This is a genomic window from Streptomyces sp. OR43 (assembly GCF_008042275.1).
Taxonomy (GTDB): Bacteria; Actinomycetota; Actinomycetes; order Streptomycetales; family Streptomycetaceae; genus Streptomyces.
Genome location: NZ_RDBK01000043.1, coordinates 1,925,719 through 1,973,225 on the forward strand (window position 1 = coordinate 1,925,719; position 47,507 = coordinate 1,973,225).

General features: G+C 68.9%; 41 protein-coding genes, 1 tRNA gene and 4 pseudogenes. 25 read left to right on the top strand and 21 right to left on the bottom strand.

What is annotated here, in order from left to right:
* Positions 1 to 1,074: sensor histidine kinase (locus tag EAO72_RS27455; RefSeq protein WP_148022067.1), on the top strand; the 1,074-nt coding region annotated here is incomplete at its 5' end.
* A 4-nt stretch (positions 1,075 to 1,078) separates the two neighbouring features.
* Entirely contained in the window at positions 1,079 to 1,723 is a 645-nt protein-coding gene (locus EAO72_RS27460; protein ID WP_148019865.1) for a response regulator, read from the top strand.
* A 197-nt stretch (positions 1,724 to 1,920) separates the two neighbouring features.
* Here EAO72_RS27460 and EAO72_RS27465 read toward each other — a convergent pair whose 3' ends face one another.
* Positions 1,921 to 2,265: a hypothetical protein gene (locus EAO72_RS27465; protein ID WP_187285235.1), complete on the bottom strand. Its 345-nt coding sequence runs from the start codon at positions 2,263 to 2,265 to the stop codon at positions 1,921 to 1,923.
* Positions 2,266 to 2,536: 271 nt separating this feature from the next.
* On the opposite strand from EAO72_RS27465, the gene EAO72_RS27470 reads away from it, so the two are divergent.
* A complete protein-coding gene (locus EAO72_RS27470; RefSeq protein WP_315986315.1) occupies positions 2,537 to 4,342 on the top strand; it encodes an acyl-CoA dehydrogenase family protein in 1,806 nt (601 codons plus the stop codon).
* Positions 4,343 to 4,521: 179 nt separating this feature from the next.
* Here EAO72_RS27470 and EAO72_RS27475 read toward each other — a convergent pair whose 3' ends face one another.
* Together EAO72_RS27475 and EAO72_RS27480 are read right to left on the bottom strand one after the other, a co-directional pair.
* Positions 4,522 to 4,737, bottom strand: a complete 216-nt coding sequence (locus tag EAO72_RS27475; RefSeq protein ID WP_187285236.1) for a DUF6243 family protein — start codon at positions 4,735 to 4,737, stop codon at positions 4,522 to 4,524.
* 276 nt (positions 4,738 to 5,013) lie between these two features.
* Entirely contained in the window at positions 5,014 to 5,409 is a 396-nt protein-coding gene (locus tag EAO72_RS27480; RefSeq protein WP_148019866.1) for a winged helix-turn-helix transcriptional regulator, read from the bottom strand.
* Between the two features lie 160 nt (positions 5,410 to 5,569).
* Here EAO72_RS27480 and EAO72_RS27485 point away from each other — a divergent pair, with 160 nt between their 5' ends.
* The 4 genes and pseudogenes from EAO72_RS27485 to EAO72_RS27500 form a co-directional block, all read left to right on the top strand.
* Entirely contained in the window at positions 5,570 to 6,301 is a 732-nt protein-coding gene (locus EAO72_RS27485) for an alpha/beta fold hydrolase (protein WP_148019867.1), read from the top strand.
* A 581-nt stretch (positions 6,302 to 6,882) separates the two neighbouring features.
* Positions 6,883 to 8,028, top strand: coding sequence for an FG-GAP-like repeat-containing protein (locus EAO72_RS27490; RefSeq protein ID WP_187285237.1), 1,146 nt, complete (start codon positions 6,883 to 6,885; stop codon positions 8,026 to 8,028).
* 736 nt (positions 8,029 to 8,764) lie between these two features.
* Entirely contained in the window at positions 8,765 to 11,992 is a 3,228-nt protein-coding gene (locus EAO72_RS27495) for an FG-GAP-like repeat-containing protein (RefSeq protein ID WP_148019869.1), read from the top strand.
* A gap of 408 nt (positions 11,993 to 12,400) precedes the next feature.
* Positions 12,401 to 12,632: pseudogene (locus tag EAO72_RS27500) on the top strand (tyrosine-type recombinase/integrase); the annotation flags it as partial.
* A gap of 119 nt (positions 12,633 to 12,751) precedes the next feature.
* On the opposite strand, the gene EAO72_RS27505 reads toward EAO72_RS27500, so the two are convergent.
* On the bottom strand, positions 12,752 to 13,891 hold the full coding sequence (locus EAO72_RS27505) for a PucR family transcriptional regulator (RefSeq protein WP_148019871.1): 1,140 nt from the start codon (positions 13,889 to 13,891) through the stop codon (positions 12,752 to 12,754).
* A gap of 85 nt (positions 13,892 to 13,976) precedes the next feature.
* Between EAO72_RS27505 and EAO72_RS27510 the strand changes: the two genes are divergently transcribed.
* Both EAO72_RS27510 and EAO72_RS27515 read left to right on the top strand, forming a co-directional pair.
* The gene (locus EAO72_RS27510; protein ID WP_148019872.1) at positions 13,977 to 15,032 is read left to right on the top strand and encodes a ferredoxin reductase; all 1,056 of its coding nucleotides are present in this window, start codon (positions 13,977 to 13,979) and stop codon (positions 15,030 to 15,032) included.
* A 7-nt stretch (positions 15,033 to 15,039) separates the two neighbouring features.
* On the top strand, positions 15,040 to 16,158 hold the full coding sequence (locus EAO72_RS27515; protein WP_148019873.1) for a fatty acid desaturase family protein: 1,119 nt from the start codon (positions 15,040 to 15,042) through the stop codon (positions 16,156 to 16,158).
* A 400-nt stretch (positions 16,159 to 16,558) separates the two neighbouring features.
* Here the strand turns inward: EAO72_RS27515 and EAO72_RS27520 are convergent, their stop codons facing one another.
* From EAO72_RS27520 to EAO72_RS42230, 3 genes are all read right to left on the bottom strand, one after another.
* Positions 16,559 to 16,960, bottom strand: a complete 402-nt coding sequence (locus tag EAO72_RS27520) for a DNA-binding protein (RefSeq protein ID WP_148019874.1) — start codon at positions 16,958 to 16,960, stop codon at positions 16,559 to 16,561.
* Positions 16,957 to 17,205, bottom strand: a complete 249-nt coding sequence (locus EAO72_RS27525; protein ID WP_073787485.1) for a type II toxin-antitoxin system CcdA family antitoxin — start codon at positions 17,203 to 17,205, stop codon at positions 16,957 to 16,959. Before EAO72_RS27525 ends, EAO72_RS27520 begins: the two co-directional genes overlap by 4 nt.
* 127 nt (positions 17,206 to 17,332) lie before the next feature.
* Complete coding sequence (locus EAO72_RS42230) at positions 17,333 to 17,536, bottom strand: hypothetical protein (protein ID WP_187285440.1); 204 nt, start codon at positions 17,534 to 17,536, stop codon at positions 17,333 to 17,335.
* Here EAO72_RS42230 and EAO72_RS27530 point away from each other — a divergent pair.
* A pseudogene (locus EAO72_RS27530) lies at positions 17,519 to 17,779 on the top strand (DUF4240 domain-containing protein); the annotation flags it as partial. The gene EAO72_RS42230 and the pseudogene EAO72_RS27530 overlap by 18 nt on opposite strands.
* A 56-nt stretch (positions 17,780 to 17,835) precedes the next feature.
* On the opposite strand, the gene EAO72_RS27535 reads toward EAO72_RS27530, so the two are convergent.
* The 3 genes from EAO72_RS27535 to EAO72_RS27545 all read right to left on the bottom strand — a co-directional run bounded on the left by EAO72_RS27535 (position 17,836) and on the right by EAO72_RS27545 (position 20,143).
* Entirely contained in the window at positions 17,836 to 18,585 is a 750-nt protein-coding gene (locus EAO72_RS27535; RefSeq protein WP_148019875.1) for an SDR family NAD(P)-dependent oxidoreductase, read from the bottom strand.
* Between the two features lie 850 nt (positions 18,586 to 19,435).
* On the bottom strand, positions 19,436 to 19,777 hold the full coding sequence (locus EAO72_RS27540) for an XRE family transcriptional regulator (protein ID WP_148019876.1): 342 nt from the start codon (positions 19,775 to 19,777) through the stop codon (positions 19,436 to 19,438).
* 6 nt (positions 19,778 to 19,783) lie between these two features.
* A complete protein-coding gene (locus EAO72_RS27545) occupies positions 19,784 to 20,143 on the bottom strand; it encodes a type II toxin-antitoxin system RelE/ParE family toxin (RefSeq protein ID WP_148019877.1) in 360 nt (119 codons plus the stop codon).
* Positions 20,144 to 20,233: 90 nt separating this feature from the next.
* Here EAO72_RS27545 and EAO72_RS27550 point away from each other — a divergent pair.
* From EAO72_RS27550 to EAO72_RS44155, 4 genes and pseudogenes are all read left to right on the top strand, one after another.
* Positions 20,234 to 20,887: pseudogene (locus tag EAO72_RS27550) on the top strand (tyrosine-type recombinase/integrase); the annotation flags it as partial.
* 166 nt (positions 20,888 to 21,053) lie between these two features.
* The gene (locus tag EAO72_RS27555; protein ID WP_148019878.1) at positions 21,054 to 21,857 is read left to right on the top strand and encodes a hypothetical protein; all 804 of its coding nucleotides are present in this window, start codon (positions 21,054 to 21,056) and stop codon (positions 21,855 to 21,857) included.
* Complete coding sequence (locus EAO72_RS27560; protein ID WP_148019879.1) at positions 21,847 to 23,013, top strand: helix-turn-helix domain-containing protein; 1,167 nt, start codon at positions 21,847 to 21,849, stop codon at positions 23,011 to 23,013. Before EAO72_RS27555 ends, EAO72_RS27560 begins: the two co-directional genes overlap by 11 nt.
* Before the next feature lie 1,736 nt (positions 23,014 to 24,749).
* Positions 24,750 to 25,004, top strand: a complete 255-nt coding sequence (locus tag EAO72_RS44155) for an HNH endonuclease (protein ID WP_410090544.1) — start codon at positions 24,750 to 24,752, stop codon at positions 25,002 to 25,004.
* Positions 25,005 to 25,188: 184 nt separating this feature from the next.
* Here EAO72_RS44155 and EAO72_RS27570 read toward each other — a convergent pair.
* Positions 25,189 to 25,259: transfer RNA gene (locus EAO72_RS27570), tRNA-Gly, on the bottom strand.
* 513 nt (positions 25,260 to 25,772) lie between these two features.
* Between EAO72_RS27570 and dcd the strand changes: the two genes are divergently transcribed.
* Both dcd and EAO72_RS27580 read left to right on the top strand, forming a co-directional pair.
* The gene (gene dcd / locus EAO72_RS27575) at positions 25,773 to 26,348 is read left to right on the top strand and encodes a dCTP deaminase (RefSeq protein ID WP_136326616.1); all 576 of its coding nucleotides are present in this window, start codon (positions 25,773 to 25,775) and stop codon (positions 26,346 to 26,348) included.
* A 6-nt stretch (positions 26,349 to 26,354) separates the two neighbouring features.
* A complete protein-coding gene (locus tag EAO72_RS27580; protein WP_148019881.1) occupies positions 26,355 to 26,855 on the top strand; it encodes a phosphoribosyltransferase in 501 nt (166 codons plus the stop codon).
* A gap of 91 nt (positions 26,856 to 26,946) precedes the next feature.
* Here EAO72_RS27580 and EAO72_RS27585 read toward each other — a convergent pair.
* The 4 genes and pseudogenes from EAO72_RS27585 to EAO72_RS27600 form a co-directional block, all read right to left on the bottom strand.
* Positions 26,947 to 27,609: pseudogene (locus tag EAO72_RS27585) on the bottom strand (Yip1 family protein); the annotation flags it as partial.
* A gap of 69 nt (positions 27,610 to 27,678) precedes the next feature.
* Positions 27,679 to 28,779 (bottom strand): FG-GAP repeat domain-containing protein, encoded by a 1,101-nt coding sequence (locus tag EAO72_RS27590; RefSeq protein WP_410090545.1) that lies wholly within the window; start codon positions 28,777 to 28,779, stop codon positions 27,679 to 27,681.
* Between the two features lie 324 nt (positions 28,780 to 29,103).
* On the bottom strand, positions 29,104 to 31,371 hold the full coding sequence (locus EAO72_RS27595) for a (Fe-S)-binding protein (RefSeq protein WP_148019882.1): 2,268 nt from the start codon (positions 31,369 to 31,371) through the stop codon (positions 29,104 to 29,106).
* 160 nt (positions 31,372 to 31,531) lie between these two features.
* The gene (locus EAO72_RS27600; protein WP_148019883.1) at positions 31,532 to 32,242 is read right to left on the bottom strand and encodes a sugar transferase; all 711 of its coding nucleotides are present in this window, start codon (positions 32,240 to 32,242) and stop codon (positions 31,532 to 31,534) included.
* A gap of 339 nt (positions 32,243 to 32,581) precedes the next feature.
* Between EAO72_RS27600 and dnaK the strand changes: the two genes are divergently transcribed.
* From dnaK to EAO72_RS27620, 4 genes are all read left to right on the top strand, one after another.
* Entirely contained in the window at positions 32,582 to 34,435 is a 1,854-nt protein-coding gene (gene dnaK, locus EAO72_RS27605; protein WP_148019884.1) for a molecular chaperone DnaK, read from the top strand.
* Positions 34,432 to 35,109: a nucleotide exchange factor GrpE gene (gene grpE / locus EAO72_RS27610; protein WP_148019885.1), complete on the top strand. Its 678-nt coding sequence runs from the start codon at positions 34,432 to 34,434 to the stop codon at positions 35,107 to 35,109. Before dnaK ends, grpE begins: the two co-directional genes overlap by 4 nt.
* Before the next feature lie 69 nt (positions 35,110 to 35,178).
* Entirely contained in the window at positions 35,179 to 36,366 is a 1,188-nt protein-coding gene (gene dnaJ, locus EAO72_RS27615) for a molecular chaperone DnaJ (RefSeq protein ID WP_148019886.1), read from the top strand.
* Between the two features lies 1 nt (position 36,367).
* Positions 36,368 to 36,814, top strand: a complete 447-nt coding sequence (locus EAO72_RS27620) for a heat shock protein transcriptional repressor HspR (protein ID WP_093899393.1) — start codon at positions 36,368 to 36,370, stop codon at positions 36,812 to 36,814.
* Between the two features lie 123 nt (positions 36,815 to 36,937).
* Here the strand turns inward: EAO72_RS27620 and EAO72_RS27625 are convergent, their stop codons facing one another.
* The 3 genes from EAO72_RS27625 to EAO72_RS27635 all read right to left on the bottom strand — a co-directional run bounded on the left by EAO72_RS27625 (position 36,938) and on the right by EAO72_RS27635 (position 40,098).
* Entirely contained in the window at positions 36,938 to 37,921 is a 984-nt protein-coding gene (locus EAO72_RS27625; protein ID WP_148019887.1) for a helix-turn-helix transcriptional regulator, read from the bottom strand.
* On the bottom strand, positions 37,918 to 38,898 hold the full coding sequence (locus EAO72_RS27630; protein WP_148019888.1) for a helix-turn-helix transcriptional regulator: 981 nt from the start codon (positions 38,896 to 38,898) through the stop codon (positions 37,918 to 37,920). Before EAO72_RS27630 ends, EAO72_RS27625 begins: the two co-directional genes overlap by 4 nt.
* A 189-nt stretch (positions 38,899 to 39,087) precedes the next feature.
* A complete protein-coding gene (locus tag EAO72_RS27635; RefSeq protein WP_187285239.1) occupies positions 39,088 to 40,098 on the bottom strand; it encodes a helix-turn-helix domain-containing protein in 1,011 nt (336 codons plus the stop codon).
* A gap of 113 nt (positions 40,099 to 40,211) precedes the next feature.
* On the opposite strand from EAO72_RS27635, the gene EAO72_RS27640 reads away from it, so the two are divergent.
* The 3 genes from EAO72_RS27640 to EAO72_RS27650 all read left to right on the top strand — a co-directional run bounded on the left by EAO72_RS27640 (position 40,212) and on the right by EAO72_RS27650 (position 41,828).
* A complete protein-coding gene (locus EAO72_RS27640) occupies positions 40,212 to 40,439 on the top strand; it encodes a hypothetical protein (RefSeq protein WP_222724126.1) in 228 nt (75 codons plus the stop codon).
* Position 40,440: 1 nt separating this feature from the next.
* A complete protein-coding gene (locus EAO72_RS27645) occupies positions 40,441 to 40,761 on the top strand; it encodes a Rieske (2Fe-2S) protein (RefSeq protein WP_136326604.1) in 321 nt (106 codons plus the stop codon).
* 194 nt (positions 40,762 to 40,955) lie between these two features.
* Positions 40,956 to 41,828, top strand: coding sequence for a hypothetical protein (locus tag EAO72_RS27650; protein WP_148019889.1), 873 nt, complete (start codon positions 40,956 to 40,958; stop codon positions 41,826 to 41,828).
* Between the two features lie 94 nt (positions 41,829 to 41,922).
* Here the strand turns inward: EAO72_RS27650 and EAO72_RS27655 are convergent, their stop codons facing one another.
* A complete protein-coding gene (locus EAO72_RS27655; protein WP_148019890.1) occupies positions 41,923 to 42,327 on the bottom strand; it encodes a pyridoxamine 5'-phosphate oxidase family protein in 405 nt (134 codons plus the stop codon).
* Positions 42,328 to 42,556: 229 nt separating this feature from the next.
* Between EAO72_RS27655 and clpB the strand changes: the two genes are divergently transcribed.
* Together clpB and EAO72_RS27665 are read left to right on the top strand one after the other, a co-directional pair.
* A complete protein-coding gene (gene clpB / locus EAO72_RS27660; protein WP_148019891.1) occupies positions 42,557 to 45,151 on the top strand; it encodes an ATP-dependent chaperone ClpB in 2,595 nt (864 codons plus the stop codon).
* Positions 45,152 to 45,291: 140 nt separating this feature from the next.
* Complete coding sequence (locus EAO72_RS27665; protein WP_148019892.1) at positions 45,292 to 45,855, top strand: type III secretion system chaperone family protein; 564 nt, start codon at positions 45,292 to 45,294, stop codon at positions 45,853 to 45,855.
* Between the two features lie 67 nt (positions 45,856 to 45,922).
* On the opposite strand, the gene EAO72_RS27670 is transcribed toward EAO72_RS27665, so the two are convergent.
* Both EAO72_RS27670 and EAO72_RS43375 read right to left on the bottom strand, forming a co-directional pair.
* On the bottom strand, positions 45,923 to 47,101 hold the full coding sequence (locus EAO72_RS27670) for a pyridoxal phosphate-dependent aminotransferase (RefSeq protein ID WP_148019893.1): 1,179 nt from the start codon (positions 47,099 to 47,101) through the stop codon (positions 45,923 to 45,925).
* Positions 47,102 to 47,134: 33 nt separating this feature from the next.
* On the bottom strand, positions 47,135 to 47,507 hold a 373-nt coding region (locus EAO72_RS43375), incomplete at its 5' end, for a hypothetical protein (RefSeq protein WP_261991652.1).

Sequence of the window (47,507 nt, forward strand, 5' to 3'; positions counted from 1 at the left end):
TCCGCCGCGCGTCGCATCGCTCCCGTTCAGCACGCATGGCGGGTGGTCGGGCTGAGCGTGGCGGGTTCGGTGCTCGCTTCGGCCGTCGTCCTGTCCCTGGACGGGATCCCGGACATGGCGTACCTGTTCGCCGCCGCCGGTGGAAGCGCGCTGTTCATCCTGATGCCCGCGCTGTCCGGCCTGATGCTGGGGCGCCGCCGTCGGCTGACCGGGCTGCTGCGGGAGCGCAACGCCTACCTCGAACACGCCCGGTCGCTCGCCGACGAGGCGGCCCGCATGGAGGAACGGGCGCGCATCGCGGGCGAGATGCACGACCTGCTCGGCCACCGCATCGGCCTCATCTCGGTGCACGCCGGAGCGCTCCAGCTCGCCGCCGAACGTCAGGCGCCTCCGCTGGCCGCCCACGCCGAACTCCTCCACACCACCGCGGGAACGGCGATGGAGGAGCTGCGCGGCATCCTCGGCGTCCTCCGCCACCACACGGACGAGGAGAGCGGGGAGCGAGGGACCCGTGAGGATCTCTCGGCCCTCGTCGCGGATTCCCGGAGCGCGGGCGCCGACGCCGCACTGCACTGGAACGCGACCGGCGCCGCGGAAGCGGATCCCCGGACCCGCCAGGCCGTCCACCGTGTCGCCCGCGAAGGTCTCGCCAACGCCCTGAAGCACGCGTCCGGAGCGCCGGTCCGCGTGACGGTCCACGACGAGGGGGACCGGGTGGTGGTCTCCGTCGTCAACGACGCCCCGCCCGTGCCGCGTTCGCCCGGGGGCGGGAACCGCAGCGGACTCGTCGGTCTCCGGGAGAGGATCGGCCTGCTCGGCGGCACCCTCGACTGCGGGCCGCGTCCGGAGGGCGGCTTCGTCCTCGCGGCCCGGATACCCGCCCGGCCCGACGCGCCGCCCGCTTACGCCGCCTCGATGGAGCCGGTGCCCGGCGGGGCGGGATCGAGGCCTCCGCTCTCGACGGAGGTCCTCACATGGCCGCGCCTGCTGGGCGGGGGCTGCGCGGCGATGCTGGTGCTGCTGCCGACGATCGGCGGCAGCCTCATGCTGCTGATCATGGCGGTCCTAGACTGATCCGATGATCCGCGTGCTGATCGCCGACGACGAGGCGCTGATGCGCGCCGGAATCCGCCTGATCCTGGAGAACGACGACGGGATCCGGGTCGTGGCCGAGGCGCAGGACGCCCGTGAGGCCGTCGAGGCCTGCCGCGCCCACGTCGTGGATGTGGCCCTCCTCGACCTGCGTATGCCGGGTGACGGGATCGCCGCCGCCGCCGAGATCATCCGCCACTCCCCCCGTACCCGGGTGGTGATGCTGACGGCGTTCGGCGAGGAACCGAGCGTCACCCGCGCGCTGCGCGCCGGAGCCCACGGCTATCTCCTCAAGGACACCGGCCCCCGCGAGCTCATCGAGGCCGTACGCCGCGCGGCCGCCGGGGACCCGGTCTTCGCTCCGCAGGTCACCCGCCAACTGGTCGACTTCCGGACCAGGTCGGGCCGCGGCAGCGAGGCCGCGGCACGGCGGATCGCCGGCCTGACGCCCGCCGAACGGGACGTCCTGCGGCTGCTGGGCACCGGCCTGTCCAACGCGGGGATCGCCGCACAGCTCCATCTGAGCTCGGGCACGGTCAAGGCCCACATCAGCAGCATCCTCACCCGCACCGACTGCACCAACCGGGTCCAGGCGGCGGTGCTGGCGCACGAGGCGGGGCTGACCGGCTGAGACCGGGGAGGCTCGTCGGGCCGGTGTCAGTGGTTTTCGGCGGTGGGGCCGACGGCCCCACCGCCGAGGGCGGTCATCGCGAAAAGCGGTGCCCCACCGGGTTCAGGAGAACGGGAAGGGGTACGCGGTCGGTCTCAGGGGAACGGGAAGGGGTATCCGCCGGGTTCAGGAGAACCGGAAGCGGTACCCGGTCGGTCTCAGGAGAAGACGACCGACCGCACCAGCAGCCGGTCCGAGGCGCCGCCGCCCGGCCGCAGCGTGTAGTAGGCGTCGCCCGTGCAGTCCGCTTCGAGGAACACGGTCGCCACCGCGTCGGTGCGGTTCTTGGGCGCGTACGCGGCGGAGCCCGGCTCGGATCCCGGGCCCTGGATGTTGATGCACGTGGCGCTGTCGGGGTCGTTCATGAAGCCGACGGCCTCGTAGCCGTCGGACGTCAGGTACGTGTAGCGGAACTGGCCGTTGGCGGCCGAGGCCGAGCCGGCGGTGGCGAGGAGCAGAACGACGGCGCCGGCCGACGCGGCCAGGGAGGAGCGGAGACGCATGGGGGTGTTCACCTTTTCTCGGGCGTACGGAGATCAGGGCAAGCGCTGCCCGGACCGCCCGCGAGGCAATCGCCGCGTCGCCCGAACGAGGTGCGCGGAATCGTTCCTCCCGGGCATTCGGCCCTGCCGGACTCCGGGTCGGCCCCGGTCGGGCCCGGACGGTCTCGGTCGGCCCCGGACATCCCCGGTCGTCCACGGACATCCCCGGACGGGAGACGATGGTGACGCGTAAAGATCGTTTCTGCGAACCGGCCCGCTCGTTGGGTCGGACGTGAAGATCAACACGGACGCGCACGCGCAGTCCGAACAGCAACTCCTTCCTCGACTGCCTGAGTTGACCGGCCTCCTCTTCCGGGACGGAGACGAGGGCGCGGACGCGCACGGTCTCTGGCGCAAGGTGATCTCGACCGACCGGTTCCGCCATCGCGTCGACCTGCGTGCCGAGGAACGGTGGCAGCTGTCGTACGACCGGCTGCGGGCGCTGAACGAAGAGGTGCTGTGCCCGGAATCCCTGGCCCGGGATGCCCGTGGGCTGGCCGCCCTGCACGAGTGGACCTCGGTGGTGGACGGGGCCACGGCCACGGTGGCCGGCATTCACTACAACCTCTTCCTCGGCAGCCTGCTCGACGACGGCACCTCACCGGCGCGTGACCTCTCCGCATTCGCCGCGCTGAACCGCACAGGAACCTTTCTGTGCACCGAGCGCGCGCACGGCAACGACGCGGCCGCGCTGGAGACCGTTGCCCGCTACGACCGCGAACGTGACGAGTTTGTGCTGCACACCCCGCACGAGGGTGCCCAGAAGTACATGCCCAACACCGGTCCCGCCGGCGGGCCGAAGACCGCGGTGGTCGCGGCCCGGCTCCTGGTCGATGACCGGGACCACGGAGTCTTCCTGTTCCTCACCCCGCTGAGCGACCGCCACGGCACGCTGCCGGGTATCACCGTGACGCTGCTGCCCGACCGCGTCGGCAGTCCCGTGGACCACTGCGTCACCGCCTTCGACCAGGTGCGACTGCCCCGCACCGCCCTGATCCAGGGGGAGCACGGCGAGCTGCTGCCGGACGGCACGTTCAGCAGCGCCGTGGGCAGCCCGCGCAAGCGGTTCCTGCACGCGATCCGCCGGGTGACGGCCGGAAAGCTGTGCATGAGCGCGAGCACTCTCGGAGGCAGCCGCGCGGCCCTGGCGATCGCGGTCCGCTACGCGGGCATCCGGCACGTCTCCGGCCCCGCGGCCGGACAGCGCGTCCCGCTGGCCGCGCACCGCAGCCATCACGCCCGGCTGCTCACCTGCACGGCCACCGCCTACGCGATGACCTTCCTGCACCGGGCCGTCACCGACCGCTGGATCGCCCACGCCCCCGAAGACCGGGCCGAGACCGAACGACTGGTCGCGGTGGCCAAGGGCTGGATCACCTGGCAGGCCCGGGAGATCACGATCGAGAGCCGGGAGCGCTGTGGCGCCCGCGCCCTGTTCCCGGTGAACGGGCTGGCCGAGTTCGCCGCGAACGCGGACGGAGCCATCACCGCCGAAGGCGACAACCTGGCGATCTGGTGCAAGGCCGGGGCCGAGATGATCTTCGGCCATCCGCTGCTCCCGGCACCGCCGCCGGCGACCGGCCGGGAATCGCTGACCGACCCCGCCTTCCTGCGCCGGGCCCTCTCCGCCGCGGAGCGCCACTGGCACCTGGCCGCGCGGCGCGACCTGCGCGCCGGTGCCGGGGGCGACGCCCTCGGCCGCTGGAACCACGCGTCCGCCGCCGCCCTCGCCCTCGTCGGGACGTACGCGCTGGGCCGGGCCGCCGACGCCTTCGCCACGGCCTGCGCCGACGTCACCGACCCGGGCACCCGCGCCACCCTGGACGACCTGCGCGCGCTGTTCCTGCTCGACCGGCTGCCCGCCCTGTCCGGACTCCTCCTGATCGAGAACGCCCTCACCCCTGACCAGGTCCGCTCCCTCCCCGACGCGGTGCGCGCGCTGACCTCCGGACTCGCGCCGCATCTGCCGACGCTGACGGAAGCCTTCGACATCCCGGAGGAGTACCTGACGTCGCTGCCGATGCTGACATCCGTGTGAACGGCACACCGGCGGCGATATCCGGTAACGGCAGCAGGAGGCGATACCCGGTAACGGCAGCAGGACCCGCACCGCGCGTGGCGGTGCGGGTCCTGCTCAGCGCGGTGTGCGCCGCCTTGCCTCGTCGCGGTGCGCCGCCCTGCTTCGCGCGGTGTGCGCCGCCCTGCGGCGGCGGACCGTCAGCTCTCGGCGGAGTCGTCGCCCGTCTGCCCGGCACCCTCTCCCGAGCCGGCCTTCTCGCGCATCTTGCGTACGAGCTCGGCCTTCCGGTCGGCTGCGCCCTGGCGGTCGAGGTTGCGGTGCGGGCCGTTGTTCTGCCGCTCGGTGCGGGACAGTCGCTTGCGCTTGCCGCCGCCCATGCCCACGGGGTTGTTGATGTTCTTGCTCACGGTCACGGGGTTCTCCAGGTCATGATGCGAAGTGATCTACGGATGCGTCGGTGGGGGACGGGCGGCGACGTCGAAGGACATCAGCAGGCGCCCGTCACGCTCTCACTCGTACATCGGCGTCTGGAAGAACATGACAACGACGTTACCCGGTTCCGCCGACTCCGCACACCAGCCATAACGAAAAGGCCCTGGCGCCTCCGGCTCACGGCAGGCGGAGTGCGCCACGCCACCGCCGCACACCGGCCCCCTCCCGCAGGTCGCGAGAGCGACTGGGGCGAGGGGTCAGGCGGACCGGGTGTCGGGGCGGGCGTCGTACTCGGCGCGAGCGGCGTCGATGTGCGTCAGGTGATTGATGCTCCACTCCAGCAGGGGAGCGGTGGCTCCGCGGAGGGCCCTGCCCATCGGGGTGAGTTCGTAACTGACGTGCGGTGGCATGACATTGCGCACCGTCCGGGTGAGGATCCCGTCGCGTTCCAGGCCGCGCAGGGTGACGGTGAGCATGCGCTGGCTGATCCCGTCGACGGCCCGCTTGAGCTCGGTGAAGCGGCGTGGCCCCTCGCTGAGATGCCGCACGATCAACAGCGACCACTTGTCGCCGACGATGCCGAGCACCTCCCGGACCTGGCACGGGTCCTCCGGCGGTGTCGCCCGTGACGCCCCGCCCTCGGTGCCGTTCATGGTTACCTCCAGAGAACCGGGGCACCTCAATGTGCCGTATTGATCGGGGTGCGACAGGTGCCGCACGATGATTTCGGTTCCTGAAGAGTACCGAGGCACGAACGGGAACCGTCTGGTTTCTCGTGCCTCCATGCTCCGAAGAGGAAGAAGTCACCCCCTCATGTCAACTTTTCTGCTGGTACACGGTGCCTGGCACAGCGGCCGGTGCTGGGAGCGAGTGGTCCCGCTGCTGGAGTCGGCCGGACACCGCGTGTTCGCGCCCTCGCTGACCGGCTACGGCGACACGTCGCACCTGCTCGGCCCCGACGTGGGGCTCGACACGCACGTCGAGGACGTCGTGAAGCTGATCCACGAGGAGGACCTGACCGACGTGGTGCTCGTGGGCCACAGCTACGCGGGGCTCGTCGTCTCGTCCGTGGCCAACGAGGTACCGGAACGGATCGCGCATCTGGTGTACCTGGACGCGATGGTCCCGGAGCACGGCGAGAGCGCCGTCGACGTGCAGCCCATGTCCCAGCACCTGATCGACCTGGCCGCCGGGTCCGGCAGCGGCTGGCGCATCCCGCCACTGCCCGAGATGCCCGCGCCCCTCGGCCTGTTCGGGGTCACGGACCCGGCGGACGTCGCATGGCTGCGTACGACGCTCTCCGACCAGCCGGTGCGCTGCCTGCAGCAACCGGCCCGGCTGGACAACCCCGCCCTGGCCTCGGTCCCGCGTACCCACATCCACTGTGTCGGCGCCGAACCGGAAGGCATCGTGCGGCGGCCCGTCCCCGCGACACAGCCCAACGGCTCGCCGGCACGCATACGGGAACTGCCGACCGGACACGACTGCATGATCACCATGCCGTCGGAGCTGAGCGAACTGCTGCTGGAGGCCACGCTTCGGTAGCGCCGGCCGGTGACCGGGACCGCGGACGTGGGCCGAGGCTACGACGGCGCCGCGACCCGTACGTACCCCATGACGTGATCCGCGAACTCCGGGCCGGATGTGCAACCCTGAACGACCACGGGATCACGCCCGGCGCGAACGGCGGTCCGCCGACCGTTTCCGTCCTGGCGACCGCCGGAGTCCTCACCGTCCTCACCGCCCTGTCCGAGCCGCAGCTTCCTTCAGGCGTGCTCGACCTCGACCGGGCGGGCGGGAAGCTACCGGTCGGCTGGACACTCAGCCGCTCCACCGCGCACGTCACCTTCGACCTGGTCCACACCGCGACAGGCGCGGCCCGCCCCGTGGTGGGACTTCGCAGGCGTCCAGTTTGTGTGGTGCCACTGCGCCGACGACTCCGGTCACGACCCCGAACCGTGTCCCGGGACGGCAGTACACCCGCGCCGGAAGGCCCCCTGAACGGGACGAGGGCCAAGGCGCGCACCGCTATGGTGTCCTCCTCTGATCTTGGGGGGTCAACTATGCGTATATCGCTTCGCTCTGGTGTCGTCAGTGCGGCCGCGGCGATTGGCCTACTCGCTGGGGTGACAGCGCCGGCCGCGGCCGCGCCTACGGGCTACGACCGCTGTCCTAAGGGGAAGATCTGCCTGTTCGACGGAGCGTATGGCGCGGGAACCATGGCAACGTACTCCGGCAGCAAGCCGACCCTGGGTTCCTTCGAGAACAAGGCTTCGTCCCTCATCAACCGCACGGCGTCCGACTACATCTGCGTCTACACCAGATCGTCTTACCAGTACATCGACGGCGTACACGACGTTGTGATGTGGACCGGGAGCCATGAGGGTCTGGACCTGGCCGGCTTCCACGACGCCAACAGCCACCTGTCCAACAACGTCAGCTCGTTCCGTCTCGGCGGCACCTTGCACAGCTGCCTGACCGGACTGGACTACATGGAGTGGTACAACAGCAGCAATTACGACGCCCGGTCCGCCCGGACCTTCGGCGACCTCAACGCCGACGGCAGAAGCGACCTGCTGTTCCGCTCCCGCAACGGCCGACTGTGGTTCCTCCGCGGTGACGGTACCGGCACCCTCATCGGAGCCGGGTGGAACTCCATGACCGCGCTCACCAGGCACGGTGACCTCAACGGTGACGGCAAGGAGGATCTCCTCGCCCGTGATGCCTCTGGCGTGTTGTGGATATACCCGGGCAACGGCAAGGGGTGGTTCGGTACCCGCGCCAAGATCGGCGGAGGCTGGAACAGCATGCGCCGCATCACTGCGGCCGGTGACCTCAACGGCGACGGCAAGGGCGACCTGCTGGCAGCCGACACCTCTGGTGTGCTGTGGATATACCCGGGCAACGGCAAGGGGTGGTTCGGTACCCGCGCCAAGATCGGCGGAGGCTGGAACGGTATCAATGCCCTTGTCGGCATCGGTTCCTTCAACAAGGACACCACTAACGACCTCATTGCCCGTGACACCGCCGGCAAGCTCTGGCTCTACCCCGGCAATGGCAAGGGATGGTTCGGCACGCGCACCTTGATCGGTACAGGCGGTTGGCAGCGGTTCCGGTCGCTCTTCTCCGTCGGAGACGCAACCGGTGACGGCGACAACGATCTCTTCGGCGGCGGCCGTAGCACCCTCGACCTCTATGAAGGCACGGGTCAGGGCACCCTGAACTACCGCGAAAGCGACTTCCAGTGGGACGAACGCGAAACCGTCTTGTAAGAAACCACTGATATCGCAGCCACACGAGCATCAGGCACTGCCGTATCCGGGGCGCCGGCCGAGACGTCCAAGTCCCCACGGCTCGAACCGGCTTGGGGGCGCAGGGGGCGAGCACGGCGCAGACCCCGTGGGGTAGGAGCCGCCTACGGTGAGCACGTCTGCAAAGCAGGCGACGGTGCAGGCCGGCGAGATCCACGCAGCGGTCCGGGCACTGTGGGCGAATTCGCCGAAGAGGCCACCGAAGCCGACCGGGCGGCGACAAGGTGCCGCATACGAAGAAGCCCCGGGCCGCTGGTCCGGGGCTTTCTCATGGAGCGCGTGACGAGGCGCGAACTCGTGCTCTGCGCCTGGGAATCAACAGTGCTGGGACTCTGGTGCAGTCGCCTTGACCCGCATGGTGGACCGGTCCGGGTGAGGTCGGCAAGGTCTCCGGGAACCGTACTCGGCCGCTGCTGTCCGCTCCCAAGGGCACGGATGGGGCACGAGTGCCGACGATCACCTTCTCTCCTGCTGCCCACGGGTCGCCGCGATCGCGCCCAGGAGAAGCGGGCCCGGGCCCACGTTCGCGCCCGCGCGCCCTGCGAATATCCTCCGGGCGCTGCTCGGTTCTGCTGTTAGCATCGCGGCGTTTGCATGAGGCGGTACGGCTGGGGGGCCTTTTCGCCGGTACTCGCGCGACTGGTTGAGCCGACGCTGTGCGCCTCCTGTTTCCTTGGCCCTGGGGAGGGACCTCACTTTGACTCCTACGAGCAACGTCCGGCTGCGCGGAAACGGCCGAACCCGTGCCGCTCTCGCGCTGGCGCTGGCGGCGCTGACCGCGTCGACACCGGGCATCATGGCGCCGCCGGCGTTCGCCGACTCGGCCCCGAACGTCACCGTCCTGCCTGCGGCCCCGCGGTTCTCACCGCGTGCCACCTCGATCCTCAACGCCGGTGAGACCGGCTACCTGCTGGCTCAGGAGGGCGACGACCGGCTCCTGTGGATCGACTATGCGACCGGCTCGGCGTCACCTCTCGCCGTCACGCTGCCCGAGATACCGCGCTATGACTTCGACAGCGGCTACTGGGACGGCTTCCAGGGGCTGAACATCGGGGGTGGCGGCTACTACGGCGACGGCTCCGACACCGTCGCCCTCTACTCCGCCACCCCCGCACCCCACGTGACGCTTCAGAAGGGCGCGGGCGCCGTGTTCGCCGACGTACGACTGCCCGAGGGACAGTCGTACGTCGGGACGTTCGGCGACACCGTCCTGACCCGGACAGGTGAGGCGGACACGCCGACCGGCTATCACCTGCTGCGGTACGAGGCCGGTCAGGTGACGGACACACCGGTCACCGGCTTCCCCGAGGGGGCCGAGCTCGGGGGGCTGGAGGACGCCGACGCGACGTCGCTCATCCTCCGGTACAAGGACTCCACCGGCGGGTGGGGGCGCTGGGTCCTCGTGAACCTCTCGGACGGGGTGGCAAAGCCTCTCCCCGACCGTCCGGTTCCCGAGGATCCGTGGAGCGTACGTAGCTTCCGGCTCGGCGCAGGGACGATTCTGCGGAACGGGAGCGATCTCCTGGACCGTGCCGCTCCGCACGCCGTGCTTCGTACCGTCGAAACCGGCTCCGTCTCCTACGACGCGACCATGGTCCCCGTCGGCACGGCCATCTTGGCGGTCCAGCGCCAGAACCCCGGCAACAACGAGTACCGGGGTTCAGAGCTGTGGAGCCTTCCGGAGGAGGACGAGGGCCAGGCCCCACCCGTACTGCAGCAGGCGAACGCGCAGGTCGTCCTCGCGCCCGACGGCACCGCGCTCGTCGCCGGCGCGAAGACCGCGGAGGCCCAGGGCGACATCGACTGGGCCGTGCACCGGCTCGTACCGACCGCCGGCGGCGGGGTGGAGGCGCGTCGCCTCCGGACCGTCGCTCCCATGCCCGCCCGCGTCTTCGGCCTCTCCCTGGGCTCCGGCATCCTCACCACGGCGGAGAACAGCACCTACTACCAGCCGGGCGACTACTACGGGGTGTACCGGAGCACCTGGCTGAGTTCTGCCGGGCAGCCGCAGCCGGTGCGTACGACCGTGGACGGGTTGCTGAGGACCCAGAACTGCGTCACGTTCATCCCGGACCGCTGTGTCTCGCTACGGGCGAGCGGCGACGGCTTCCACGGACAGCGGACCGCCGCCGATCACGGGGGAGCCACGCTGCTCTACAAGAACGGCGAGAGCGATTGGGGACCGCGCGTCGACACGGACGGGGACCAGGTGGAGGACCTCTCCGGCCGGTTCGGCGTGACCGTCAGTGGGGTCACCGGTGACTCGCCGTCCATCGTCGAGTTCAAGCCCCCTACGGGCGGAACCATCCTGCGGCGGACCGGCTCCGCTCTGGCCGCGGTATGGGGTTCCACCCTCTGGAGCGTGGCCAAGGACAGCCCGAAGATCACGTCGCAGACCCTGCCGTCCGGTGCCGCCGGAGCGTCCTTCACCACACCCAACGCGTGCGTGCCGACGGAACTCCAGGCTGCGGGACGTTGGGTGTACTGGTCCTGCGAGGACAGCGAGTGGGGTCCCGAGGCGGGGTCGGGTGTCTACGACCGCCTGACCAAGCAGACCATGCGCGTGCCGGGACGCAACATCCGCAACGTCCTGCTCGGCGACGGCTATCTCGTCCGGCAGAGCGGGGAAGGGCTGCGGCTCTTCGACCTGCACGCCGGTCTTCCCACCACTGGCACCGTGCCGCAGCGCGTGGTCGTGAGCGCGGCCGATCTGGGTCCCAACAACAAGCCCAACCTGGGCTGGACGGTGGACCGCTTCGGCGGCCAGATCGCCTACGCGGGCGACGACGAGCGTGTCCGTATCGTCGGAACCGGGGTCCCCGCCCCGGACGCAGGCGTGATCGACTCCGTCGTCGGCGGCTCCACGTTCAACCTGGCCACCGCGGCTCCGCGCTGGTCGGGCACCTGGTGGACCTCCAAGCCCACCGGTGCGTGGCGCCTGTCGCTGACCGAGGCAGCCACGAAGACCGTGGTCCGTACCGTCTCCGGTGCCGAGGCGCGCGGCCGCGTCGATGCCGCCTGGGACGGCAAGAACGCCTCCGGGAAGACCGTGCGCAACGGGGCGTACGTCTGGACCCTGACCGCCGAGCCCGCCGACGGGGTCGGCGCCGATCTGAGGGTGACCGGCTCGGTGACCGTGACCGGTGGCGCTCCGGCACCGCTTCCCGCGTGGCGGGATGTCAGCGGTGACGGCAGGGGCGACCTGCTCGCCCGCACCTCGGCCGGGGCACTGACCGTGCGGACCGGCACGGGAACCGGCGGGCTCGGGACGGGGGCGTCGGCAACCGGATGGCCGTCGACATCGACGGTCGTGCCGTTCGGGGATCTGTCGGGCGATGGGTGCAACGACGTGCTCGTCCGCAGTTCCGCGGGTGTGCTGACCCGATACGACGGAGGCTGTGGGAAGGCGTTCTCGCCGAGTGGCGTCCGGCTGACGATCGGATCGGGCTGGCAGGCGTACAACATGCTGACCGCTCCCGGCGATCTGACCGGTGACGGACGGACGGACCTGGTGGCCCGGACCCCGGCCGGCGAACTGTGGATGTACGCCGCCGATGGCGCGGGTAAGTTCAAGGCCCGCGTGCGGGTAGGCGGCGGCTGGCAGATCTACAACGCGCTCGTCGGCACCGGCGATCTGAACGGTGACAAGGCCGGCGACCTGCTGGCCCGCGACACCGCCGGAGTCCTGTGGCGGTACTACGGCAACGGCAAGGGCGCACTGGGTGGCCGAGTGAAGGTCGGCGGCGGCTGGCAGATCTACAACGCCCTCGCGGGCATCGGTGACATCACCGGTGACGGCAGGGTGGACCTGGTCGCCCGCGACACCGCCGGAGTCCTGTGGCGCTACAACGGCACCGCTGCGGGCACGTTCTCGGCGCGAGCGAAGATCGGCGGCGGCTGGCAGATGTACAAGACGCTGTCCTGACCTGAGACGCGAGGGCCGCACGGATCCCGTGCGGCCCTTTGGCCGTCACGCCCCCAGGCACGCGCCGTGGAGGGCGTGACGGCATGCGTGTCTGTTGGCCGATCAGCTGGGGCCGGCTCGGATGTGTCCGTCACTCAGCGTCCCTCTCCGCCGACGAGCGAGGGCAGGGCGGCCGGCGGTGCGGCGAACGCGCCGGTGAGCCGTACGCTTGCGCGATCAGGCTGCGCCGAGAGTCGAACTCGCGCTCCGAGCTTGGGAATCAGCGGTGCTTGGGCTGCTGAAGTGGCTCTGACCTGGCCTTGCCCGCTGGGCTGACTGTATGGGCTATGGGATCTGGGGGCCGCACCTACCGTTGCTGTCCGCTCTGCCGGGCGGCACGGATGGGGCACGGGAGCTGGCAGTGCGACACGTGCTGCGGTCGGCCTGCCGGAGGGGGTTCCGGTTCTGCGATCTCCGGCACACCGGGCACACCCTGTCGACCCGCTCGGGTGCCACGCTGAAGGACACCATGGTGCGCGCCGGCCAGTCCTCCGAGAAGGCCGCGATGATCTACCAGCACTCGGACACCGAGCCGGTCGACCGACCGGCTGCCAGGAGGGAGATACGGGCCGTCGCAGGACGGCGGTGGTGGCTGGGATGAGCGGCCCGGTCCCTTGTCGCGACGACCGGAAAGCCGTTTTCCAGGGTCGTAGCGGCTTGGCACCGGGAACGAGCACGATTTCTGGACGCTCGCGGACGCGGCGGCAGACGGGTGACGCGTCAGCGGACTCGGAGACCGACCGCCAGCGTGAGTTCAAGGACCCGGTGTGGTGATGCGAGATCGGGAAACAGCTCCCGCAGTTGCGACATCCGGTATCGAACCGTCTGGGGATGGACGAACAATGCCGCCGCGGCCTCGTCCCGCCTGCCCTGGTGCAGCAGCCACGCTCGCAACGTCTCCTCCAGCCGTCGTGCGGTTGCGGCGGGCAAGGTCTGCAACGGTGCGAGGGCTCGGGCGCGCAGGTCCGCGAACGCGTCCTCGTCGGCGCTGAGCACCAGGTCGGGCAGGTGGTCCTCGGTGTCGCGAATGTCAGAGGAAAGGGAGCGTGCGCGTAGGGCTCGTGCGTACGAGGCGGACGCGTGGGTCCATGGCCGGGCCGGGCCGACCACGGCGGCGCGGTCGGTCAGCTGCCGTAGGAGACGTGGTCGGTCGGCATCGGGGACGAGGAGCACACCGGTGGCATCCGGCAAATCGTCGAGGACGAGGGTGCTCGGGTCGAGTGTCCGGTAGGCAGGCCGGGCCTGGGCGGCGGGCAGCAGGACGGCGGTCAGTGAAACCGGCGGCTGCCACCTGGCCCGTTGGCCGGAGGCCAGCAGCACGTCCGGGCTCGCGCCGGCGAGGAGGTCGCGGGCCAGGTGTTCCAGGTGGCGCTCGTGGGCTCTGCCCCGGGCGGCCAGTTCGTCGGCGTGGCCTGCGGCGCTCGCGGCGGAGAGCTCGTCGATGTAGGCGAAGGTCAGCTCGGCGAACTTTGCGACCCCGGCGGCGGGCAGACCTGCGGGTACGGCACCCGCTGCCAGACATCGCCAGGCGACCCGGGCGCCGACGCGGTAGGCGCTGAGCAGGGCGTCCATCGAACGGCCGTCGCGCACCTCGCCGCGGCCCAGCTCGTAGGCGGCGTCCCCGGCGTCGCCGCCTGTGGCGTTACCGCTCGCAAGGTCCAGGTAGTGCCCCAGGGCGGTGCGGACGGCTCTGCGGATGGTGGCGCCCATGCGGCCCGACAAGGCATGGGCGTAGGGAGGAACCTCGTCGATGATCGCCTGGACGACTTCGTCGGCGGTGGTCTTCAGTGCGGCCCGAAGGGCGGTGACCGTCGTCTCATCCAGGCTCAGTTCGCTGGCCCTCCGGATTGCATAGCTCATTTTTGTTCCCTGCGAACAATTCAGTCGACCAGTTTTACGTCCTGCGGTCAGGACTTTACGCCTAGAGGCGCAGCAAGCTGGAGTCATGACGAGTGGAGCCCTCCGCAGTAGGGCGTGGAAACTGCTGGAGATGGTCACGACGCCGCTGCTGCCGTCGGACTACCTCGACCTGGTCAGCCCGCTGCGTGCGGGCGCTGACCTGTGTGGGCGCATCGAGGCCGTGCACTCCGAGACCGATAACGCCGCGACTGTCGTGATCAGGCCGGGGCGGGGCTGGCGCGGCCACACAGCCGGCCAGTACGTGAGGATCGGAGTCGACGTCGACGGAGTGCGCCTGTGGCGTGCCTACTCCATCACCTCGCCGACCAACCGCCGGGACGGCCGTGTGACGATCACCGTGAAGGCGATCCCGGACGGAAAGGTCAGCAACCACCTGGTCCGCAGGGCGAAACCGGGCACGCTGATCCAGCTCGACCAGCCGACCGGTGACTTCGTCCTGCCGCAGGCCAAGCCCGCCAAGGTGCTCTACCTGACGGCCGGTAGCGGCATCACGCCCGTGATGGGCATGCTGCGCGACATCGAACTCGACGACGTCGTCATGGTCCACTGCGCGCCACGCCCTCAGGACGTGATCTTCCGCAAGGAACTGCACAGTCTGGTCGCGGACAAGAAGCTTCGGCTCGCCGAGGTGCACACCGACACGGACGGCAAGCTCGACATCGCCCGTCTCCAAGAACTCGTGCCCGACTGGGCCCAGCGCGAGACCTGGGCCTGCGGGCCCGCAGGTCTGCTCGACGCCGCCGAAGAGCACTGGACCGAAGAGGGCGTCCAAGAACGCCTGCACACCGAACGGTTCCGCCCCGGCATCGTCGTCGCCGGCGACGGCGGCGAGGTCACGTTCAGCGCCACCGGCAAGACCATCGACGCGGACGGCGCCACGCCGTTGCTCGACATCGGCGAGGAGGTCGGCGTGCTCATGCCCTCCGGGTGCCGTATGGGCATCTGCTTCGGCTGCGTCACGCCGCTCAAGGCCGGCGCTGTCCGCGACCTGCGCACCGGCGAGATCACCGAGGCCGAGCCGGGCGTCCTCATCCAGACCTGCGTGTCCGCCGCGGCGGGCCCCTGCGACATCGAACGGTAGGAGCACCTTGACCGCCATCGACCCCACCGCCCACCTGACCGCGGAGCAGATCGAGGAACTGGGCCGCGAGCTGGACGCCATCCGCGACGAGGTGATCGCCGACCGCGGCGAGAAGGACGCCGCCTACATCCGGCGGATCATCTCGGCGCAGCGCAAGCTGGAGCTGGTCAGCAGGGGTGTGCTGCTGTTCTCGATCTTCCCGCCCGCGTGGCTGATCGGCACCGCCGGACTGTCCGTGGCGAAGATCATGGACAACATGGAGATCGGCCACAACGTCCTGCACGGCCAGTGGGACTGGATGCGCGACCCGAAGATCCACTCCACCACCTGGGAGTGGGATCACGTCTCGCCGTCCGATCAGTGGAAGCACTCGCACAACGAGCTGCACCACACGTACACCAACGTGATCGGCAAGGACAACGACCTCGGCTACGGCATCATGCGCGTCGACGAGGACCAGAAGTGGCACCCCTTCCACCTCGGCCAGCCGCTGTGGAACTTCCTCAATGCCTGCTTCTTCGAGTACGGCATCGCCGCGTACGACCTGGAGCTCGGCAAGAACCTCCACAAGCGCCGCCGCAAGAACCCGGAGTTCCGCGCGCGGGCCAAGGCCGTGGGCCGCAAGATCCGCAAGCAGGTGCTCAAGGACTACGTGATCCACCCGCTGCTCTCGGGCCCCTCGTTCCTCACCACGCTCGCCGCCACGTTCACCGCGAACCTGGTCCGCAACATCTGGACCCACTCAGTGATCATGTGCGGGCACTTCCCCGAGGGCGTAAAGGTCTTCGAACGCCGGTCGATCACGGGCGAGACACGCGGCCAGTGGTACCTGCGCCAGATGATGGGCTCGGCGAACATCAGCGGCAGCAAGGCCATGCACTTCATGACTGGCAACCTGTCGCACCAGATCGAGCACCACCTGTTCCCGGACCTGCCGAGCAACCGGTACGCCGAGGTCGCGCCGAAGGTGCGCGCGCTGTTCGAGAAGTACGAGCTGGAGTACATCACCGGCCCGCTCCCCAAGCAGGTGTTCTCCGCGTGGCACAAGGTCTTCCGGCTCGCGCTGCCGAACAAGCAGCACAAGGCCGGAACGCCGGACCGTGAGCAGGACCTCATCGCCGCCTGACTTCCCGGCCGCACCTCAAGCCCTCGGTGACGTCACTGCTGCGACACGACGGCCTGCTCGGCCAGTGGAGTTCCCTGCTGCCGGGTCCTACAGCTTGGTGAGCGCACGCCGGACAGACGCGACAGTGTCATGACGGGGCGGCGCGGCAGGCCCTACTTGGGCTGATGTACTCGCCGGCCTGGCTGGCGACCGAAGCCGGTGGGCGACATCCGCGTTCCGCTCCGGGCCAACAAGACTCGCGCTCTGAGCTTGGGAATCAACGGTTCTTACGTTGTGGAACAGGCAGGTGGATGGCTCCCGGCCTCTGGGAGCCGTATCTGACCGCTGTTGTCCGCTCTGCTGGGCACGGATGGGGCACGAGAGCCGGCAGTGCGCCGCGTGCTCCGGGCGGGCCGACTGGTCAGAGGGAGATGATGCGGACTTGGTTGCCGCAGAGCTTGGTCATGTCATCGCTGTCGGAGGTCAGCAGGGCGACGGGTTTCGGCTGGCGGAGCGCAACCTCGGCGACCGTGGCGGCGATGGCGTACTTGTGCCCGTGCAGCCCGGCGCCTTTGAGGAGCTCGGCCGCCGCTTTCGCCGCCTGCTCGGTGACGGGCTCCACCTTGACACGGGACAGGGCCCAGTTGAGGCGAGGCATGTTGGTGCGGGAGTGGGTGACTTCCACGATGGTGTTGGCCCCGACCACGAGGTCGGCTCCCATGTCGTGGAAGACCTGAAGCATCGCGAGGAGCTTGCGGTCCTGCGCGATCCAGGCGGAGAGCCCTTCCGCGTCCAGGACGACGGTCTCGATGCGCTCGCTCACGCGGCGTCCGCGTCTTTGGAAGAGCCGGCGGAGCCGAAGATCCTCGCGCGGGCCTCGGCGAGCTCCTCGTCGCTGAAGCCCCCATGCTCTTCCTCGTGGCGGCGGAGGTCGTCACCCAGAAGCTGGTGCCGGATCTGGCGGGCTACGGCTTCTGCCACGTACCCGGAGACGTTGTCCGTGAGCTTGCGGAGCTCCGCCACCTGGTCGCTGGGGAGCGTGACGGTGATGCGAGTCGTTGAGGACATGCGGTAAGCATACTGGAGTATGCGTGCAGGCTTTTTGCGGCACCGATCCTTCTGGTCAAGGTTTCGCGACCGGAGGGTGCGGTTTCCGGCGCCGGGAGTACGAGCCCGCCGACCATGCGCGTATCGGTCAGAAGGGCGGTTCGAGATAGCTGCGGCCATCACCGTGCGGCCCCCAGTCCCAGGACTCCTCCAGGAAAGGCTCGGAGTCGGGGGCGTCGTGGCCCCACGCTTCGAGCGCCCTCCGGGCAACACGCCGGTTGGGGTCGTCGCCGCTGGTGTCCAGGATGGCGCGCGCGTGCACGGGGTCCGAGCGATGGCGTACTGCGTCCACCTCATCGAGGACTGCAGGCCCGCGGAAGCTGACCCGGACGCCGAACTCCTTGCAGCCACGTTGACCGAGTGGCTTGCGCAGTCCCCGTTGTCTCTGGTCATCGGCTTTGCCGAACAGCTGTCGTGGGCGCTCTACCGGCTGGACCGCAAGGAGTACGGACACGACCTGAGCGGAGATGCCTTCCTCTACACCCGTGCCGCGGTCGTCGCCGCGGGCCGCACCGAATTCGACAGCGTCCTCCAGGACCCTTCGGCGAGTCGGGCTGGTCGCGCGCGGGGCTACGACCCAGCAGCGGACCGTCACCGCCCCAGTGCTGCTCCCCCGTTCACATGCACGATCTGCGCCGTCATGTACGCCGCTTCAGGTGACGCCACAAAGTGCACCGCGGCGGCGATGTCCGAGGGGCGGCCCGCCTGGCCCGTCAGTGACTGCTTGCTCCGGGCGGCGACGAACTCGGGCGTGGCCCGGTCGCCGAAGAACTCGGTGTCGGCGACAAAGCCTGGAGCGACCGCGTTCACGGTGATGCCCTGCGGGCCGAGCTTCTGCGCCAGCTCGAGTGTGTAGGCGTTGACGGTGGCCTTGGAGCCGCCGTACGAACCGGGGCCGCGCAGCGCGGCGATGGACGACATCTGGATGATCCGGCCGCCGGGCCGGGTGAGGTGCGGTAGCAATCCTTCGGTGAGCAGCACGGCGGTGAGCACGTTGGCCTCGAAGTTGCGGCGGAAGCTGTCCGCGACGCCTTCGAGGGTGCCGTCGTGGGCCGGCGCGACGTTGCCGCCGGCGTTGGCGACGATCACGTCGACCTGCGCGCCGCCCGCGGTGCAGAACTCCACGGCTTTGCGGGCCTGGCCGGGATCGCTCAGATCGGCGGCGACCCAGGTGGCCGTTCCCGCACCATGCGCGGCGTCGAGCTCTCCGGCGGCCTTCTCCAGGGGCTCCTCGCGCCGCCCGATGAGGACGACGTGGTCGCCGTCCGCCGCAAAGACCTCGGCCACCGCCCGCCCGATCCCCGTACCGCCACCTGACACCACGACCTTGCGATGCCCCATGACCCCACCTCATATCCTCATGTATGAACGCTGGTCACATCTCTGACCAGTGACGGTACGACCGCCGGTCTTCGGTGTCAACGGGCAGGTGCCGCCCGTCGGCTCCTCGCCCGGATGACGGGGCCCCGATCCGCTCCGACATGCCCAACATCCGCCCCTTCGCCTCAGGTCACCGATCTGGAACGGCAGGCGCCGGCACCTGATCCGTGCCCCCTGCGGCCTGCTGCCTCGGCCCGCAGAGCCTCCACGCGCTGAGCAGGGATGCCTTCCCGTTTCTCCAACCCGTTTCTCCAGCAGCCCGATCACCGACGGCATCCCGAACCTCCGCGACCGCACCAACACGACGCGGACTGCCTGCCACGGGTACCTCGGCCCTTGCCTGACCAGTAAGAACGCAGTCATCAAGATCGGAAGGCAACGGTCCCTGAAGCGGCGGATGACCAAGAATCTGGCATGGATGGCACGAGACACCTGAACTGGTCCAGACAACAAAGAGGCCCCCGGCCGCTGGCCTGGGGCTTTTTCATGGAGCGGGTGACGAGAATCGAACTCGCGCTCTGAGCTTGGGAATCACCCAGCACTTCAGGGGTGATGCGGCCTTCGACCTGGGAAATTGTGCTGCTGCACATTACCTTTCGGCGGCCCGGGGACACCCCTGTTGACCGCTGGTTACCTCCGTGACTGGCACGTATTGGCACGGCGTTGGCCAGGCCGCGGAAGGCCAGTCCGTTATCGCGGCGGCTGATGCTTTTGGTGTGACGGGACGGCGCTACTGCGGGAGCCGCGTCCGGCGAACGCGCTGGGCGACGGCTGAGAAACTGGACCGTCGGCGCGCTGGATACCTGCCGCTTCAGCCCAGAACCAGGGATTCGTCGCCGAAGTCAGCCACCAGCTTGAGCTGCCCACCCAGGGCCGCCACGTATGCGGCGAGAGTCTCGACCTCGGACCGGCTGATGGCGCCCTTCTCTATGGCCGAGATGCGTCCCTGAGTGACGCCGAGAGTCCTGGCCACTGCCGTCTGCGTCATCTTCTGGCGCTTGCGTACCTCAGCGAGGCGATGCGCGCGTACTTCCGACAGCAACGTGGTGGTGCGCTGCTCGACTTCCTTGGCTTCCTCGGTGGAGAAGCCGAACTCGTCTTTGAGGTCATCCCAGTCGACGGAGCTGGCCGTCTTCGGCTTGGTGGCGCTCATGACTCCTCATTCCTGGTCATTCTGGTACGCCTTGCAGGCGTCTTCCGCTTCCTTGATCGCTGTTCGATACCACCCCGACCAGTTGCCCGCCTTGTCGCCGCCCACGAGGATCACGGCGTTGCGCCCGGGGTCGAACACGAACAGGACCCTCACCTCACTGGCTCCGGACGATCCCGTCCGCAGCTCCTTCAGATTCGAGATGCTCGATCCAGTGATGCGGTCGACCAAGGGGCGGCCGAGAGTCGGGCCCTCCTGTTGCAGGACGTTGATGGCGGCAGTGATCTGGAGGAGTGTGTCCCTGTCGGCGTTTCGCAAGCTGTGCAACCAACTCCTGGCCGGTTCGATAACGATGATCTTGAACGGCATTCACTCTCCCACCCACCAGAACATCACCTGTACATAATATCACGCAGGGGTAATATGGGCGAGGCATCTACGATGTGCTGGGCTTGTCCGAGCCCTTGCGGCGCCGGCAGCGAGAACGCCAAGGAACGCCCGACGGCCACTGACGAACAGGTCGACGCGCTCGCTGACGCCATGGGACCGAGGTGGCGGCTGATGGTCTACTTCGGCGCCTACGGGCCCATGCGCCCAGAAGAACAGGCCGCCCTCCGGCGCCCCGACGTCACTCTCGAACCTCTCGCGGTCAAGGTCCGTGACGCCCCGCCCGAGCTGACCAGCGGCCGTCGCGTCGAGGGCGACACCAAGTCGGCCGCCGGAAGGCGAACCGTCTTCCTCCCGGCCTTCCTGCACATCGAGGTGAAGCGACACCTCGACCGGTACGCCGAGAAGGAACCCAACGGGCTCCTGTTCATCGGGGAGAGGGGCGCCCCCTTCCGCCGGTCCACCTTCGGCCGCAAGTGGCGCAGGGCCCGCGCCAAGGTCGGCCTGCCGGAGGGTTTCCGCTTCTACGACCTCCGCCACACCGGCCACACCCTGTCCACCCAGTCCGGCGCCACGCTCAAGGACACGATGGTCCGCGCCGGCCAGTCCTCGGAGAAGGCCGCCCTGATCCATCAGCACTCCGATGGTGAGCGGCAACGGGAGGTCGCCAGGGGTATCGATGCTCGCGTCCAGGCCGCCCGCCAGTGTCCGGCGCGCGAAGCCTGAATTGGCCGCAGGGGCGTGTGGCACCACACCGCGCGCCCTTGCGGCCCGGGCGATAGATCTTGGCGGCGTGGAAGATTCGTCGAAAGTGCAAGATTCACGTGATCGACTAAAGTTCCTGCGGTAGCATCCTTGGAGTAACGCAAGCTGTCGTGGATCGGAGTGATGCGTGGACGCGAACGTCGACGGGCCTATGCCGTCTTGGGCCAGTGGTCGATTTGGGGAAGATGTCGCCGGCCTTCGACTCGCGATTCAGATGGGGCTCCTCGACACGGAGTCGGCGATGCTCGAGTCGCATTTGGCTGGTCGGTCCAAGCACAAGTTCGCTGCTGGGGCGGCGCGCATGACCAATCAGTACGACCGGATCGCTGAGCACGTGCTTGACCTTGGCATCCCCGGGACCGAACTCATCAAGCCTGGCACGTTCTACGAGCTTGTGTTGGTGCACAACACCATCCTCTGCCCCTACCGCGTGGACTCGGTCGACGGCTTTGAGCCGGGCGACAAGTGGCCGAAGAAGCTGTCTCTCGTGATGCGGGAGCTGTTCGCCCTTACCGATGCGCCAGCACCCCGGTGGATCGCGGATCCTCTGGTTGAAGTGGAAGGCCTGGAGCTGCTTCTTCGGCGCTCACTGGCTGATCTTGCGCAGAGGGACCCCCGCCCCGGCCTGGTCCTCATCCCGTACGAGATGAACATGAGTGGTCTGCAGCGCGCCTGGTGGGGCCAGGCGAATCTCTTGGACGATGCTGGGAACCTGCAGTGGGTGACCGAAAAGTCTCTGCTCACGACCGGTGCCGAGAGCCGTATCTACGCTGTACCGAACCAGCGCGCAGGGGATAACTTTGCCTCTGGTGATCTTCCTGAGGTTGCGCTTTCCACACGCAGCGAGGCGGCCCGTGCCACGGGAACTCCGCCGCAGAGTGAGACCGAGTACGAAGCGTTCGTGAACGCTGCTGAGGACAATGAACATTGAGCAACCGCTACTGCCGGGGACGAGCCTGGGCGGTACTTCGCCGAGGGCAGTCTGGGACGGTTTCCACGCACCTAGGCTGACTCAGGCACGTCGCCTTGCCGGCCTCACCAAGCGCGAGGTCGCGGACGGTATAGGTGTGTCGGCAGCTGCTGTTGGCCAGTACGAGGCGGGTACCAACCGTCCTCGCCCTGAGCTCATTCCTCGGTTGGCCGACGTGCTGGACGTGCCCATTCAGTTCTTCGTCGCAGGCCGCCCGATGGGTAAAGTCGATAGCTCCATGGCTCACTTTCGGGCCCTGCGTTCCACATCCGGGGCGCAGCGAGAGCGGGCCCTCGGCTTCGTCGAACAGGTTTGGGAACTCACTCACGCGCTGGAGAAGCGCGTGCAGCTTCCTCTCGTGAACCTTCCCGGCTTCACAGGAGGCGAGGTATGCCCCGGCGCCGAGCTACCTGACGACCCCGTGGGCGCTGCCCGAGCGCTCCGGCATCACTGGGGGCTGGGTGACGGCCCTGTGCGCCACCTAGCTCGCCGGATGGAAGCGAATGGCCTCATCGTCGTCGCGCCGGCGGAAGCCGAGGAGGCTGCGGCTAAAGTCGATGCTTTCTCCAGCTCCGGGCTGTTGAGACCCGTTGTAGTTCTCACGCCAAATCGCGCCGACGATGTCTACCGATACCGCTTCAGCGCGGCCCACGAACTCGGGCACCTGGTTCTCCACGCGGGTGCTACTGGCGACAGCCGTTTGGAGCGCGAAGCAGATGCGTTCGCTGCCGAGTTCCTCACCCCTCGGGAATCGATCCATCCGCTGCTACCGCAGAGGGTGGACCTTGCGCGGTTGGCCGGCCTGTCGCAGACCTGGGGCGTCTCGGTGAACTCGCTCGTCTACCGGTACCGCGAACTTGGGCTCGTCTCTGATGCGACGATCAGTCGTGCGTACCAGCGGTTGCGAGGGCTCAGCGCGGAGCCCGGTTTCGCCCCGCAATCGGTACGTGGGTACCCCGGCGAACAGCCGGTGATGCTCAGTAAGGCATTCGAGCTGGCAGAGCAAGACACGGGACTGACAATACGTGCGCTTGCTGCGGAACTTGCGTGGAAGCCGGCGAGGGTACGTGAGCTGCTGGGGATGCCAGATAGTCGCCCGGTGCTGAGGCTTGTGTGACGAGGCCGCAGGAAGGGGCGCCCCCTGTCTGTGGCTGCCGACTGGTCTGCAAGTTCCATTTGCCGACGGACGCGCGGCAATCAGGGGGCGGGCGCTCCGCTGCAGGATTTTCGCTTCTCCGCCCTGGCGAGTCGTAAGGGGTTGTCACCCTCAGAGCCCAGTTCCACGTCGGCCCGCTGATCCAGCGGGCCGGCGCGCGTGCCCGGTACCTCTGGGGCTGCCTCCGCCGTCCATAGCTGTGGAAAGTCTTCACCAAGCACGAAGTGCTGGTTTCCCTGGAGGCCATGGGCCTGGTCGCTCTCGAGGCGCAAGCCTGCGGCCAACTCGTCTTGTACCAGCCTGCGCCCCGCCTCAAGGAGGCCCTTGCAGCTTCCAGAGCGGTCACTGACTTCACGCGCTCCGCCGCTCGCCCGCGTCCTCGAATGCCTACAAACCGCGCCCGGCCTGCCGCCCCCGCTTTAGCAAGCAGACTACGCGAACACCACCCGCTCGCAGCGACCGTTCAGACCCTGGCCGAACTCGGCGGCCCGTTCACATGAACATCGCTCGGTCGAGCATTCCCTCGTCCAGTACCGGCTGTCAGTGCGGTGGTCTACCTTGCGGTCCAGTCAGTTTCAGGTGCCGTACGGCCATGTATGAAGAACGAGGGTGCCGCCATGAGGAGATGCGCGGTCTGTAGGGCGGATATCAGCCACCGGCACGGCCTTGCGAAGTACTGCTCTAATACCTGTGCCGTAGAGGCACGCCGTCCCACCATGCTTGTCTGCGAAGAGTGCGACACCCCGTTCGCTCGGCCAAACCGTCCGGGTGCTCCGCCCCGCTACTGCTCCGAGGAACACCGGGCTGCTGCGGCAACCCGCAAGTCGACGGGCTATCACGCAAGGCGCATGGAAGAGCTTCGCTTGCAACGGGGTGACAGAAGGTGCGAAGTCTGTGGGGCCGATATCAATCACCGCCAGGGCGGCGCAAGGTTCTGCGACCAGCAGTGCCGCTATGACGCTCAAGGTCATGTTCCACACCAGCCCACATCCCATGAGGAGCGACTGCGCAAGCGTCGAGAGAAGCGGGCCGCCTCACGACCGGTATCGGTGACTCTGCAGTGCAAGCACTGTGGGGGCCTCTTTGACGAGCCTGGAAACAAGACGGGGCGCAAGCCTCAGGGCTGTCAACCGTGCCGCGATCTCGATAAGCCTCAGGCGCGCTCGGGACCTCATGCTTGCAAGGGTTGCGGTCTGACCGTTCCGACCGAGCGAGGTGGTCTCGCCCTCTACTGTTCTATCGGCTGTCAGGTCACCACGAACAATCTCGCGCAGGCGCAACGGCGCAAGGTTGATCGGGCAGAGGCCAAGCGAGACCGGCAGTGCGAGGTCTGCGGCCAGGCGATCGAGGTACGGGAACACGGTCTCCGTAAGTACTGTGGCCATGGCTGCTGGTACCGCGCCAACTACGTCCCCAGGCCGAAGGATAACGCCTGCGCTTGGTGCGGAGATGCGCTGTTCCATCGTCGTGCCGGTGCCAAATTCTGCGGACAGTCCTGCTACTTGAAGGCCCAGTACAAGCGTAAGGTCGGTACAGCTCTTCGCTCACGCCCTTGTGGTTACTGCGGAGAGAAGATGCCGCTCAGCACCGCGCACCGTGTCTACTGTTCGGGCCGCTGCTCCCGCCGTGCCTACTTCGAGGCGAACCGGGAGAGGGTCCGGGCCGCAAAGCGCCGCGGAAACCACCAGCGCCGCGCGATGCTCGCCCAAGCCGCGCGATACAACGTGACCGATCGTGACCTCTCCAGGCTCTGGAGCCAGTATGGGAACGGTTGCGCCTACTGTGGCGAAAGATCCTCGTCTCTTCATCAGGAGCACGTCGTCCCCATCTCCAGGGGCGGAGTCGACGGCATCGGAAACCTGGTCCCTGCCTGTCCCCACTGCAACCTCGCGAAAGGCGATCGGACCGTCATGGAGTGGCGCCTCGGGAAAAAGTCCCCCCGCTACACATGAGGCGATTCTCGGGTCTGGCGGGGATCGCCTAGGCGAGGCATGACGCAAGCAGTACGAGGTGGTGCCCTGCGCGCCTTCCGAGCAGGGCATTCGTGCGAGATGGGGCACGCGGAGGGCACGACACTCGACAAGAGGTCTAGACAACAAGAAAGGCCCCGGTCATTGACCAGGGCCTTCATCGAAGAGCGGGTGACGAGAATCGAACTCGCGCTCTGAGCTTGGGAAGCTCATGTTCTACCATTAAACTACACCCGCGTAGCGCACTGGCTGACCAGCGACGCATCGTCCCACACTGTACCCCATTGCGGCCCCCCCGAGGCATGAGCCCCGGCGTGAGGCGCGCGGGGAGGCGTGGTGGGATCCGGCGGGAGTCCGGTGGGGTGGGCGGTGGTGGACGGGGGTGTGTTGTGCGGGAGTTGGGGGCGTAGCGTGGGTGGTCGGAGTGCCGCGTGCGGTGGCGTCCTGTTCATCCCCTAATGTGGCTTTCTCGTCCACGGCTTGATGGGGAAGGGACTTGATGGACTCCATGGAGCGCACCGTCGTCCGCTGTGCCGAAGGGCACGTTTTCGCTACCGCCTCGTTCCCGATGCAGCAGCTCGGGTCCGGGCGGATCGGTCCCGGGCGGCTTATCCGCTGTCCTCGTTGCGCCCGGTTGCGGCATGCCGTGCCCGTGGTGTTCGAGGAGCGGTAGGGCTTCCGGGAAGATGGCGACAGGCGCGCGGGCGGCCCGATGGGGGTGGGCCCGCGCGTTCTGCGTATCCTCGGTGGGTGCTTCTCTCAGACAAGGACATCCGGGCCGAGATCGACGCCGGACGCGTACGTATTGATCCTTTCGACGCGTCGATGGTGCAGCCGTCGAGCATCGACGTGAGGCTCGACCGCTATTTCCGGGTGTTCGAGAACCACCGCTATCCGCATATCGATCCGGCCGTCGAACAGGCCGATCTGACCCGTACCGTCGAGCCGGACGGGGACGAGGCGTTCATCCTGCACCCCGGGGAGTTCGTGCTCGCGTCCACGTACGAGGTCATCTCGCTGCCCGACGACCTGGCCTCGCGGCTGGAGGGCAAGAGTTCGCTCGGCCGGCTCGGGCTGGTGACGCATTCGACGGCCGGGTTCATCGACCCGGGGTTCTCCGGGCACGTGACCCTGGAGCTGTCGAATCTGGCGACGCTGCCGATAAAGCTCTGGCCGGGGATGAAGATCGGGCAGCTGTGCATGTTCCGGCTGAGTTCTCCGTCGGAGTTCCCGTACGGCTCCGAGCGCTACGGGTCGCGGTACCAGGGACAGCGGGGGCCGACCGCGTCGCGTTCGTTTATGAACTTCCACCGGACGCAGGTGTGATGCCCGGTGAGTGACGACGTGCGGGAGAACCTGACGTACGACGGCTTCGGGCACGCCGTGCGGGAGCTGGCGCAGGCCGTGGCCGATGACGGGTACGAGCCGGATGTGGTGCTGTCCATCGCGCGGGGCGGGGTGTTCGTCGCGGGCGGGCTGGCGTACGCGCTGGACTGCAAGAACATCCATCTGGTGAATGTGGAGTTCTACACGGGGGTGGGCACCACGCTGGACATGCCCGTCATGCTGGCGCCCGTGCCCAATGCCATTGATTTCTCGGCGAAGAAGGTCCTCATCGCCGACGATGTCGCCGATACCGGCAAGACGCTGAAGCTGGTGCGCGACTTCTGTGTCGGCCATGTCGCCGAGGTGCGCTCCGCCGTGATCTACGAGAAGTCGCATTCGCTCGTGAAGTGCGAGTACGTGTGGAAGAAGACCGATCGCTGGATCAACTTCCCCTGGAGCGTGGAGAAGCCGGTCGTGCGGCGCAGCGGGCAGGTTCTGGACGCCTGACGGACGGAAATAGGCGGACGGACGGACCGACGGACGGAAAGGGCGAGAGCCCCCGCGCCCCTGGAAGGGGGCGCGGGGGCTCTCGCCACTTCTAGATGGTGCCCAGTTTGAGGATCGAGACCAGGGCCAGCAGCTGGATTGCCGACGCGCCCAGCGCCTTCGGCCACGGCAGGTCGTGGGACTTGCTCACCATCGAGGTGAGCAGGGCCGCCGCCGCCAGCCAGGTGATCCAGCCGAGGATCTGGACCAGGGAGTTCTCGCCGCCCAGGAAGAGCGCGAAGACCAGGCGCGGAGCGTCCGTGATCGACATGATCAGCATCGAGAGGCCCACGGTCGGCTGCCACGCGCCGTCACCGCCGAGCTGGCGGGCGAGGGTGTGGGTGACCGCGCCGAGTACCAGGCCGCCGAGCACGAAGCCGACGCCCGTGATGATGACGTAGGGGATCGCGTTGCCGACCGGGGCGTTGATCGCGTCGTCGCGGGCTTCGTCGAAGCCGAACAGCGCCAGCAGGCCGTAGAGGAACGTGACGACGAGCGCCGGGCCCCAGACGGGGTAGTCGCGCATCTGCCAGAACGTCGGCCCGGGGCGCGTCACGATGCCGCTCAGCAGCTGCTTCCAGTGCAGGCGCGGGCCCGCGGGCTGGGCGGGGGCCTGGCCGGCGCGGTAGGTGTTGCCGTCGCCGTACGGGTCCTCGTTGATGCTGAAGGCCTGGGTGTGACCGGGGCTGTTCGCGTACGGGTCGCCCTGGGGGGGGGCGGGGGAACTGGGCCGCCTTTGCCGCCTAGCTGTGACATCCCCTAGGGGAACCCTGGGGGGCTGTCCTCAGCCCGCTGTGAAGAGGGCGCTGGTGAACGTGATCAGCGGGCGGTCGGGCGTCGCCGCCGGGTACAGCGCGATCAGGTCCGCTGCTTCGCCCCGGTGCGTACGGACCACCGTGTCCGGCTTCCCGTCACCGTCGAAGTCCGCGTACCGCTGGAGAAGAGTCGTTTCCGCACGGGGCGCCGCGGGGCTGCCCGCCGTCTTGCGCAGCGGTGCCGTCGGGAGGTCCGTGGCCGGGGCGCCGAAGCGGTACGGGCCGCCCGGGCGGCCCGGTCCGTCCGGGCTGCCGAGCAGCAGCGTGCCCTTGCCGGCGGTTCCGGGTGCATGGGGGAGGGCGGTGTAGACCAGGTCGTCGTACCCGTCGCCGTTCGTGTCCGTCCGGGGCTCGGGGGCCGACAGGGCGGGGCCGGCTCCCGGGATCGTGCCGCCGGCGGCGTGCGGGCGGCCGTCGCGGGTGAACGGGCCCCGCAGGAAGCTGAACCGGCCCGCGCTCGCCGTCACGGCCAGATCCGGCTTCCCGTCGCCGTCGAAGTCGCCGCAGACGGGGTGGTCGGGCCACTCGTTGCCGAAGCGGGCCCGGTCCGGGATGCGCAGCGTGACCGCCTTGCCGGTGAGGCCCGCGGGCGAGCCGAAGAGGATCTGGAGCGGGACGGGCGGGCGGCCGATGCCGTTGTACGGGGGGTCGGTGGCCACGATCAGATCGGTGAAGCCGTCCTTGTCCAGGTCGCACGACGCCTCGGCGTCGAAGGCCGCGGGGAGGGTGTCGCCGGACTTGGCGGCGTTCGTACGCGCGCTGAGCAGTTGGCGTACCGAGGGGTCGAGGCCGCGGGTGGCGGAGCCGTACACGATGCCGATCCCGGCGTCGTCGCCGTGGCGGTCGGCCGCCGGTTTCACCAGGTCGTCCAGGACGAGGTCGCGGTGGCCGTCGCCGTTGAAGTCGTCGGGGACGCGGCTGCCGGTGCCGTGCGGGACGGCGTGGCGCTGGGCGCCCGCCAGGCCGGCCAGGGCGGTGGGCGGAGCATCGCCGTTCTTGGGGGCCGAGGAGGCGGGGGAGCCCGTGCAGGCCGCCAGCAGGAGGACGCCGCAGGCGCAGAGGGCGCCGATCGCCGCTGCTGTGCCGGTGGTCCGTCCGGTTCGCGTGGGTGCTGCTGTGCCGGTTGTCGGTCCGGTTCGCGTGAGTGCTGCTGTGCCGGTTGTCGGTCCGGTTCGCGTGGTCGCTCTCGTTGTCGTCCCTGCGATGCGTATCCGCACGGGATACCTCCGAATACGTATCCCCGCAGGAATACCTCGTACGTCGTGGCCGTCCCGGCCGACACTTCCGTCCCGGCCGCCCCACATCATGCGCCACCGGAGCCGTAAAGCAGAAGCGGCCGGTCCTGCCCCCGAGGCAGGTCCGGCCGCTTGTGCAACGCGGTGGCGCGGTTCCGGTTACTTCACCGGTTCCGGCTCCGGCGCGTCAGCCGTCTCCGGCTCGCCCGCGGGGTCGGCCGGGGTCTTCACGGAGTCGAGCAGCAGCTGCGACACGTCGACCACCTGGATCGACTCCTTCGCCTTGCCGTCGTTCTTCTTGCCGTTGACCGAGTCGGTCAGCATGACGAGGCAGAACGGGCAGGCGGTGGAGACGATGTCCGGGTTGAGGGAGAGGGCTTCGTCGACGCGCTCGTTGTTGATGCGCTTGCCGATCCGCTCCTCCATCCACATCCGGGCACCACCGGCGCCGCAGCAGAAGCCGCGCTCCTTGTGGCGGTGCATCTCCTCGTTCCGCAGACCCGGGACCTTCGCGATGATCTCGCGCGGGGGCGTGTAGATCTTGTTGTGCCGGCCCAGGTAGCAGGGGTCGTGGTACGTGATCAGACCCTCGACCGGCGTCACCGGGATCAGCTTGCCCTCGTCCACCAGGTGCTGGAGCAGCTGCGTGTGGTGGATGACCTCGTACTCGCCGCCGAGCTGCGGGTACTCGTTGGCGATGGTGTTGAAGCAGTGCGGGCAGGTGGCGACGATCTTCTTCGTCGCCTTCGCCTTCTTCGTCGAGTCGTCCTCGTCGTCCTCGCCGAACGCCATGTTCAGCATCGCGACGTTCTCCTGGCCGAGCTGCTGGAACAGCGGCTCGTTGCCCAGGCGGCGGGCCGAGTCACCCGTGCACTTCTCGTCGCCGCCCATGATCGCGAACTTGACGCCCGCGATGTGGAGGAGTTCCGCGAAGGCCTTGGTGGTCTTCTTCGCGCGGTCCTCCAGGGCGCCGGCGCAGCCGACCCAGTAGAGGTAGTCGACCTCGGTGAGGTCCTCGACGTCCTTGCCGACGATCGGGACCTCGAAGTCGACCTCCTTGGTCCACTCGACGCGCTGCTTCTTGGCGAGCCCCCAGGGGTTGCCCTTCTTCTCCAGGTTCTTGAGCATCGTGCCCGCCTCGGACGGGAACGCGGACTCGATCATCACCTGGTAGCGGCGCATGTCGACGATGTGGTCGATGTGCTCGATGTCGACCGGGCACTGCTCCACGCACGCACCGCAGGTGGTGCAGGACCAGAGGACGTCCGGGTCGATGACGCCGTTCTCCTCGACCGTGCCGATCAGGGGGCGCTCGGCCTCGGCGAGAGCGGCGGCCGGAACGTCCTTGAGCTGCTCCTCGGTGGCCTTCTCGTTGCCCTCCATGTCCTTTCCGCCGCCGGCCTGCAGGTACGGGGCCTTGGCGTGCGCGTGGTCGCGCAGGGACATGATCAGGAGCTTCGGGGAGAGCGGCTTGCCGGTGTTCCAGGCGGGGCACTGCGACTGGCAGCGGCCGCACTCCGTGCAGGTGGAGAAGTCGAGGATGCCCTTCCAGGAGAACTGCTCGACCTGGGAGACACCGAAGACGGCGTCCTCGGCCGGGTCCTCCCAGTCGATCTCCTGGCCGGCCGAGGTCATCGGCTGGAGCGCGCCCAGCGCGACCTCGCCGTCGGCGTTCCGCTTGAACCAGATGTTCGGGAAGCCGAGGAAGCGGTGCCAGGCGACACCCATGTTGGTGTTGAGCGAGACCGTGATCATCCAGATCAGCGAGACGCCGATCTTGACCATCGCGGTGAAGTAGATGAGGTTCTGCAGCGTGCCGAGCGCGAGTCCCTTGAAGGCGAGGACCAGCGGGTACGAGACGAAGTACGCGGCCTCGTAGCCGTCGACGTGGTGGATCGCGCCCTCGAGGCCGCGCAGCGTCAGGATCGCCAGGCCGATGACGAGGATGACGTACTCGACGAAGTACGCCTGCCAGGCCTTGGAGCCCGCGAACCGGGACTTGCGGCCGGCCCGCGAGGGGAGGTTCAGCAGCCGGATGGCGATCAGCACGAGGATGCCGACCGTCGTCATCAGGCCGATGAACTCGATGTAGAGCTCGAACGGCAGCCATTCACCGATGACCGGCAGCACCCAGTCGGCCTTGAAGAGCTGTCCGTACGCCTGGAGCAGCGTCGGCGGCAGCGTCAGGAAGCCGATCGCGACGAACCAGTGCGCGAAGCCCACGATGCCCCACCGGTTCATCCGGGTGTGGCCGAGGAACTCCTTGACCAGGGTGATCGTGCGCTGCTTGGGGTCGTCGGTGCGGCTGCCTGCCGGGACCGGCTGTCCGAGACGGACGAACCGGTAGATCTGCGCGACCGCTCGGGCGATGAGCGCAACGCCGACGACGGTCAGCACCAGCGACACGATGATCGCGGCGAGTTGCATTTGGGGGCTCCTCGGGCCTGCGAGGGGTGGGTTCCAGCGATGTTCGCTGATTACTCGGTACTCGGTACTCAGGTGATGGCTGTGCGATGGATGGCTGTGCGAGTGATGGCTATGCGATTACTAAGCAGTAACTTAATCAGTCTGTGCTGACACTATCCACTTATTCCGCCGTCCTGTAGCCGGGCCGGCGGTGATCTGTGTCGCTCAGGTCTGCCTTGCCGTGCCCGGCGAGGCTTCGGGCCGCCCGGTACAGGGGCGCACCGAGGGCCTCCGCGAGGATCGCCAGGTCCAGGCCGGGCCGGTGGTGCTCGGCATAGTGCTGGTCGAGGAGGTCCGGCTCGTCCCACGGCAGGGCCGAGCGGTGGCGGATCTGGGCCAGGCCGGTCAGGCCGGGCTTCAGTTCCCGCCGCCAGTCTCTCGCACCGGCCGGCCGGGCACGTACGTCGCCCGGTGCGAGCGGGGCCGGGCCGACCAGCGAGAGCTCGCCCCGCACGACGTGGGGGAGCCGGGAGATCACGTGAAGCCGGAGCCGCCGGGTGCGCAGCGACCGCAGGACGAACGGTCTGCCGTCCGCCCCCAGCCGGGTCGAGCGCGTCAGTACGCCTCCGGATCCGCGCTGGGCGGCCAGGGTCAGAGCGGCTGCGGCGAGGAGGGGGGCGGCCAGGACCAGGAGGGCCGAACCGAGCGCCAGGTCCAGGGCGCGTTTCGCGGAGAGGCGGGGCAGGGGTGTCCGGGTCAGGGCCCGCAGGGATCTCCGGGGGGCCGGGAGGTGGAGCGGCCGCGTCGGCTGCCGGCGGCGGCCTGTGGGCCCCGGCCGCCGCCTGGGCCCATGGCTCCGTCCTTGCCTGTGTCCTTGCCCTTGCGTCTGCATGGTGCGCGCCTGCCTGGGTCGGCCGACCGGAGCCGGTGGATCGTGTGCCGGTTTTGCGCGGCTCACGGCATTTTGTGACAGAACGATCCCATGAGGCGATGATGGGGAGCGGCGTGTGGCCCGTGGGGCTCGGCAGGTGTCGCCCGTATGCGAGCCGATGTGCCGCTGATGGGGGCGTATGTGCAGGGTGTCCGCCGTCACTGGGTGCGGGGTTTTGCCTGGTGGTGAGGGGTGCGTGCACGATAATTGAGTCGCCTCGACTCAGGTCTGTTGACTCCGGGGCGGGTGTCATGCATCCTTGAGTCAGATCCACTCAAGTAGTCAGTTGGAGGAATTGAAATGGCACGTGCGGTCGGCATCGACCTGGGCACGACTAACTCCGTCGTCAGCGTTCTCGAAGGCGGCGAGCCCACCGTCATCACCAACGCCGAAGGCGCCAGGACCACGCCGTCCGTCGTCGCCTTCGCGAAGAACGGCGAGGTTCTGGTCGGCGAGGTCGCCAAGCGCCAGGCAGTGACGAACGTCGACAGGACGATCCGTTCGGTCAAGCGCCACATGGGCACTGACTGGAAGATCGAGATCGACGGCAAGAGCTTCAACCCGCAGCAGATGAGCGCCTTCATCCTGCAGAAGCTCAAGCGTGACGCCGAGGCGTACCTGGGCGAGAAGGTGGCCGACGCGGTCATCACCGTCCCGGCGTACTTCAACGACTCCGAGCGTCAGGCGACGAAGGAGGCCGGCGAGATCGCGGGCCTGAACGTCCTGCGTATCGTCAACGAGCCGACGGCCGCCGCCCTGGCGTACGGGCTCGACAAGGACGACCAGACGATCCTCGTCTTCGACCTCGGTGGCGGCACCTTCGACGTGTCGCTCCTGGAGATCGGCGACGGCGTCGTCGAGGTCAAGGCCACCAACGGCGACAACCACCTCGGTGGTGACGACTGGGACCAGCGTGTCGTCGACTACCTGGTGAAGCAGTTCGCCAACGGGCACGGCGTGGACCTGTCCAAGGACAAGATGGCTCTCCAGCGTCTCCGCGAAGCCGCGGAGAAGGCGAAGATCGAGCTGTCGTCCTCGACGGAGACCTCGATCAACCTGCCTTACATCACGGCGTCGGCCGAGGGCCCGCTGCACCTGGACGAGAAGCTCACGCGCTCGCAGTTCCAGCAGCTCACCGCGGACCTCCTGGACCGCTGCAAGAACCCGTTCCAGAACGTCATCAAGGACGCGGGCATCCAGCTCTCCGAGATCGACCACGTCGTTCTCGTCGGTGGCTCGACCCGTATGCCGGCCGTCGCCGAGCTCGTCAAGGAGCTCACGGGCGGCCAGGACGCCAACAAGGGTGTGAACCCGGACGAGGTCGTCGCCATCGGCGCCTCGCTCCAGGCCGGTGTCCTCAAGGGCGAGGTCAAGGACGTCCTGCTCCTCGACGTCACCCCGCTGTCCCTCGGTATCGAGACCAAGGGAGGGATCATGACCAAGCTCATCGAGCGCAACACCACGATCCCGACCAAGCGTTCCGAGATCTTCACGACGGCCGAGGACAACCAGCCGTCCGTGCAGATCCAGGTCTACCAGGGCGAGCGCGAGATCGCGGCGTACAACAAGAAGCTCGGGATGTTCGAGCTGACCGGTCTGCCGCCGGCCCCGCGCGGTGTGCCGCAGATCGAGGTCGCGTTCGACATCGACGCCAACGGCATCATGCACGTCGCCGCCAAGGACCTCGGCACCGGCAAGGAGCAGAAGATGACCGTCACCGGTGGCTCCTCGCTGCCGAAGGACGAGGTCAACCGGATGCGTGAAGAGGCCGAGCAGTACGCGGACGAGGACCACCGCCGTCGCGAGGCCGCCGAGTCCCGCAACCAGGGCGAACAGCTCGTCTACCAGACGGAGAAGTTCCTCAAGGACAACGAGGACAAGGTCCCCGGTGACGTGAAGACGGAGGTGGAGACCGCGCTCACCGAGCTGAAGGAGAAGCTCAAGGGCGAGGACACCGCCGAGATCCGTACGGCCACCGAGAAGGTCGCGGCCGTCTCCCAGAAGCTGGGCCAGGCGATGTACGCCAACGCCCAGGCCGAGGGTGGCCCGCAGGCCGACGCGCAGCCGGGTGCCGAGCAGGCCAAGGCCGATGACGATGTCGTCGACGCCGAGATCGTCGACGACGAGAAGGACTCCAAGGGCGGTGCGGCGTGACCGAGGAGACTCCGGGCTTCGAGGAGAAGCCCGACGTCCCCTCCGGCGCCACCCCTGACGACGCCGAGCCGAAGGCCGCCACCCCCTCTTCGGAGGAGGCGGCGGCCCCGGCCGGGGACGCGAACCAGACGGATGACCACCAGACGGACGCGAACCGGACGACGGCCCTGACCGCCCAGCTGGACCAGGTCCGCACCGCGCTCTCCGAGCGCACGGGCGACCTCCAGCGGCTCCAGGCCGAGTACCAGAACTACCGCCGCCGCGTGGAGCGGGACCGGGTCACGGTCAAGGAGATCGCTGTCGCGGGTCTCCTGTCCGAGCTCCTGCCCGTGCTCGACGACGTCGGCCGGGCCCGCGAGCACGGTGAGCTCGTCGGCGGGTTCAAGTCGGTGGCCGAATCGCTGGAGACGGTCGTCGCCAAGCTCGGACTGCAGCAGTTCGGCAAGGAGGGCGAGCCCTTCGACCCGACGATCCACGAGGCCCTGATGCACTCGTACGCGCCGGACGTCACGGAGACGACCTGCGTGGCGATTCTGCAGCCCGGGTACCGGATCGGCGAGCGCACCATCCGCCCCGCGCGGGTGGCGGTGGCCGAACCCCAGCCGGGGGCGACCCCCGCGGGCAAGGAAGAGAAGACCGACGACGAGGAGAGCGGTGGCGGCGAGGAGGTCTGACATTCCGTCCGACCACCTGGCAGCACACCACCCGGCCCCCCGGCCGGGCGTCCGGAAGGAGGGACGTCGATGAGTACGAAGGACTTCGTCGAGAAGGACTACTACAAGGTTCTCGGCGTCCCGAAGGACGCCACCGACGCCGAGATCAAGAAGGCGTACCGGAAGCTCGCCCGCGAGTTCCACCCGGACGCCAACAAGGGCGACGACAAGGCGGAAGGGCGCTTCAAGGAGATCTCCGAGGCGAACGACGTCCTCGGTGACGCCAAGAAGCGCAAGGAGTACGACGAGGCGCGCGCCCTGTTCGGCAACGGTGGCTTCCGCGCCGGACCCGGCGGCGCCCAGGGCAACTTCAACTTCGACCTGGGGGACCTCTTCGGAGGTGCCCCGGGCGGGGGCCAGCAGGGCGGCGCCGGCGGTTTCGGCGGCGGCGGCCTGGGAGATGTCTTCGGCGGCCTCTTCAACCGGGGCGGCACCACCGGCACCCGGGTGCAGCCCCGCCGCGGCCAGGACATCGAGTCCGAGGTGACGCTCAGCTTCACCGAGGCGGTCGACGGGGCCACGGTCCCGCTGCGGATGTCCAGCCAGGCGCCCTGCAAGGCGTGTTCCGGCACCGGCGACAAGAACGGCACCCCCAGGGTCTGCCCGACCTGCGTCGGCACCGGCCAGGTCTCGCGCGGCAGCGGCGGCGGCTTCTCGCTCACCGATCCCTGCGTGGACTGCAAGGGCCGGGGCCTCATCGCCCAGGACCCCTGCGAGGTCTGCAAGGGCAGCGGCCGGGCGAAGTCGTCCCGCACCATGCAGGTCAGGATCCCGGCGGGCGTCCTCGACGGCCAGCGGATCCGGCTGCGCGGCAAGGGCGCCCCGGGCGAGCGCGGCGGACCGGCCGGCGATCTCTACGTCGTCGTCCACGTCGACGCCCACCCGGTCTTCGGCCGCAAGGGCGACAACCTCACGGTCACCGTGCCCGTCACCTTCACGGAGGCGGCGCTCGGCGGCGAGGTGAAGGTCCCCACGCTCGGCGGACCGCCGGTCACCCTGAAGCTTCCGGCCGGCACACCCGGCGGGCGTACCATGCGGGCCCGGGGCAAGGGCGCGGTCCGCAAGGACGGCACCCGCGGCGACCTGCTGGTCACCGTCGAGGTGACGGTCCCCACGGACCTGGGCACCGAAGCCCGGGACGCGTTGGAGGCCTACCGGAAGGCGACCGCGGACCAGGACCCGCGGGCGGAGCTGTTCCAGGCAGCGAAGGGAGCTTGAGGTGGACGGCCGACGACGCAATCCGTACGAACTCACCGATGAATCCCCGGTGTACGTGATCTCGATCGCGGCCCAGCTCTCGGGCCTGCATCCGCAGACGCTGCGCCAGTACGACCGCCTCGGCCTCGTCTCGCCCGACCGTACGGCCGGGCGCGGACGGCGCTACTCGGCCCGCGACATCGAGCTGCTGCGCACCGTGCAGCAGCTGTCGCAGGACGAGGGCATCAACCTGGCCGGAATCAAGCGCATCATCGAACTGGAGAACCAGGTCGCAGCGCTCCAGCAGCGCGTCGCCGAGCTCTCGGCGGCCGTGGACGGGGCGGCGGTGGCCATGCAGCAGCGTGAGGCCCAGGTGCACGCCTCGTACCGGCGCGACCTGGTGCCGTATCAGGACGTGCAGCAGACCAGCGCTTTGGTGGTCTGGCGGCCGAAGCGGCCGAAGGACTGACCGGGGCCCCTTCCCCGAAGAGCCCGTACGAGGAGCCCGTCACCCCGGAACGCCGAGGGTGGCGGGCTTCTCCGTCGTGCGCGGCGCCGCGGGCCTCTCCGTTGTGCCTTGCGGTGCGGGGTCTCACGCCGTGGGCGGCGGCGCTGGAGGCTCGGCGATGCCGGAGCGGACGAGGAGGGCGCCGAGATGGGTGCGGCTGGTGGCGTCGAGGGTCTGCATGAGCTTGGCGATGTGGGCGCGGCAGGTGCGGACGCTGATCCCGAGTGTGCGGGCGACGGCCTCGTCCTGGTTCCCCTCGATCAGGAGGCGGGCGATGCTCTGCTGGACGGCGGTGACGGGTGTCCCGGGCAGGGCGGTGGGGAGCTGTTGGGCGAAGGGAGTGGCCTGGGCCCACAGTGTTTCGTACGTCTGGGCGAGGAAGGTGACCAGCGCGGGGTGGCGGATCTCCAGGGCCACGCTGCGGTCGGGTTCGGCGGGGACGTAGGCGACCGTGCGGTCGAAGATCATGAGGACTTCGATGGCCTGTTCCATGGTGCGGACCTGGAGGAGGCTGCTCGGCAGCTGTCCCAGGTACGCCTTGAGGGCCGGGCTGTAGCGCGCGGAGTGCTGGTAGATGTGCCGCACCCGAACCCCTCGCTCCACTGTGGGCAGCGTGCCCGACAGGGCCCGTTGCAAATCTTCTCGTGACCGGGTGCTTCCGGGCTGAAGGGTGAGGATCTCGTCACGCACACCGCGTGCCGATTCGTTGATGGATGCCTGGACCGTCGAGCGGCCCTTGAGCACGGTGATGGCGAGGTGCGGTACGTGGTGGTCGAAGGAGACCAGCGGGGCCAGGGCCTTGACCAGGTGGTCGGAGGCGCTTACGTGATCCAGGAGCCCTTGGGCGATGGGGTGCAGCAGGTGCGCGAGGGCTGCCGACGGCGGCACGGGGCGCAGAAAGCGGCTGTCGAGCGGATCGGGCACGAGGAGCGCGTTCTCGCTGAGGCAGGGCAGCGGCGTGGCGGCGGTCCGGGAGACGCGACCGGTGGCCCATGCCTCCGAGTAGACGCTCATCCCCGCGTCGCACACGGCGCGGTCGCTGTGCTCGTGCGGAGGGACCGTCGTCATACGGGAGTGCGATCGGCGAATCCGGACTGGGCGAGGAGGGCGCCCAGTTGGGTGCGGCTGGTGGCGTTGAAGGTCTGCATGAGTTTGGCGATGTGCGTACGGCAGGTGCGGACGCTGATGCCGAGTTTGCGGGCCACCACCTGGTCGGTGTGACCTTCGACGAGGAGGCGCGCGATGCTGAGCTGGACCGCGGTGACGGCGGCGCCCGGAGGAGGCGGCTGCAGCGGTTCGGTGAGTGGGGTGGCCTCGGCCCACAGGACCTCGTACACCTGGATCAGGTATCGGACGAGCGCGGGGTGACGGATCTCCAGGGCCACGTCGCGCCTGGGGTTGGCGGGGATGAAGGCCACGGTGCGGTCGAAGATGAAGAGCCGCTCGACGGTCTGCTCGATGGTGCGGACCTGGATATGCCCGGGTGGCAGCTCGGCCAGATAGGTCTTGAGCGTCGGGCTGTAGCGCGCCGGGTGTTGGTAGATGTGGCGCAGCGTGGCGCCGCGATCGACCGTGGACAAGGCGCGTGCCAGTGCCTTCTTGAGTTGTTCAGCCGGGCGGCTGCTCCCCGGCTGAAGGGTGAGGATTTCTTCCTGCGCACTGTCCAAGGCGTTCTGAATGGCCGTCTCGATCAGCGGGATGCCTTCGAGGACGGTGATGGAGAGGTTGGGGTCGGTGCTGGCGACGGAAGCCAGCGGAGCCAGTGAATCCGCGAGCGCGGCGGAGAGCCTGATGCGCTCGTGAATCTCCCGTATGACGGGCTGCAGCAGGTGGGCGAGGGCCGCGGACGGTGGCACCGGCCGGATCCATTCGCTGTCCTGGGGGTCCGGGTGCACGAGTGCCAACTCCAGCAGACACGGTGCGGGCTGCAGCGCCGTCCGGGGTATCCGTCCTGCGCGGAGGGCTTCGGTGTACACCGTGACGGCCGCGTCGCACAGGTGGCGGTCCCCGTGCGCATGCGCCGGTGTGTCCTCATCCCTGCCCATTCGTGACCCCCCACTTTTGGCAGTGCATCAAGATGACGGTGGTGGAAGCGTAGTCCTCGGGCCAGTGTGGACCTGTCGGGGGAGCCGGGAACTCCCCCGGCTGATCAGAAGGGCGCGGCCACGCTTCTCCCCCGTTGCGTGGCTGCGCCTCCGGCCCGGGGGGCGGGGATCTGCTGGGGTCGTTCCCGGTCAGGAGTCCTGATCAAGGATTCCTGACCGGGCTATCAGGTAGCCGAGTTGGGCGCGGCTGGTGCTGCCCAGCACGGCGGACAGCTTGGCGACGTGAGCGCGGCAGGTGCGGACGTTCATGCCCAGCCGGCGGGCTATCGAATCGTCCACATGGCCCTCGACCAGAAGCTGGGCGATGGAGCGCTGTACGCCGCTGATGCCCTTGGGCGCCGGATCGTACGGCAGCGCGCCCAACAAGGGCGATGCGCGATTCCAGAGCTGCTCGAACACCGTGATCAAGTACTCGACCAGTCCGGGATGGCGCAGTTCGAGCGCTATCTGGTCGTCGTTGCTGGCGGGAATGAAGGCCACGGTGCGGTCGAAGACGATCAGGCGCGCGATGAGTTCTTCGAGCGTCCGGATCTCTACTTTGCCCTCGGCCATGCGTTCCGCGTAGGCGAGGGTGCCTTGGCTGTGCCGGACGGTGTGCTGGTACAGGGTGCGCATGCCAACCCCCCGGTCCACCACCAGCAGTCCGCGCTCCAGGCCTTCTCGCAGGCGGTCCTCACCGCGATCTCCTCCTGGCTGGACCGTGAGGACCTCGGTGCGGCATTCAGCCGTGGCCAGGTCCAGCGCTGCGTTGATGCGATGCTTCCCCTCCAGCACCGTGATGGCGTGGGTGATGGGGGGATCCTGTGCGCTGATGTCCATGAACGGTTCGAATGATTCGGCCAGTTCGAGGGACCGGCGCCGGCGTTCCTGGATCTCGCGCTCGATGGGGTGGAGCCGCTGCGCGAGTGCGGCGGACGGCGGGAGAGGGCGCAGCCAGTCGGGGTCGTCAGGATCCGGATGCAGGAGGGCGAAGTCCATCAGGCAGGGGGCCGGAGCCACTTCGGCTCGGGATATGCGCCCTGAACGCAGCGCGCTGGCGTAGAGGTGTGCTCCGTCGGCGCACAGTTCGGTGATCCCGTGACGATGTGTCTCTTCTGCCTTGTTTGTTGCCATATCTACACCCCCCAGGTTCCTGAACATGCAGGAACATGATGCATCGACTCGGTGGTGTTCGTGTGCCCAGGTGAGACATCGTCTTAGGTGCGGGGGAGAAGAATCCACAAGTGAGGACGAAGCCGACTATGTATAAGCGAATGCTTCGCTCGGCGCTTGCCGTCTCATTCGTCGCGGCAATGGGCTTTGCCGTCCTGGCGAGCGGCGATGAGATCAGCTGGAGTGCCGAGGCGGCAGCCGGGCCCGGCGAGATCAGCTGGAGCATCGAGGCTGCGAGCTCACCCGGTGAGATCAGCTGGTTTGCCCAGGCGCCGAAGACGGCTGGTGAGATCAGTTGGGCACCCGTTTCCGACCGCGCGGGCGCCTGACATGACTACGCCGCCGGACGACCGGACCTTCCGGCGCGAGATGGCAACCGCCTATCGCTCAGGGTGGCATTTCATCGACCTCGTCACGGCACTCCCCCACCGTGGTGATTCGTTGATGGTCACTCTGTTCGGTGACCCGGTCGTCGTCGCCCGTGAGGACGACGGTGAACTCCGCGCCTACCGGTGCCTCCGCAAGCCCCGCGGAGCGCCGCAGCCCGTGCGCTGTGCCATTCGGTACGACATGATCTTTGTGAACCTCGCTCAGCGTGACCACCAGCTGTTCGAGCCCGAAACCATCTCCGCCACCCCCCGCAGTGCCTGAGCGATCCCCCGTCGTACCACGTCGCTCAGACACTCCCCCACACAACGGCGCCACCGTGACCTGAACACGGTGGCGCCGTTGTGCTTCTCCCGGAGACATTCCGGTCGGAGCGGCACAGAAGGTGTCGAAATTCGCCTCTGTGTGGGTGGGGCCACGGTCCTCCATGCTCCGCCCTTCCACCACGAGGGTCATTCATGAGCGGACACAAGGTCGACAAACAACCCGGCCGGCGCGGAGGTGACGGCGATGCCGCCTACCTCGACAAGACGTTGCTCCACCGCGAGGTGGAGGTCTCCTTCGACGACTCGGTGAACGGGAAGGCTTTTCTGGCGGTGTTGCTGAGGGCCGCCGCCGCGGCGTTCGGCGTGCTTCTCCTCTTCGGCTTCGCCGGGCTCATCACCCTGGCCGGCGATCCACGGAGCGGCCTCGGAATCATGGGCATCGGCCTGCAGATCGCCATGATCGCCTTCGTCGCCGTGTTCCTGGCGTCGAGGATCGCCGAACCGGTCGGGGAGTGGCGGGTGCTGCTGGCCGGCCGGGCGACGCACGCCGAATCCGCGTACGCCGAGATCGCGAGGGTCGTCCGGGAGCGCCGGCTGCCGGTGGTGCCGGTGTTCCGCCGTATCCGCGGCGGGGGCGAGCACTCCCGGGTGACCCACCGGATGGTGCTCCGGGACGGGAGTTACGTCGCCTACCTCTCGGTGTTCGCCTATGGCACCAGCCTCTATCTGGGCTGGGTGATGTGGCGCAACCGGCGCGGCACCGAACTCGTCGCGCAGTTCGTCTCCGACTTCGTCCGGGGCCTCGGCGGCACCGACATGGAGAAGGTCATGATGCGGACCGAGCCGCCGCGCGCCCTGCGGGAGGCCCTGCACGCCGCCGCCCGGGAGGGCATGTACGCCGCCGTGGACGGGCGCACGGTCGCCGTCGGACCGGTCTTCCCGCACGGTCTTCCGCAGATCGAGGAGGAGGCCGCGGCCTCCCTCCCGGTCCAGTCGCAGGCGCCCGCGCCCATGGCGCCGCCGCCCGTGCCGCCGCGCCGGCCCTGGGCGGGCGGTGGCAGCTGACGGCGGGCGCGGGGCCGCCGGGCCCCTGGTCCGGTAGGGGCCCGGGAGTGGTGCCGCACCCCGGCGTCGGGCGCCGGGTCCGAAACCTGAGCGGTCAGCCGTGGCCGAGCGCCCGGTCCAGGCTGATCTCGATGACGACGCGGTCCGGGTTCGGTGAGGGCGTGCGCGCGTAGCGCTCCGTGTGGCGGCGTACCGCCGTCTCGACCCTGTCCTGCTCCGTACGCACCCGCGCGACGCCCTCCAGGGTCGCCCAGCGGGCCCGGTGCACCTGGCAGGCCGCGACGCGGGCGCCGTCCGGGCCCGCGGCCAGGATGTTGGCGACCTTGCGGCTGTTCTTGTTGGTGATGATGCGGGCGAGGCCGGCCTCGGGGTCGTACGTCACGCACACCGGGACCACGTGCGGGGTGCCGTCCGGGCGGGGTGTCGTGAGGGTGCACAGATGGGACTCGCGCCAGAAGGCGAGGTACTCCGGGCCGGGATTGCGTACGTCGACTGCCATGGCGCCAGCCTAGGCAGCCCCGGGGCCGGCTGCGGTGGCGGGCGGGGGGAGCGGCCGGTTCACTCGGAGCGGAAGGCCGGAGCGGAAGGGGCAGAGGGGAAGGGTGGGAGCGGAAGAGAGGCCCGAAGGGCGCCCGGTTTCGCCTTGAGTGGAATAGACACAACTTTGTGCACGTTGACCGTGTCAGTAATGAGGACGGGCCAGTCATCGCAAGGAGGAGAGAGCACACGTGGACGCCGAGCTGACCAACAGGAGCAGGGACGCCATCAACGCGGCCACCAGCAGGGCCGTGAAGGACGGGCATCCCGATCTGACCCCGGGGCATCTGCTGCTGGCGCTGCTCTCGGGCGAGGACAACGAGAACCTCGTCGATCTGCTGGCCGCGGTCGAGGCCGACCAGGTCGCCATCCGTACCGAGACCGAGCGGCTCCTGGGCGCCCAGCCCAGCGTGACCGGCTCGACCGTCGCGCCACCGCAGCCCAACCGCGAGCTGCTCGCCGTCATCGACGACGCCGCCCGGCGGGCCAAGGAACTCGGCGACGACTACCTGTCCACCGAGCACCTGCTCATCGGCATCGCGGCGAAGGGCGGCCGTGCCGGTGAGATCCTCGACGGGCAGGGCGCCAGTGCGAAGAGGCTGCTGGACGCATTCGAGAAGAGCAGGGGAGGGCGCCGGGTGAGCACACCCGACCCGGAGGGCCAGTACAAGGCCCTGGAGAAATTCGGTACGGACTTCACCGCGGCCGCGCGCGAGGGCAAGCTCGACCCGGTCATCGGGCGCGACCAGGAGATCCGCCGCGTCGTCCAGGTGCTGTCGCGCCGCACCAAGAACAACCCGGTGCTCATCGGTGAGCCCGGCGTCGGCAAGACCGCCGTCGTCGAAGGGCTCGCCCAGCGCATCGTCAAGGGCGACGTCCCCGAATCCCTGAAGAACAAGCGGCTCGTCTCGCTGGACCTGGGCGCCATGGTCGCGGGCGCGAAGTACCGCGGCGAGTTCGAGGAACGCCTGAAGACCGTTCTCTCCGAGATCAAGGAGAGCGACGGCCAGATCATCACGTTCATCGACGAGCTGCACACCGTCGTCGGCGCGGGCGCCGGAGGCGACTCCGCCATGGACGCGGGCAACATGCTCAAGCCCATGCTGGCCCGCGGCGAGCTGCGGATGGTCGGCGCCACCACACTCGACGAGTACCGCGAGCGGATCGAGAAGGACCCCGCCCTGGAGCGCCGCTTCCAGCAGGTGCTCGTGGCCGAACCGTCCGTCGAGGACACCATCGCGATCCTGCGTGGGCTCAAGGGCCGCTACGAGGCCCACCACAAGGTGCAGATCGCGGACGCCTCCCTGGTCGCCGCCGCCACGCTCTCCGACCGCTACATCACCTCCCGCTTCCTTCCCGACAAGGCCATCGACCTCGTCGACGAGGCGGCATCCCGGCTCCGCATGGAGATCGACTCCTCGCCCGTCGAGATCGACGAACTCCAGCGCTCCGTCGACCGGTTGCACATGGAGGAGCTGGCCCTCAAGAACGAGACCGACCCCGCGTCCAGGCAGCGCCTGGAGAAGCTGCGCCGCGACCTCGCCGACAAGGAGGAGGAGCTGCGCGGCCTCAACGCCCGCTGGGAGAAGGAGAAGCAGGGCCTCAACCGCGTCGGTGAGCTGAAGGAACGCCTCGACGACCTGCGCGGGCAGGCCGAACGGGCCCAGCGCGACGGCGACTTCGACACCGCGTCCAAGCTGCTGTACGGGGAGATCCCCGGCCTGGAGCGGGAGCTGGCCGAGGCCGCCGAGGCCGAAGAGGAAGCGGCGAAGGAACCCAAGGAGACCCTGGTCAAGGAAGAGGTCGGCCCGGACGACATCGCCGACGTCGTCGGCGCCTGGACCGGCATTCCGGCCGGCCGGCTGCTGGAGGGCGAGACCCAGAAGCTGCTGCGCATGGAGCAGGAGCTCGGCCGGCGCCTCATCGGGCAGACCGAGGCCGTGCAGGCCGTCTCGGACGCGGTACGCCGCACCCGGGCCGGTATCGCCGACCCCGACCGGCCCACCGGATCGTTCCTCTTCCTCGGCCCGACCGGGGTCGGCAAGACCGAGCTGGCGAAGGCGCTCGCCGACTTCCTCTTCGACGACGAGCGGGCCATGGTCCGCATCGACATGAGCGAGTACGGCGAGAAGCACAGCGTGGCCCGGCTGGTCGGCGCCCCGCCCGGGTACGTCGGCTACGAGGAGGGCGGCCAGCTCACGGAGGCGGTCCGCCGCCGCCCGTACAGCGTCGTCCTGCTGGACGAGGTGGAGAAGGCGCACCCCGAGGTCTTCGACGTCCTGCTCCAGGTCCTCGACGACGGCCGGCTCACCGACGGACAGGGCCGGACGGTGGATTTCCGCAACACCATCCTGATCCTGACGTCCAACCTCGGCAGCCAGTACCTGACCGACCCGCTGACCAAGCCCGAGGAGAAGAAGCGGCAGGTCCTGGAGGTCGTGCGGGCCTCCTTCAAGCCGGAGTTCCTCAACCGGCTCGACGACCTGGTGGTCTTCTCCGCCCTGTCCGGGGACGAGCTCGCGCACATCGCGGGGCTCCAGATCGACCGGCTCGCCAAGCGGCTGGCCGACCGGCAGCTCACCCTCGACGTCACCCCGGCCGCCCTGGCCTGGCTGGCCGAGGAGGGCAACGACCCGGCCTACGGTGCCCGGCCGCTGCGCCGCCTCATCCAGACGGCGATCGGCGACCGGCTCGCGAAGAAGATCATCGCGGGCGAGATCGCGGACGGCGACACGGTCCATGTCGACCGGGAAGGCGACGGTCTGACCGTCGGCGCGGCGGCCTGACCGGAGCACGTGTGGCGTAACGGCGGCCCCGGTCCCCACCGGCTGGATATCAGCTCGTGGCGGATCGGGGCCGTCCGGGCTTGCCACGCCCCGCCCGGCATGGGAGAGGATGGCAGCCAACCGCACGAAGGGAAATTACGGTGAGCATCGATCCGTCCTCGATTCCTAACTTCGGGGGCCAGCCCGAACCGCAGGCGGCAGGACCGGAGGGCCCCGTCGTCCCTGACCAGGACCTCGTCAAGCAGCTCCTGGAGCAGATGGAGCTGAAGTACGTCGTCGACGACGAGGGCGACCTCGCGGCGCCGTGGGAAGACTTCCGCACGTATTTCATGTTCCGTGGCGAGGGCGAGCAGCAGGTCTTCTCGGTCCGTACGTTCTACGACCGCCCGCACGACACGGACCAGCGCCCGGTCCTCCTCGACGCGATCGACGACTGGAACCGCCGCACCCTGTGGCCCAAGGTCTACACGCACACCCACGAGCCCGAGGAGGGCTCCGAGGACACCGGTACCTCGGTCCGGCTGATCGGTGAGGCGCAGATGCTCATCGGCACCGGCGTCTCCCTGGAGCACTTCGTCTCCTCGACGGTCAGCTGGGTGCGCGCCTCCATCGAGTTCGACAAGTGGCTCCTGGAGCGCCTCGGCCTGGCACCGGCCGACGAGAAGCCGGCGGACGGCACGGAGCAGGCCGCTCCGGACGCCTGAGCCACCCGCGACACCGTCACGGCGCGGGGAACGGTCCTTCCGGGGCCGTTCCCCGCGCCGTTTCGTTTCACAGGCCCTTGAGCCGGGAGACGGCCTCCTCCAGCACCTCCGTACGCTTGCAGAACGCGAAGCGCACGAAGGGCGCGCCCTGCTCCCGATGGTCGTAGAAGACCGCGTTCGGGACGGCCACGACCCCGCACCGCTCCGGAAGCGAGCGGCAGAACGCGAAGCCGTCGCCGCTGCTGTCGAGCGGGCGGATGTCCGTGGTGACGAAGTACGTGCCCGCCGGCCGGTAGACCTCGAACCCGGCCTCGGCGAGCCCGCCGCCCAGCAGATCGCGCTTGGCCCGCAGATCGGCGCGCAGCGCGTCGAAGTAGCTGTCGGGCAGGCTCAGCGCCTCGGCGACCGCGTACTGGAACGGGCCTGCGGAGACGTACGTCAGGAACTGCTTCGCCGAGCGCACCGCCGTCACCAGCTCGGGGCTCGCGGTGATCCAGCCGACCTTCCAGCCGGTGAAGGAGAACGTCTTGCCGGCCGAGCTGATGGTGACCGTCCGCTCGCGCATCCCCGGGAAGCCGGCGAGCGGCAGGTGTTCGCCCTCGAAGACCAGGTGTTCGTAGACCTCGTCCGTGACGACGAGGAGATCGCGTTCGCACGCAAGCCCGGCGATCGCGCCGAGTTCCTCGCGGGTCAGGACGGTGCCGGTGGGGTTGTGCGGGGTGTTGAGCAGCAGCAGCCGGGTGCGGGGGGTGACGGCCGCGCGCAGTTCGTCGAGGTCCAGCCGGTAGGTGCCGGTGGACGGCTCGGGGTGCAGGGTCACGGGGACGCGGGTGGCGCCCGCCATGGCGATGCAGGCGGCGTACGAGTCGTAGTACGGCTCCAGCGCGATGACCTCGTCGCCGGGCTCCAGGAGCGCCAGCAGCGTGGCCGCGATGGCCTCGGTGGCGCCCGCGGTGACGAGGACCTCGGTGTCGGGGTCGTACGACAGGGCGTAGCGGCGCTGCTGGTGGGCCGCGATCGCGGTACGCAGCTCGGGGACGCCGGGCCCCGGTGGGTACTGGTTGCCGTGCCCGGCGCGCAGGGCACGGACCGCGGCTTCGCGGACCTCCTCGGGGCCGTCGGTGTCGGGGAAGCCCTGGCCGAGGTTGATGGCGCCGGTGCGGACGGCCAGCGCGGACATCTCCGCGAAGATCGTCGTGCCGAACTCGGCGAGGCGGCGGTTGAGCAGCGGTCGTCCCTGTGTCATGACCGCCATCCTGCGCGGAAGCTCTGGAGTTGCTCAAGTCTGCTTTGGCCGTACGGGGACGGGGGCATCCCCCTGACACGCAGGAATCGGTACGGAGCGGGGGACTTTCGCTTCGGGGGAACGGAAGGACGTGAGATCCGTGGTGGGTGTGGTCATAGCGGTGTGCGTGGCCCTGGTCGTGCTTCTCGTCGCGGCGCTGGTGAGCGCGGGCAACCGCGGCCGGTCGTCGGCCGGGCGGCGCAGGGCGGGCAGTGCGGGCGCCGGGTCGTTGCCCTCCTCGGCCAGCCAGGCCAGGGCGGCCGGGGTGACGTCGAGGGTGAGCTGCCGGTCGGCCAGCCGCTTGGCGAGCCGGTCGATCTGGAGCCCCGCGATGTGCGCGAGCTCGTCCCCGGACAGGGCGGAGAAG

What these genes read in the sequence shown, in the direction of transcription:
- EAO72_RS27600 (WP_148019883.1), bottom strand. Translation starts at nt 32,242, where the DNA reads ATGCAGACGCAAGGGCAAGGACACAGGCAAGGACGGAGCCATGGGCCC.
- EAO72_RS27650 (WP_148019889.1), top strand. Translation starts at nt 40,956, where the DNA reads ATGAGCGGACACAAGGTCGACAAACAACCCGGCCGGCGCGGAGGTGAC.
- EAO72_RS27480 (WP_148019866.1), bottom strand. Translation starts at nt 5,409, where the DNA reads ATGAACGGCACCGAGGGCGGGGCGTCACGGGCGACACCGCCGGAGGAC.
- EAO72_RS27525 (WP_073787485.1), bottom strand. Translation starts at nt 17,205, where the DNA reads ATGTCCTCAACGACTCGCATCACCGTCACGCTCCCCAGCGACCAGGTG.
- dnaK (WP_148019884.1), top strand. Translation starts at nt 32,582, where the DNA reads ATGGCACGTGCGGTCGGCATCGACCTGGGCACGACTAACTCCGTCGTC.
- EAO72_RS27595 (WP_148019882.1), bottom strand. Translation starts at nt 31,371, where the DNA reads ATGCAACTCGCCGCGATCATCGTGTCGCTGGTGCTGACCGTCGTCGGC.
- EAO72_RS27560 (WP_148019879.1), top strand. Translation starts at nt 21,847, where the DNA reads ATGAACATTGAGCAACCGCTACTGCCGGGGACGAGCCTGGGCGGTACT.
- EAO72_RS27640 (WP_222724126.1), top strand. Translation starts at nt 40,212, where the DNA reads ATGCTTCGCTCGGCGCTTGCCGTCTCATTCGTCGCGGCAATGGGCTTT.
- EAO72_RS44155 (WP_410090544.1), top strand. Translation starts at nt 24,750, where the DNA reads ATGCTCGCCCAAGCCGCGCGATACAACGTGACCGATCGTGACCTCTCC.
- EAO72_RS27630 (WP_148019888.1), bottom strand. Translation starts at nt 38,898, where the DNA reads ATGGGCAGGGATGAGGACACACCGGCGCATGCGCACGGGGACCGCCAC.
- EAO72_RS27635 (WP_187285239.1), bottom strand. Translation starts at nt 40,098, where the DNA reads ATGTTCAGGAACCTGGGGGGTGTAGATATGGCAACAAACAAGGCAGAA.
- EAO72_RS27460 (WP_148019865.1), top strand. Translation starts at nt 1,079, where the DNA reads ATGATCCGCGTGCTGATCGCCGACGACGAGGCGCTGATGCGCGCCGGA.
- EAO72_RS27645 (WP_136326604.1), top strand. Translation starts at nt 40,441, where the DNA reads ATGACTACGCCGCCGGACGACCGGACCTTCCGGCGCGAGATGGCAACC.
- dnaJ (WP_148019886.1), top strand. Translation starts at nt 35,179, where the DNA reads ATGAGTACGAAGGACTTCGTCGAGAAGGACTACTACAAGGTTCTCGGC.
- EAO72_RS27510 (WP_148019872.1), top strand. Translation starts at nt 13,977, where the DNA reads ATGACGAGTGGAGCCCTCCGCAGTAGGGCGTGGAAACTGCTGGAGATG.
- EAO72_RS27505 (WP_148019871.1), bottom strand. Translation starts at nt 13,891, where the DNA reads ATGAGCTATGCAATCCGGAGGGCCAGCGAACTGAGCCTGGATGAGACG.
- EAO72_RS27540 (WP_148019876.1), bottom strand. Translation starts at nt 19,777, where the DNA reads ATGAGCGCCACCAAGCCGAAGACGGCCAGCTCCGTCGACTGGGATGAC.
- EAO72_RS27670 (WP_148019893.1), bottom strand. Translation starts at nt 47,101, where the DNA reads ATGACACAGGGACGACCGCTGCTCAACCGCCGCCTCGCCGAGTTCGGC.
- EAO72_RS27465 (WP_187285235.1), bottom strand. Translation starts at nt 2,265, where the DNA reads ATGCGTCTCCGCTCCTCCCTGGCCGCGTCGGCCGGCGCCGTCGTTCTG.
- EAO72_RS27535 (WP_148019875.1), bottom strand. Translation starts at nt 18,585, where the DNA reads ATGGGGCATCGCAAGGTCGTGGTGTCAGGTGGCGGTACGGGGATCGGG.
- EAO72_RS27655 (WP_148019890.1), bottom strand. Translation starts at nt 42,327, where the DNA reads ATGGCAGTCGACGTACGCAATCCCGGCCCGGAGTACCTCGCCTTCTGG.
- EAO72_RS27545 (WP_148019877.1), bottom strand. Translation starts at nt 20,143, where the DNA reads ATGCCGTTCAAGATCATCGTTATCGAACCGGCCAGGAGTTGGTTGCAC.
- EAO72_RS27625 (WP_148019887.1), bottom strand. Translation starts at nt 37,921, where the DNA reads ATGACGACGGTCCCTCCGCACGAGCACAGCGACCGCGCCGTGTGCGAC.
- EAO72_RS27485 (WP_148019867.1), top strand. Translation starts at nt 5,570, where the DNA reads ATGTCAACTTTTCTGCTGGTACACGGTGCCTGGCACAGCGGCCGGTGC.